Below are 57,671 nucleotides of genomic sequence, written 5' to 3'. Positions count from 1 at the left end.
TCCCAGACGCGGCTATTATTGTCAAGTGGAAGAAAGATTTTGCTAATTTTGGTTTAAAAGCCTTACATCCAAAAACCAAAGGCAGACCAAAATCTATGAATGATAACTAACGTAAAAAGCGAAAATCAGATAAACCGCTAACAAGAGAAGAAGAACTTCTTTTAGAGATTGAAGCATTACGTTGTGAGAACGATTTGCTAAAAAAGTTACAAGCCTTAATTCAAGCAGAAGAGAAAGCCAGAAAGCGCAAGCCATAATGGAATTAAGGCATAAGTTTGATTTGAATTTACTTTTAAATCAAACCAATATGGTACGAAGTAACTTTTATTATCATCAAAAAAAGAATAAATCAGCTGTTAAATATCAAGTGATAAAAGAGTTGATTACATCCATTTACAACCAGCATAAAGGCCGCTACGGATACAAGAGGATAACAGATGAATTAAACAATAAAGGAATAGTTATCAACCATAAAACCGTTTTAAGACTAATGAAACTATTAGGGCTAAAAAGTTTAATCAGAGTAAAAAAATACAAATCATATAAAGGGGAACAAGGTAAAATAGCTCCAAACCTTAAAGAGGAATTTTAAAGCTGAAGCTCCAAATCAAAAATGGGCAACCGATATAACCGAATTTAATATCTCTGGAAAGAAACTGTATTTATCGTCTATTATTGACTTATTTAATCAAGAAATAATTAGTTATGAACTTACGGAAAGGCCCGTTTTTAATCAAGTAGTTATGATGCTCGAAAAAGCATTTAAAAAAATACCCAACGACACTAATCTGACCTTACACTCAGATCAAGGCTGGCAATATCAAATGAAACGATACCAGTATTTGTTAAAAGAAAAAGGAATTAAACAAAGTATGTCCAGTAAAGGAAACTGTCTGGATAATGCCATTATAGAAAACTTCTTCGGTGTACTGAAATCAGAACTGTTTTACATACAAAAATTTGCAAGTTTAGATCAACTAAAGCGGGAAATTAAAAAATATATAAACTATTACAATAACGATAGAATTAAGTCAAATTTAAAAAAAATGAGCCCGATACAATATCGAGCTCACTATTATCAAAATTAATTATAAATTTGTCCAAACTTTTGGGGGCAGTCCAAAATGAAGTATTAAAGACTCGAATGTTTTATTTTATAAAAAAATTCAATTGTATGATTTACAATGTAAAGCTAACAGCTTTAATAATTACATTAAATGAAGAGGCCCAAATGCATCAGCTTTTAACCGACTTGAATTTTGCAGATGAAATAATTGTTGTAGATTCCTTCAGTACTGACAAGACAGAGGAAATTGCTACTTCTTATAAAAATGTGAAATTTTTACAAAACAAATTTGAAAATTTTAGTTGCCAAAGAAACTTTGCTATCTCACATGCAAAAAATGATTGGATTCTTTTTCAAGATGCTGACGAAAGACTTACTCCTGAATTAAAAATTGAAATTTTAGAAACTCTAAAAACGAACGGAAGAGAAATTGCTTTCTTATTTCCGCGAACATTTATGTTCAAAAATAAAGTTTTACTTTTTAGTGGATGTCAAACTGATACAATATTCAGACTGTTCAATAAAAATTTTGCTAAATATTCAAGTGAAAAATTAACCCATGAAAAACTAATTACAAAAGGAGAAATTGCCACCCTTAAAAATAAACTGATCCATTACTCCTATTTTGATTTTGAGTCTTATAAATCGAAAATGGTTCATTATGGTAAGCTCAAAGCTCAGGAAAAATTTATTATGAAGCAAAAAAACTCATTCTTCCTTCAAATATTTCACCCCGCTTACGATTATTTTTATAATTATTGTATCCGTTTAGGCTTTCTTGATGGCAAAAAAGGAATAATTATTTGTTCTTTGAGGGCCTACTCTATATTTATTCGACATCAAGAATTGAGGAATCTGTGGAAAAAAATAACCCCTATTTCCAAAAAATAAGTTTCTTTTTTATTCTTCTTTTTCTCCAAAATTTTTGTTGAAAATCAGCAGTATAATACCACATCTTCTCAAAAACCTCCTCAAACGATTTATTGTATAAAATTGCATATTCCTCACTCATGATGGAAATCATCTCTTTTTTCGTTGCCAGCCTACTTAAATTTTTCATTCGAGAATCAAAACCCATCTCTTTGTAAAAATTCATTCGATTTAAATCAACCAAGAAAAAATCATAATTACCATTCACTCTCTTTTTTACCAAGGTGTTACCTGGTGAATGATCCAAAAATTCAATTCCTTTCTCGTGCATATTAAATGAAAATCTAATGAACTGTCTCAATATATTTTCAGAATCTGGATAATCTTCATTTTCAACTAAATCTCTAAACATAAAATCAGCATAAAGATGTCTACATAAATAAAAACTTCTTTTAAGCCCAAAAACCGAAACTTCCTCAAAATATGCAACAGGTTCCGGGGTACCTATATGATTTTTAATCAGTGCTTTCGCATTTAAAAATGAACGACCCGCTTTAGATATCCTAAAATATCTGTAAATAATTTTATTAATAAAATTTGGGATTTTAAACGATTTTATATTGATTGTATAACTGTCAAATTCAAATAGTTTTATTTTATTTCTATCGCCATCAACTAAAACAATACCACTATTATCATAATTCAGGAGAATTTCATTTAACTTATCCTCAAAAGAAATAAAAGATTTTGAAACTTTTGATATCATCATATTAATTTAATTTCCAACAAAAATAAATATTTAATAATCATTCTAAAAACTATATTTGCAATAAGTTTAAATTACAGCCATGTACAATGAAAATAACGATAATAAGTCATGATGATTGGGGATTCAATAAACAAATAGCAGAGGAATTAGAAAGGAAAGGACATGTTGTTACAAATATTAATTTTAGTAATTTTAAATACAAGTACCCTAATTTTTCGTACAAAATATATAATTTTTTCTTAAAGGCTTTGCTGAAAAAAAATCTGAAAAACATACATTTTGGTAAAAAAATCATTGAACATCTAAAAGAAAACAAAGAAAAACAAGATATTATCTTAACTATCAAAGGAGACTTTATTGATCCAGTAAGCGTTCTTGAATTTAAGAAATTCACAAACAAATCTATCGCTTATTTTAATGATAACATATATCGTTGCCCTAAAATAATTCGTGTCATCCCTAACTTTGATGAGGTTTTTTCTTTTGAAAAAGATGATTGTGAAAAATACAATTTAAAATTTATTACCAATTGGATATACACTTCAAAATTAGAAGCAAAAAAAGAATTTGATTACCAAATTTTTAACATTAGTTCCAAAGACAAGAGATTTCCCTTAATTAGCAAAATCGCCGCCGATTTAAAATCAAAGGGGATAGTCTATAAAATCATAGTCTTTGATAAGAAAATGAAAACTATTGACCCAAACATCGAATTCATATCAAAACACATCCAAATTTCTGAAGTGAATAAATATATAAACGGCTCAAAATTACTACTTGACATAAGTAGAAAAGAACAAAAAGGTTTGACATTTAGAGTGTTTGAAAGTTTAGGATTAGAAAAAAAGTTAATCACAACAAACACTGATATAAAAAACTATGATTTTTACAATCCAAATAATATTTTAATCATTAACGAAGAAAATCCTGTAATTCCACAAGATTTTTTGAATTATGAATATAAAGAAATTCCCGAATTTATTTTGAAAAAATACGCTTTAAGTAATTGGGTAGATATCGTTTTTAGATCGTATTAAAATATAATGCAAAAATAAATTCTATTTCATGTAAAGATCATCAAGGTATAAATTTAGAGAAGATAAATATGAACACTTGCGCCAAAAAGTAAAAATTTAAAATCTAATATGTCCATCTAATATTTTTTTGAATCTAACATTGTTCACCCTCAATAATTTATCTTAATTAATTTATGAAAAAAAATACTAAAATTAACATCATCTTACCACTTCTTCCCAAAAAACCAATTGGAGGCTTTAAAGTTTTATTCGAATACGCAAACCAGATGGTAGAAGATTCATGCGATGTAACAATTTATTATCCAAAAAAATTAAAACCTGAGAATATAAAAAAAGGTCTTTGTCATAAATTCCTTTTAAAAGTTTTTCAACTCTTAAAAAAATTTAAAAAACACAATGTAATTTGGTTTAATTTGAACAAAAAAGTAAAGGAAGAGTATGTTTATACTTTAGAAGAAAAATACATAAAAGAAGCTGATATAATTATTGCAACATCATGGGAAACCGCTGCATGGATTGGAAATTACTCGACTGGAAAAGGAAAAAAACTATATTTGATTCAAGGTTTTGAAACTTGGTCAGGAACTAAAGAAGAAATTTTTGCAACTTGGAGAATGCCTTTTCAAAAAATTGCAATTGCTCAATGGTTAAAAAATTTAATTAATGAAATTGGAGAAGAATGCAGCATTATAAGAAACGGCTTGGATCATGAAGCATTTGGAATAGACATTAACATTGCAGACCGAAATCACAATAAAATAAGCATGTTATACCATAAATCAGAAATTAAAGGATCAGGCATTGGTATTGAGGCGCTGAAAATCGTTAAAAAAAGTATTCCTAATTTAGAAGTTGACTTTTTTAGCACTTACAAAAGAAATACAAAAATACCAAAGTTTATAAATTATTATGTTAAACCTAAGAATTTAAGAAAAATATATAACAATTCGAGCATATTTATAACTACAAGTTTTACAGAGGGCTGGGGACTACCTCGGGCGGAAGCTATGCTGTGTGGTTGCGCAACGATAATTACCAACATCGAAGGACATAAAGATTATGGAATAGATGGGGAACATTATTTAATGGTTCCGCCAAAAGACTCAAATGAATTAGCAAATACAATCATAAAATTAATAGATAACAAAGAATTGATGTATAAAATATCAGAATCAGGTAACAAATTAATGAAAAAATTCTCTTGGGAAAGTTCTTATCAACAAATGAAAACTAATTTTTAATGAACGACGAAATACATAAAGCTTACGAAGTTATAAAAGAAGGCGGAATCATCCTGTATCCTACTGACACCGTTTGGGGAATTGGTTGCGACGCCACAAATCCTGAAGCTGTAGCCAAAATATATAAGCTCAAGAAAAGAATTGAAACTCAAAGCATGATTGTTTTGATGAATGGTGAAAAAATGATGTACAATGTCTTTAAAGACATACCAGAAGTGGCCTGGCAAATAATGGATTTAGCTGAAAATCCAACCACTTTAGTTCTGGACAAACCAAGAAACGTAGCCCCAAATTTAATTGCATCAGATAATACGTTGGGAATTCGAATCGTGAAAGAGCCTTTTTGCTTCAAGTTAATGGAAAAAATGAAAAAACCGTTAGTTTCAACATCGGCAAATATCTCCGGACAACCTACTCCAAAAAGTTTTAAAGAAATCAGTCCTGAAATTATAAAAGGCGTGGACTATGTTGTAAATTTGCATCGCGAAAAAATTGCCGGAAAACCTTCTACAATTATAAAATTAACGAACGATTCTCAGGTAAAAGTGATCCGTAAATAGTAATGAGTTTTCAGTCGCAGTTTTCAGTTTTCAGGACTTAAAACCTTAAACTTCAAACTTTAAACACATAAGAATGAATATTAAAACTTGTTATAAAGAGTTTTTAAACAATAAAATTTTCGAGGTCATCTCTCAAGCTTCCCAAGAACTTAACGTTGATAGTTATGTGATTGGTGGTTTCGTAAGAGATTTACTTTTGAACAGAGACTTTAAAAAAGACATTGACATTGTTGCTGTTGGCAGCGGAATCGAACTGGCTTTAAAAGTTTCTCAACTACTCCCTAACAAACCAAAAGTTCAGGTTTTCAAAACCTACGGAACAGCGATGTTGCGTTTTGAAGACACCGAAATTGAATTTGTAGGCGCCAGAAAAGAGTCCTATAATCTCGATAGCCGAAACCCCGTTGTAGAAAACGGAACATTAGAAGACGACCAAAATCGCCGCGATTTCACTATTAACGCTTTAGCTTTATCCTTAAACGCAAAGAATTTCGGAGAATTATCCGATCCTTTTAATGGATTGGAAGATTTAAAGCACAAAATAATCCGAACACCTTTAGATCCTGATATTACTTTTTCTGATGATCCGTTACGCATGTTAAGAGGGATTCGTTTTGCGAACCAATTGGGGTTTGAAATTGAAGGAAATTCGTTGAACTCTTTAACCAAAAACGCAGACCGAATCAAAATCATTTCCGGAGAACGAATCGTCGATGAATTGAATAAAATTCTCTCGACAGACAAACCTTCTGTAGGATTCTTGTTGTTGTTCAAAACCGGACTTTTAGATATTATTCTTCCAGAATTGACTGCTCTGAATCAAGTTGAAGAAATTGAAGGCCATACACATAAAAATAATTTCTATCACACGCTGGAAGTTGTTGATAATATTTGTCCACACACTGATGATGTTTGGTTGCGCTGGTCAGCATTATTGCACGATATTGGAAAAGCACCAACGAAACGCTTTAATAAAAAACAAGGCTGGACTTTTCATGGACATGAATTTCTTGGTGGAAAAATGGCAAAAAAGATATTTGAGCGATTGCACATGCCATTGAATCACAAAATGAAATTTGTACAGAAAATGGTCATGATGAGTTCGCGTCCGATTGTTTTATCTCAAGACACGGTTACAGATTCAGCCGTGCGCCGTTTAGTTTTTGATGCTGGTGAAGATGTTGAAAATTTAATGACGTTGTGCGAAGCAGATATCACTACCAAAAACCCAAATAAATTCAAAAAGTATCACAGCAACTTCGAAATCGTCCGCAAGAAAATTGTGGAAGTCGAAGAACGTGATCAAGTGCGAAATTTTCAACCGCCGATCTCGGGAGAAGAAATCATGGAAATATTCAACTTGGAACCATCCAAAGAAATTGGGATATTAAAAGAAGCGGTAAAAGAAGCCATTATAGAAGGTGAAATCCCAAATGAATATCAAGCGGCTTATGATTTTGTTTTAAAAAGAGGAGAGAAATTAGGGCTAAATAAAGTTTAACTAGTGTTTAGTTTAAATTTTTAAAGATTTTATTTAAATTTACTAAAAATTAGAAACATGAATATTTCCGATTTAAAACGAGATCTGATTAAAAAAATATCTGAAACTGAGGACAGTGTTTTGTTGCTACAAATCAATACTTTATTGAACGAAAAAAACGAAAATGAATCAGAAAAAAATATGTCTTCAGTTCATGAACCTGACTTAAAATATGAAAGTGTCAGAATTTTTTCAGCAGAAGAACAGCGAAAAATAAACATCGCCTTAAAACAAGTTGAAAATGGCGAATTTATTTCTGATGAAGAAGCCCAAATTGAAATAGAAAAATGGTTCGAAGAACAAGAAAAGTAGTTTGGACTACATTTGCAAGAGAATCAAGAACTGCAATTTTTTTATATTGTAATAAGAGAAATAAATCTACGAATTACAGTAAAAAACTTCATGTCTTATTTCAAGATTCAATACAACAACTTACGGTTTTTCCTGAAAGCTCTATAAAATCCAACAACGAAAATGTCCGACTCAAAATTGCAAGTCATTTCGAAATTATCTACACTATTTCAGATACTCAAATTTTTGTTTTAGACATTTGGGACACAAGACAAAATCCTCAAAATTTTCCAATTCAATAAATGAAAAATAAAAATAAATCCGTAATTATCTGGCTGCTTTCAGGATGCTTATTATTGTTTATGATGGTTGTAGTAGGTGGAATTACCCGATTGACCAATTCCGGTTTATCCATGACCGACTGGCATTTAGTAACCGATACTTTTCCGCCTTTGACAGAGGAAAAATGGTCACAAGCTTTTGCCGAATATAAAAAATTTCCAGAGTATCAAAAAATCAATGTTCACAATGATTTTACGCTCAGTGATTATAAATTTATCTACTTCTGGGAGTGGTTTCACCGCTTAATAGGACGAATTATTGGTTTGGCATTTATTATTCCTTTTGTCTATTTCTTGTTCAAGAAACGTCTTTCACCAGAAACAATCAAAAAATGCATTGTATTGCTATTTATGGGCGGTTTTCAGGGCTTCCTGGGTTGGTTCATGGTGCGTAGCGGATTAATCGACAATCCGGATGTTAGCCATTTTAGATTGGCATTACATCTCACATTTGCCTTTTTAACGTTTGCTTACACACTTTGGGTAGCTTTAGATTTAATTTACCCAAACAAAACTGCAGTTATCCAGCCATTGCGAAATCTTGCGCGTGTCGCATTAGTTTTTCTAATTATCCAAATCATTTATGGCGGTTTTGTTGCCGGTTTGAACGCCGGATTAATTCACAATCATTGGCCTTTAATGAGCGACGGACAATTCATTCACGACAGTGTGTTCATTGAGAAAAGCACCTTGTTTTTAAATTTTATCGAAGGAAAAAGCGGCGTTCAATTCGTACACAGAACCATGGCGTATGTTGTGGTAGGATTAATTCTCGCACTTTATTTCATTAGTAAAAAACATGTTGTTTCCTCGCTTCAGAAAAAAGGAATCACTATCTTAGTGTTGATTGTATTTTTGCAGTTCCTATTAGGCGTGTTTACTTTACTTTATGGTGTTCCACTTTGGCTGGGATTGTTACATCAAGTAATGGCCTTCTTTTTACTAGCGGCAATGACATTCACTTTACATCGATTATCAAAATAAAAGCATAACAACTGTTACACCTGACTATATTGTCGCATTTCATTGTTTATTAACGTAAATGTCTAAACTTGCCGCTCAAGATAAATTTCTGGATTTATCAGATTATGGAAGAACCTTCGGAAAGTTCCTAGCCAATCAATTAAAAAACACCCGCTTTACTCCCATACATGTTACGTTGCTTTTTGGTATTTGCGGTTTGATAGCCATTTATTTTATTCTGGACGGATCTTACTTTTTAGCCGGTTTTTTCATTTTGTTGAAATCAGGAATTGATGCTGCAGATGGCGAACTGGCAAGACTAAAAAAAACGCCCTCTTACACCGGAAGATATTTAGACAGTGTATTTGATATCATCCTAAATTTTCTCTTTTTGATGACAATTTGTTACGTTTCAAAAACGAATATCTGGATGACAATTTTGGCCTTTATCGGCATTCAATTACAAGGCACTTTATACAATTATTACTATGTCATTTTGAGAAACAAATCGGTTGGCGGAGATACAACCAGCAAAATTTTCGAAAATAAATCTCCTGAAGCTTTACCCGGAGAAACCCAAAAATCAGTTGATATTTTATTCCTAATTTATACTATTGTATATGGTGCTTTTGATAAAATAATTCACACACTTGATAAAGATGCTTACAAAGTAAAAACGTTTCCAAACTGGTTTATGACTCTGGTTTCTATCTACGGATTAGGCTTTCAATTATTGATTATAGCTGTAATGTTACCTATGAATTTAATAGAATATATCATTCCGTTTTTTATACTTTACACCACATTAATTTTTGTTATTATTGGTATTCGAAAAGTATTTTTTAAGGTTTAAATTCATCATAGACATAATCTATATCATATACACAAAACACACATTACCAATATTTTAAGAAACTACACCTGTACTTATAATTTAGTACTTATTTTAATCAAGCTCGATACAGTGCAAAAAAGAAGTATTATGTCATTTATCGGAATTATATAATAGTTCCCTTTAATTGTATAACAATTTTATAGTTTAAAATTGCAAAATTTGTCAAGAACAAATAGTAATTTAAAACTTGTATATTATGCCAAATTCAAAAGAGATTGAAGGAAACTGGAATGAGTTAAAAGGAAAACTTAAACAAAAATTCGCCGATTTGACGGATGATGATTTATTATACGATGAGGGTAAAGAAGATGAAATGTGGGGTAAATTACAACAAAAATTAGGCAAGACACAAAAAGAAATTAAATCATTACTTGATTAATTTTTAAATCCTAAACTTACACAAACTGTTTCAATTGCAAGCGTCAAAATTTTTCCTTTTCCTGATTTTTTTTACCGCATTTGAAACAGTTTTTTTTACGCTCTAAAACTACCCAATCCAGGTTTTAAAATCGGATACTTTTTCCCTGCTTACAATCACATCTTCTTCTGAAAAGGAAGGCAAAATAACTTTTAATCGGGAGTTGCTGTAAACTACAATTTCTTTTATTGCTTTAAGAGGAACTATAAATTTTCGGTTAATTCGAAAGAAATCGGCGGGATCTAATTCCTTTTCTAAAAGTTCCAAAGTACATTCAATTAAATAATCCCTTTTATCAAAAGTGTGAATGTAAGTTCCTTTATTTTCACTAAAAAAACATTCGATTTCATCTATTGAAATCACTTTCAAATGTTGGCCTATTTTTACCGTAAACCGTTTTTTATAATTTTTCTCAAATGGATTGATTAACATCTTTTTGATTTGCTCAAAATCGATTCCAAGGCTCTGTGATTGTATTTCCTCTTTTGGCAAAAGCGATTTAAATTTCGCGACAGCAATTTTCAAATCGTCCTCATCAATGGGTTTCAAAAGATAATCGATACTGTTCAATTTGAAAGCGCGTAGGGCATATTCATCATAAGCCGTTGTGAAAATTACGGCGCTCTTAATTTTAACTTTTTCAAATATTTCAAATGACAACCCATCCGACAATTGAATGTCAAGAAAAATCAAATCCGGGTGCCCATTTTTAGAAAACCATTCTATAGATTCTTCCACGGAATGAAGCATCACTCCTACCCCAATATTTAGCTTTTCCAGTTTTCTCTGAAGCAATCTCGCAGCTGGTTTTTCGTCTTCTATTATTATTGTAGTCATATTTGGATTTTGGGTTTTAAGCTTTGGGTTACAATACTACGGTCCAGACACCTATTTATTACTCCCATTTTTCGCTTTTTTCTTTCTCCATCAACTCCCTGATTTTTCTATCTTCCCAGTTTCTTCCAAAAATCCAGTTTGGCAAGAAAACAGAAAATCCATGTGCCACTATTCCTACTCCCCACACAAATGCCGTAAAGAAATTTTCTATTTTGAAATAACTTTCTCCTGGATCCAAATCTCTAATATTGATGAATACAATCATTGTATTTACGGCTATATACACTATTAAATGCGTATAAAAACCTTTCAATCGCTTCACTTCCTGTTTGGCGGCTGCGTACTTATCTTCCGGTTGGAATTCTCCAAACTCAAAATTATAATTTCTTTTCATTTTGATATTATTAAGTGTCATTTGAATTAAAAACAAAAGCAATTCTATTTTAATGCAAAAATGGGATCTTACGTCCAAGTATCTTTTCTCCCATTTTCTTTATCCATCAACTCCTTAATTTTTTGGTCTTCCCAATCTTTACCAAAAAATGGCATATAATTAAAGACTTTCATACCATGAAAAATCACTCCAATTCCCCACCCTAACAGAGGCCAAAAAAACCATAAATGCTCGGGAGATGTCACTAAATTTATGATTAGGAGAGCAATATTAACGACCACATAGGCAGTCAAATTCCCATAGAAACCTTTAATTTCTTCCACTTGTTTTTTCGCTTCAAAATAGCGCTCTTCATTTTGATATGTATTTTTCATGATTCTTTATTTAAATTTTTCTATGTTTAAAACGCATCTGATTCTTATCTCCAAGTTTGCTTATGCTCTTCTTTGCGCAAAATTTCCTGAATTTTTCTTTCTTCCCAATTGGAACTGTAACCAAAAACCTTGAATGCATGCATCGTCAATCCAAATCCCCATCCGGCTGCAGAAAACCAAAACCATTGAAACTGTGGTGAAAACGTTAAATTGATGTAAATTAAAAATGGAATCACACAACAGTAAGAAATCAAGTTTCCGTAAAATCCTTTTAGCGCTTCCACTCGCTTTTTGGCTCTATAATAGGCGCTATTTTCATTGGTGGTTGTCGTTGTTTCCATAACCGAAATTTGTTTGGTTAAAATAGGTATTTTAACCGTAAATGTTTTTTCGTTTTGAGCAATCAAAACTTTTCTATTGGTAATAATTCCATAACGATTGATGATATTTTGCAAACCAACTCCTTGACGCTCCTGCAAAACTTCTTTCTTTTGATAATCATTTTGAATAGCAAGATAATCTCCTTCAATAGTAATGCGAATGTGTAAAGGCCTTTGTTCACTCACAACATTATGTTTTACGGTATTCTCCAATAAAAGCTGTAAAGAAAGTGGAACTACCTTGGCCTCAGGATTGATGTCTGCTGCAGGTAATTCGTAAAACAAACTGTTCTCAAAACGCATTTTCAGCAGGTTCATGTAGGTTTTGGCGAAAGCCAATTCTTCTTCTACAGAAATTAATTCTTTATCTTTTTGTTCTAATACATACCTGTAAATTTTGGACAAGGAAGTCGTAAATCGTTGCGCATTGTCTGGATTTTCTTCGATTAAAGAACTTAATACATTCAAACTGTTGAAAAGAAAATGAGGATCAATTTGGTTCTTTAAACTTTCAAACTTCGCATTTGCTGTTCCTGCGATAATTTTCTGTTCTTTGACTTTGTTTTCATTATACGCTTTGTAAAATGTAATAGTGTAAATGGATAATGTGACAAAAAAAGTGATTATTATTGATCCTAAATAGCTAGAGGGCTTTTCGTTAGTCAAGAAGTAGTCAAAAGAGTTTTTATTGTACACCACTTCCTCAAAAACGTGCATTAAAAAAATGACCAACAATGAAACCAAAAACGAACCTATAAAACCAAATGCTATTCTTTTTACTGAAAAACGTTCTTCAAAATAAGAGTCTAATTTCCAAAAAAGAAACATGTTTGCAGCATATAAAGAGAAAGTATACATCATTGTGAAAAAAAAATTGATCAGCAGTCTCTTACCAAAATAGATTTCACTTCCCATTATCACATTGACTAATTGAATCACTGCAAAAATTAGTAAGGTCAATTTTATTGCTCTTTGAAGTTCTTTATATATTCTACTCATTTTATTATGCTTTTAATTTAGAAGCTGCAATCACCAAAAGGCTTTAAAAGTTTTACTCTCTGTTGTTTCATTTTCCTATTTACAATTTTTCTGTGCTGCTAATGCTCTGTCCAATCCCCATTTTGGAGAAAAAGGTGTTTCAGGTTTAAAAGTAGCAAAAAGTCCAATAGCTTTTTCAATTTGCGCACACATTGGCTTCGTTTCTGTTCCCCAAAATTGAGCTCCACCAATTTCAAATTCGGCTTTACCAAAAACAACTCTTGGGTTTTCCGGAGCAATTGCCTGTGCTTTTCCGTACAATTCCAAAACCGTTCCGGATAATTTTTGTCCGTTTGTCATTGGGTCAAAAGCTATCCAAGCCGTATGAATCATTGCTTGCATGACCAATAATTCGGCATTATTTGGATTTTTAACCATTTCTATATCTAATGATTTTTGTGCTTTCGAAAGTAATAAATTCATTTGATCTTTATCTTTTGTTCTAAAAGCAGTCGTGGTATTCACCAATGCAACATAATAATTTGGCAACCAACTTGTTTTTTCAGCACCGGAAATTCTTTCGAACAAATCAGAAGCTTCCGTGTTTTTTCCTTCGCCCCATAATTGGAACGCTTTTCCCATACCTTGTTCAAATTGCCCTTGAGCCGATAATAAACTACAGATAAAAAATGCGATTGTTGTGATAATTTTAGTCATGATTTCTTGTTTTTTTTAAGGGTTGTTATTTTGATGATTGAAACGTTGTGTTATTGATACTTCAAAAGTATCTCAGTTTTCATTAGATTAAAATTTATAAATACTGAACTGTCAATTTTGATGGATGAGTTGCGATTTAGTCGAAAGTCATAAAGCCGAAAGTCATAAAGTGGAATGAGTTTCCGTTTAATAGGATTTTATACTTTTGACATTACGACCATTTTTAAAGATTCCGCAACTGATTGTCTTTTTTATCGTTGCTAATCGTCCAAAAGAATCCTACAAAGAAAAACCGATCTGCTGTAGGAATGATTTCCTTTCTGTTGTAAAAGCCCGCATTATCCGAATTGTTCGCATATTCGTAGCCAAAAACATTTTGACTTCCTAAAACATTAGAAACCGAGAAGTATAAAATCTTTTGTTGTGAAAGCAAATATGCCCAATTGAAGCTCAAACTGTTGTACGATTTGGTTTTTCCATTCATAAATTTCGTTTCATTTGGATTGTTGTATGGCCGTCCGGAACTGTATGAATTCGTGAAACCTATTTGTGATTTCCAATCGTTTATCCAGTATTTAGTAACGATTGACAAACTGTGATCCGCCACAAAACTTGGTGTGACTTCAGAACTGAAATTTTTATAATCTCTTTCGGTATCGATGTAGGAATAAGAAACCCAATATTCTAAATTTTTGATTGATTTTCCATCTCTCCAAAACAAATCCAACCCTTTGGCATAACCAGAACCGGTATTATTGTAAATCGAATTAAATGCGGCCATTTGGGTGTCGAATTTCACTAAATCGCGATAGTCTTTATAATAGGTTTCTGCACGAAATGTTTTCCCGTTTTTATTGTACTGAAAATTCAAAATGTAATGCGAGGCTTTTTCGCTTTCAAACTGATTGTTGTTGGAATACTTGATGTATTCAGCACTTGGAGTTTGAGTAAAATCGCCATATGCAAATGAAAATTGACTGTTCTTCGCCATTTTATAAGCAAATGAAATTCGGGGGGAAATAAAATTTTCATTCAGCAAATCATTATTTGAAGCTCTTAAGCCTACTTTTGCAGCCCATTTTTTAGAGAAGAAAATATCAGCTTCAGTGTAAACAGCCGCAATGTTTGCATCGTAGCCATTGGTAAAAACCGACCCTGAATTTTGCTTGAAATTTTCATTGAACTGTGTAATAAAATAATCGGCTCCAAAGGAAATTTTTACTCTTTCAGAAAAACTTTTTTTCAATTTTAATTTTAAATGAGCCGCATTTTCATCATTTGCCACTTTATCTGAATCAATGTTTATTTTATTATTGCTGTAGCCATAACTTAACCCGGAAGTAATTTGCCAATTATTCCCAAAAACGCCTTTGTAAGATGAATTCAAATAGAAATTATTGTTGTTTAAATCAACTCTGATTTTTTCCGGCGAATTGATATTTTCCTGATTAATATCGAATTTTGAAGAGTCAAAAGCAGCGTATACTTTCAAAATCCCATTATTAAAATTATAACGGTACACCGTTTCTCCAGACAAAGATTGAAAAGGACTGTTCCAATCCACATTTTGTGGAATCAAAGCCTGATACTGCGCTAAATTAATGTAATTCGCATTTACGCTCAACGAACTTTTTTTCCATTTTTGGGTATTTCCAATTCCTAAACCCACAGTCATCAATGCTATTTCAGTTTTATTTTGGTCTGGGTCATCTTGTGTATTCAAAAGTAAAACACTGGATAATGCTTCGCCGAATTCCGCTGAATAGCCGCCTGTAGAAAATGAAATTCCGCTGAACAAAAAAGGAGAAAACCTTCCTCGTGTAGGCAGATTATTCGTGGTTGCGCCATAGGGTTGCGCCACCCGAATCCCGTCAACAAAAGTTTGTGTTTCATTAGCCTCGCCGCCACGAACAAACAATCGCCCGTCCTCGCCTACCGTTTGTGTTCCCGGCAACGTTTGCAAAGCCGCAATAATATTTCCCGCTGAACCCGCTGTAGTTACGATGTCTAATGGTTTCAAGACTGAAACTCTAGCTTTATCGCCCGCTTCTAAAGTTCCAGCCGTAATCACAACTGCATCTAGCGACGTCACGCTTTCTCTTAATTTGATGGTTTTATTTTTGAAATTAGCGACATCAATTATGGTTTTTGAAGTTTCATAAATCAGGAAACTCACCACCAAATTCTGATTTCCAGTTGTTGTAGTCGTAAAACTAAAATCACCCGTTTCACTGCTGGAAGCTCCGTCATAAGTTCCTTCGATAAAAATATTAGCTCCAGAAACCGGTTTTCCTTTCTCATCCACCACTTTTCCCGAAATCTTATTTTGTGAAAAAATAGTCAAGCTGAATAATAAAAAGGCACATAAAAAAATCGAATTAAGACTTTTCTTGGAATGATTTGGCTGTTTCGTAAATGTTAGTTTCATTGTATTTAATTTTTTATGAAGTAAATATATTTTACAAAAGGAGGTAGTAAAACAATACTATACTGAACTGTTGAAATACGAGGATGAGTTGTAATAATTTTAATTTTAGATTATATTTACAACGCACTATTGCGCTTCAGTAGCAGGATTAGCATGAGGGATAGTAGTGAAAATCCTTTCTTGGCTCGCTGTTCAAGCGAGCCAAGAAAGATTGTAACGAATAGCCCGACCGGAGCTTTTGCGCAGGGCATGCCCAAAAATAAAAAAACTAAGTATGGAAATAAAAACCGAAAAAGAAAAAATGATTGCCGGAGAATATTACTTGGCAGGTGATCCTGTTTTAGTAAAAGACCGACGAAAATCTAAAAATTTACTCCACCGATTAAATGTTATTGAGTACAGAGTAACCAAAAAAGCGCGGGAAATACTAAAAGAGTTGATTCCTAATGCAGGAGGAAATCTTTATATTGAACCTCCATTTTTTTGCGATTACGGCTACAATATTAGTTGTGGTGAAAATGTATATTTCAATGTAAACTGTGTTGTCTTAGATTGTGCCAAAGTCACTATTGGTTCAAATGTCTTTTTTGCACCGGGAGTTCAATTGTACACGGCCACACATCCGCTGGATGCTGAACTGAGAAAAACGCTGGAAAATGCATTACCAATAACCATTGGCGATGATTGCTGGATTGGCGGAAATTCAGTTATTTGTCCCGGTATTACCATTGGCAATGGATGTGTAATTGGCGCGGGCTCTGTGGTTACAAAAGATATTCCAGACAATTCTTTGGCAGTGGGAAATCCGGCAAAAGTGATTCGGAAATTGAATGAGTAATGAATTTCAAAAGCAAAATAGGAATTATTCAAAACTAAATTTTATTATATTTGTTATCACAAATTAACCTTAAATAACTCATAATGAAACCTCTAAAAGTATTTCTAGTCTTGGCAATTCTTATTGTCGCAAGCTCTGTTTCGGCACAATCCACTTTTGACAAATGGCCCGCCATAAAAGAATTTCACGAAGTTATGTCGCAAACATTCCATCCGGCAGAAGAAGGGAATTTAGCGCCAATAAAAGCACGTTCGGAAGAAATGATGAACAAAGCAACGATGTTATTAAAATCTGATATCCCAACAGAATTTAGAACGGACGCTATATTAGTTTTAGCGGAACGATTACAACTTAAAAGCAAAGCGCTTCACAAATTAGTAAAGTCTAGTGGAACTGATGCCGCAATTGTAAAATCAATTACGGACTTACACGACACTTTCCATCAAATTGTAGGACTTTGTTCCGATGCAAAAAAATAAAAACCTAAAGCCTAATCAACCGACTAGGCTTTTTACATTTTACACCTAATCCATTCAAAAAATATGTCGTAATTAGTATCTAAACTTCAGAACGTTCCCATTGCAATCGTTAGGAAATTCTTGGAAAAAGATAAAACTTTTCAAGTTGAAAATAATATGTTTTCGGAAGATAATTAGCAAAATGCAGATGATGACAATGAAGAGTTATTTCTTCTACGTATCAAAGATATTGATGAAACCAAAGCGCTGATTCATAAACTGAATTCTGACTCTTTGACCCGAGATCCCAACGCAAATATTCCTGTAATAACTTTTTTAAAACAACATGCTTCAACTTAATAAAATTCATCATATTTCCGTTATTTGTTCGGATTATCAGAAATCTAAAACGTTCTACACAAGAATTTTAGGGCTTACAATTATTCAGGAAATTTACCGTGAGGAAAGACAATCGTATAAACTTGATTTGGCACTTGACGTTGAATATGTAATAGAATTATTCTCATTTCCAAATCCACCAAAACGTCCTTCTTTTCCTGAAGCGGATGGAATGCGCCATTTAGCTTTTGAAGTGAACGATATTCAATTAACTCTCGATTTTTTAGTCCATAAAAATATCAGTTCAGAGCAAATTCGTGTTGATGAGCACACTAAAAAACGTTTTTTCTTCATTGCAGATCCCGATGAATTACCAATAGAATTTTATGAAAAATAAATCGTTTTTATTCACAAAAAAGTAAAAATAGTATCAATATCATAAAAGGAAATTGTCAAACTCTTTTTTCATTTCAAATTTGATTTTGTTTCTTTAATTTTGTAATAATCAGATACATTACTTTAAATGATTGCTCTTTTATTTAGAGTATATAAAGATCACAAACAATTTTAAATGAACAATACCGCAAAAATTAAAAAGAATTATCATTTCATTAAATTTCAAAAACTAGTTATTGTATCCATTCTAATTGGTTTTCTTTCTGCTTTTTTAGGTGTTATTTTAAAAAACACAACAGAGTATTACGAAGAAATCTTTTTTCATCAAACAATTGTAAATCCAATATTTTTTGTTGTTTTTCCAGTATTTGGCTTGTCAGTTATTTATTTTCTGCGGGAATATTTATTTAAGAAAAAGGAAAATAAGGGAATAAAAGAAGTTTTTGAAAGTACTAATTCCAATTCGAAGAATTTACCCAGCTACAAAATTCCATCTCATTTCATTAACGGCTTGTTAACCGTAGTTTTTGGTGGCTCTACCGGAATAGAAGTTTCGACAGTTGTCGCTTCGGCTACTATTGGTTCCGTTGCACAACGCAAGCAAAACGTTTTTAGACAATATAAAACCGAATTAATTTGTGCGGGAGTTGCGGCGGGAATTACCGCATTATTCAGCAGCCCAATTGCCGGAATTTTATTTTCGCTGGAAGTAATCTCGAGAAAAGTAACTCGGGCATTTATATTGACTAACCTAATAGCTGTTTCAATCGCTTTTGGACTCATTTATTTGTTGGACGAAAAACCTTTGTTTGCAGTACACAATATCACTTGGCACGTAAGAGCAATTCCCTACTTCATCATTTTGGGAATTATAGCAGGAATAAATTCGGTTTATTTAACGCGCTGCGTGTTATTTTTTAAAGAACAATTTTCTAAAATAAAAGTACCTTATTTCAAAATCATCCTTGGATCTGTGATTTTAAGTATTTCCCTTTTTGTATTTCCACAGCTTTACGGCGAAGGATATCATGCTATCAAAACTATTTTTATAAATCCAAATGATATGGTGCTGTCGCTTTCATTGGTGTTAACTTTTATCGGGATTATAATTTTGAAACCTATTGTTACTTCAGTTACTTTAGCGGCAGGAGGAGATGGCGGTGTTTTTGCCCCAAGCCTGTTTATTGGTGCGTTTTTAGGACTATTAGTTGCCTTAATTCTGAACAAGTATTTCAATGCAAATGTGATTCCGATAAACTTCATTATTATTGGTATGGCAGCGGTTTTGAGCGCCAGTATTCATGCGCCTTTTACCGCTATATTTCTAGTTTGTGGCTTAACCAATGATTATACACTGATTCTTCCTATTTTACTGGTTTGTTTAATTTCAAAATATACAGCTAAAATCATCTATCCGTTCACAGTTTATTCGTATTCCCCAAGTTTAGCAAAATAATTTTCGATGAAAGTTCAAAAAATAAAAAGGAATTACCGTAAAACCAAATACATTCTGTACAAAGAAACTTTGGTTGATTTCAAAGAACATTTCTGGGCTTTTCTAGGTTCTTTTATAGGTATTGGAATAATAGCGTACTTGCAATCTCAAACGCTGTCACAATCTGATATGGTTTATTTGATCGGTTCTTTTGGCGCATCCAGTGTTTTAGTTTATGGTGTCATTCAAAGTCCATTAGCACAACCCAGAAACCTTATTGGAGGACATTTGATTTCGGCAATTATTGGTGTTACAGTCTATAAATTCGTTCCGGATGTAGTTTGGTTAACCGCTCCGCTTGCTGTTTCTCTGTCTATTGTTTTTATGCAAATGACTAAAACATTGCATCCACCAGGAGGCGCAACCGCTCTGATAGCAGTCACTGGCTCAAACGAAATTAAAAATCTAGGTTACTGGTATGTATTTTCTCCTGTTTTAAGCGGTGTACTTATTTTGCTTGCCGTAGCTTTAGTTTTTAATAACCTTGCTCATAGCAGGCAATATCCAAACCATAAAAAATACCATCAAGTCCGAAAAAGAATCGCTACTGTTTTTCAAAATAAGCCAAACCGTTAAAAAACTGAAGCTTCATCTTTACGAACAGTAGTTCGAATAAGAAAAACAATTCCTTTTCTGACTTCTAAACCTTTATTTTTGCATATTTTTTGGTCATGCAAACGCAAATATCTTATCAACAGATCGAGCTGAACCAATTCCAACAAATAACATTCATTTGCAAGTTAAAAACAGTCAGACATTTGGTTTTGATGTTTTTTAATATATCTATAATGAAGCTTATTTTAGTACTATTTTAGAATATAAACGCCGTTTAGCGAACAAACCGCATGAAGTTTATGATTACCGACCAATTGTGTTGTGGGGCACAAATCCTTATAAGCGAATGGTTTGAAACTCACCTCTGTCAATTTTTATTCATTTAAGAACTGAAATTTACAGATTTTAAAAAGCATAATCTGTACAATAAAATAATCTTCAAAATAAAGAAATGAGATGCTAATTTTATTCAAATTTTCTAATATAATAAAATATTTTTTTTCCTTTGTTAGATTGATTCCGATAAATTGGAACCGGATTTTAATAGTATAAAGTTATTACGAGAAGAAATCTGACTATCAATTTATAGAAATTCAGCCGTCAAATAAAATGTAATAACCTGTAAATTTTATATTTAAAGTAGTGGACTGATGTTATGAATTACAGGAAAATAAATTTTAGATTCTTACTTAACAACTTACAAAAAACCATCGCATGGAAAGTAGATATGAAATATAAAAAAAATCGGAGCTGAATGAATCCAGTTCCAATTTTTTTATTGGTGCAATAGTTTTTTTTAGATTTTTTTCAGCCGTTTTATTCTAAAATAAAACTTACTAAAACATTAGCCGTGATATTAATTTCTCCTAAAGCAAGAGTTTCTCTTGGTTCACTTGCATCGCTTCTCTCCATTGTTTTCATTGCGGCATACATTGGCTGCGGATAATAGGTTTGCGAATTATCAGATATGGTCATTGCACGTCCTACTTTTTGTCCCAAAACAGATACATAATCTTCAGCTTTCATTTTGGCCTCTTTCATCGCTAATTTTCTAGCTTCAGATTGATATTGCGCTAATTTTGAAGATTGGAATGTTACCGCATCAATTCTATTAATTCCTTCGTTTACTAATCCTTCCATTAATTCATCATATTTTGACAAATCTCTCAATAAAATTTCAATTGTTTGAGTAGCATTGTAACTGTGTTTCTTTTTTTCATAATCGTATTGCAAATTCAACGAAACACGTTGCGTTTTATAATCTGCCGGTGCCAAATTCATTTTTTTAATAAACTTTAAAACAGCATCTATTTTTACATCATTTTCTTTTTTTACATCTTTGGCATTATTCCCTTTTGTTTCAACCGTAACAGCTATTGTAGCTTGATCCGGAATAACTTTAACTTTTCCTTCTCCATTTACATTTATTTGAGGAATTTGCTTTATTTCTTGTCCATAAGACATCGAAATAAATAGAACAGACAGAATCAATAGTGCTTTTTTCATTTTTGTATAATTTAATTATTTGTACTAATTCCTTTTCAAAAGTTGTGCCATTAAAGTTTTCCCATTTTTTCCATCACGAACAGAATAACGATTGGAACTGCTAATAATATAACCATCAAAGTGTGGTCTACAAACAAAGTAGGTTCTTTCAATAATGTAATTAAATAACCACCTACAGCACCGCCAAAATGAGCCGTGTGACCAATATTATCATTCTTCGCCTTCATTCCGTAAATAGAATACAATAAGTAAAGGATTCCAAAAATATAAGCAGGCATTGGAATAATAAAAAAGATTCCCAACATCATGTTCGGCTGTAACAATATTGCCGAATATAAAACTCCAGTTACCGCTCCAGAGGCTCCTACAGCTCTGTATCCATAATCATTTTTGTGAAAAACCATCGTCAGCAAACTCCCGAAAATTAAACTCCCAAAATAAACTAAAATAAACGAGAAATCACCCAAATAACTGATGACAACCGGAGCAAAAAACCAAAGTGTTAACATATTAAAAATCAAATGGGTCATATCAGCATGCAGGAAACCAGAGGACAACAACCTGATTTGTTCACCTGATCGAATACTGCCAACATGGAATTCATATTTTCTGAAAAAAGAAAGGTCATTAAAACCTTTGTAACTAACTAACACATTTACTACAATTATTGCTATTAAAACGGTATTCATAAAGTATATTTATTGTGAAATGTAAAGATAGTCATTCTCAAATACGCAGACCGTAGGCACTCAAAATTTATCTCGACAATCATTTTTACATTATATTTGCAAAAAAAATTCTGCATGCAATTACTTATTTTTATCTTAACCTTTCCTTTTTTATGGATTATTTCCATTCTTCCGTTTAGGTTTTTTTATTTGTTTTCTGACCTCATCTATCTAATTGTTTACCATATTATTGGATATCGCAAAAAAACGGTTAAATATAATTTGGCACTGGCGTTACCTCATCTTAGTTCCGAAGAGCGTCTTGTAATCGAAAAAAAATCATATCATCATTTGTGTGATATGTTTTTAGAAATGATAAAAACGATGACTATTTCATCTGCTGAAATGAACAGAAGATTCGTGGTAACCAATATTGAATTGGTAAAAGAATATGAAAAAAAAGGAAAAAGTACTGTTTTATTAGCATCTCATTACGCGAGCTGGGAGTGGTTATTGTCCATTAATGAGAAAACTAAATTTAAAGGAATAGGCGTTTATAAAAAAATTGCCAATAAATATTTTGATAAATTACTACGAGACATTCGATCCAAATATAATGCTGAATTAGTAGAAACTAAAAAGGCGATTCCGTTAATGGCCGAAAATCAAAAAAATGGAATTCTTAGCATGTATGGATTAGCCAGTGATCAGTCTCCAAAATTAAACAGAGCTTTTCATTGGGATACATTTATGGGTGTCGAAGTTCCCGTTCATACCGGCGCCGAAATGCTAGCCAAAAAATACGATTTGAATGTTCTTTTTGTAAAAGTAAAAAAAGTAAAAAGAGGTTTTTACGAAGCTACTTTTGTTCCTATTACTGATAACCCTAAATCTATTCCTGATTTTGAAATCACCAGTACCTTTTTACGAGAAGTAGAAAAACAAATTCTCGAAGCACCTGAATATTATTTCTGGACACATAAAAGATGGAAACACAGAAGATAGTGTTCAGTTAGCACTATCTAACAACAATTTTCAAAAAAATCACATAGTATAAACAATTACGTTTATGCAATGTGATTTTTTTGTTTCTTTTATACCTCCGCTTTCCAGCTCTATTAACAATATTTTCAATTCCCATTTACTCTTTCAACTGAATCAACAAAGCGGTTTTTTTCATCGAAAGAAACCCTATAATACCGAGATCTTCCCTTGCAACTTCATAAAACGGACTTCGAATTTCCGCTGCCAATAAAAAAACCAACAAAAAAATTAATCTTTATTGGTTTTAATAATTGAGAAGATATAGGATTGGTTTATTTATTTTTTCCAAACTCTACCTGCGAAGGCTGCATCAACTTCAGCATTAGTAATGTGATTGGAGTAATTACTCATTAATTTTACTGCAATTCCTGCAATAATACCCAACACATGCACTTCTTCATATCCAGCTGCTAAAAAAGAATCTACGTCTGATTGGGAAGCATTACCACGCGTTGAAGTAAGAATTCTTGTTAATGTAGACAATGCTGCTAATTTTGCATCCGGAACTTGTTTTCCATCACGGATGGCGTTTGTTACTTCTAATGGAACTTTTGACATTTGATCCGCAATAAAACTGTGAGCTGCAACGCAATATTCACAATTATTCTCGAAGGCAGCTGATAAAAAAATAACTTCTTGTTCTATAGAATTAAAACCTGAATTAGCTCTGAAACTATTGTAAGAATAAATATAAGAATCCAACAAAGCAGGATTTTGTCCCATTTTTGTATACATATTGGGGATAAAACCTAAACCTTTTTGTGTTTCATCAAAAATTTTCTGTGAAATTGGAGAAATTGGATTATTTTCTAATTTTAAATGTGCCATTTTTTTCTTTTTTAAGTTAAATAACGGCTGTGCTATCTAACAAAACAAAGATAGGCTGAATCGGTCGAAAAAACTTTTGTAATTAGTTCAACAATTTGCCTATTTGGTTCAATCGATATGCTGAAGGAGTACAATTAAATTTATCGTGAAAGAGAGTGGAAAAATTCGCCAAATCTTTAAAACCGCAATCAAAAGCAATATCCGTGATTCTCTCTTCAGAAATCAATAATAGGTCTGCTGCTTTTTCTAACTTTTTATTCCGAATATAATTCGCGGGACTGTCATTGTAATTTTTTTTGAATTCTCTTTTAAAAGAAGAAAGACTAAGATTTGTCATTTGTGCAAAGTCATCCATAGTAAAGTGTGAAAATAAATTATTCTCAATAACTTGTTTAAAAGAATAACTTGTAGGAGAAAAAAGTTGAGATAAAATTTGCTGAATTACACGAGCATTTTTTGTCTGACACAATAACAAAACGATCTCTTTTAACTTTATCACCAAAATATCCTCATTTACAAGCGTTGGATTATCAAAGTAAAACAACATGCCTTCGATGTATTTTTGTATTAGAAAATCATTGTTGATTTTTCCTAAACTTACACTTAGATCTCTTTTCGCAGGCTCTTGAAAAATCTTGGGTAAATCCGTATCATAAATTTTTTTTAAGATTTCAGGATGAAAATGAACAATTACAATCTGATTATTTTTTGATGTTGTACTATTTCTAATTTGGCTAAAATAACTACCGCACTTTAACATTACAGCATCACTAACTGGAATAGTAATGCTTTTATCTTCAATTTCATACTTAATTTGACCCTCTACCATGTAAATAAAACAAGCTTCCTCTGGCATTGGATTTGGTATTTTAAAAGGGGCTTCAATAATCACTTTCTCAAAAATGATTTTTCCAAATAATTCATATTGTTTTCTAAAGCGTATCATTAATATGTATTGGTTTTCGTTTATTAACGACAGAAAATTACAATTACAAAATTAGCCTTTTTTATTTACGTTAAAAACTGTAGGCTTTTATAAACTTAGAATAGAATTTTATTTTGGACAATTAAATTCGTAATAGGTTGACCTAATGTCTTTATTTTACTTTTCATACAAGTTTATCTTCGTTGTATTATTTATTTATCCAATCTAAAAAAATAATAATGAAACAAATGTTCAGTCTTATAAAGAAAACCAATTTTTAACCAATTCATCTTCTAAAGGTTCTGCGTGATGATGCACAAACTCATTGCTAATCGAATTATAATCATAATCCAAAGCCCAACTTTTATGGTTTTCTGCCAATGCTTTTATTCCGGTACAAACAAATTCAATTTCCGCATTTGTAGTTGTGGGATGAATAGACATTCTGATCCAGCCCGGTTTTCTGATTAAATCTCCAAGACTAATTTCGTCAATTAATTTATGCGATGTTTCTTGATCTACATGCAATAAAAAATGTCCGTAGGTTCCCGCACAACTGCAGCCGCCACGAGTTTGAATTCCAAATTTGTCATTTAATAATTTCACGCCCAAGTTAAAATGCAAATCTTCCACAAAGAAAGAAATCACCCCTAACCTATCCTGATGCTGTCCTGCAAGGATTTTAATATTTGAAATGCTTCCTAATTCCGAAAAAATATAATCTACTATTTCGTGCTCTCTTTTTAAGATATTTTCAATTCCCATTTGCTCTTTCAACTGAACAGCCAATGCGGTTTTTATTACCTGAAGAAAGCCAGGAGTACCACCATCTTCCCGATCCTCAATATTATCGATGTATTTGTGTTCTCCCCAAGGATTCGTCCAACTTACCGTTCCACCACCTGGATTATCGGGAACTAAATTTTGATATAATTTTTTATTAAATACTAAAACACCACAAGTTCCTGGTCCGCCAAGAAATTTATGTGGCGAAAAGAAAATGGCGTCCAAATAACTTTCGGCGTCTTCTGGATGCATATCGATTTTTACATAAGGACCGGAGCAAGCAAAATCTACAAAACAAAGTCCGTTATGTTGATGCATTATTTTTGCCACTTCATGATAAGGAGTTCTGATTCCAGTAACATTCGAACACGATGTAATCGACGCTATTTTAAAAGGTCGCTCTTTATATTTTTCCAATAACAATTCAAGATTTTCTATGCTGAACAATCCGTCTTGCGAAGAAGGAATAACTTCAACATCTGCAATAGTTTCCAGCCAGGAAGTTTGATTGGAATGATGTTCCATGTGCGAAATAAAAACAATTGGTTTCTTTTCGTCTGGAATAGTAATATAATTCTTTAAGTTTTCGGGTACTTTTAAACCTAAGATTCGTTGAAATTTATTGACAACGCCTGTCATTCCTGTTCCATCAGTAATCAATACATCATCAGCACTCGCATTCACATGATGTTTGATAATATGACGCGCCTGATGATACGCTTTGGTCATTGCTGTTCCTGAAACGGTAGTTTCGGTATGCGTATTTGCCACAAAAGGACCAAATTGATTTATTAATTTTTCTTCAATAGGACGATACAAACGACCACTGGCTGTCCAGTCTGTATAAATAATTTGTTTGTGTCCATAAGGAGATTCAAACCCTTGATCTATTCCGATTATGTTATTGCGAAACTGCTGAAAGTATTGCTCTAATTCTGTTGGCGCTTCTTTGGTAATCATTGTATGTCTAATTTGAATTCAAAGATATAGGTTTTCTAGGTATTTCTGAAATTAGAAACTTATTTGGAGGATCAGTTATGAAATTCGGTAATACAATTTTCTAATACTTCCAAAAAAGGAACCATTCTTTCCAACTTTAGCCCCGGTTGCTGTAAAAATCCTTTTCCTTTTTTCTTTAAAAAGGAAAAGATATAACGGAAAACGGGAACAATATCTCTGAAAAATATCCAATAACTCGCTCCCTAACAGGAAAAAAATTTGGCTTAAAATCAAAATCCTTTCAAAAGTTTACACTCTGAAAGGATTTATATTTTAAAACTAATTACGATTACAAATCAAAGCCTAATGAGAACTGCAGTACTCTGTTTTGTGCTTTGCCTTCATCGTATAAATCTCCTAAACCTAAATGATAACGCACTCCTAAACTAATGCCAGAATCCGTTTTAAATCCTCCTCCAAAATTCATCCCCCAATCAAAATTATTGGGATCATACTGCTGTGAACCACTAAAAAGTCCCTCATATTCTTCTTTATGTGAAATTGCTAATCCAATCTGTGGCCCCGCTTCCAAAAAGAAATTTTTAGATGGATAGGCTTTTAGCATTAATGGCAAATTTATATAATCTAACTTTTGCGTAAAAGTCCCACTGCTATTTGTTATTTCGTATCCTTGCTGTGAATACATTAATTCAGGTTGAATAGAAAAACTTTCGCTAATAAAGGACTCGCCATAAACTCCTATATGAAAACCATGTCGTTGTTCAGTTTCTCCATCTCCGTCAAAACTTACGGCTGCTAAATTATAACCTCCTTTTATCCCTCCATTTGATTTGTGAACAGTACTGTCCTGTGCATTCATTGTTGCTATTACACCAAAGAATAACGCTATTGCCATATATTTTATTTTCATCTTTTTTGTTTTTGATTGTAGAAATTACACACTTATTTTCCTCCGTTGGCACGAAGATCAGCAATACATTGCGCATCTAATTGTGGAGCTGCGCCAGATGAAACCATGTTTGAAATACCGCCTCCTGTTTCTGAAGACCAATACATCAAACACGTTTTTTCAATACAATGTTTTGGATGCGCTGCATCTTCATGATTGCTTTGCAAGGCTGTGCCAAGGTTTGTCAATCCAAGAATATGACCAAATTCATGGGTAATTACCGTTGTTTCTAATAAACTTTTGTTGGGTTCAAATGGACTGTTGCTTAAATTTTGAATAGTTTGTTCATATATGACAAAAGAAGTATTTCTGTAAGCAGTTCCAAGAATAACTGATGTATCAGTGTCTTTCGAAGATTTTCCATCTGCAAAAAATGCCCAAACCGCTATTTGATCTGAAGTATTGTATTTTGTTCTGTTAGCATCTTCAATACTTACAATCTCCTCACTGGTATAAGGTGAATTTCCTGGAGATGGTATAGAACGTTTGATAACACTGATACCGTTTGGTTTGTATGTTCTTGATGTAAGAAAATTTACAAAATTATTAATTGCTGTACTGCTTGGTTCAAAACCGGCTACATACACGATTTCAATAACCATGCTTTTGAACTTTTTATCAGATAATAAATCGTTGGAAGAACTTCCTGTTTGCTGTTTATTCGTAATGGGATTTACTGCAACTGAGTTATCTATGGGATCATCTTCTTTTGAACAAGATGCTACTGAGAGGAATAAACCTATAGTCAGCAGAGTAAGTACTTTTTTCATTTATTATCTTTATTATTAAGTTAATTTATGTAAGAACAGCTGCATTGTTTTAGGCAGCTGTTCTTAATAAACTACCAACTGAAATCCAGCTATATTTGTTTCAATACTAATGTTACCGCTGCATTAGTAGTGCTCTGCAATGTGATTGTCGAAGCAGTAAAACTTGTTACTTTCCAAGTATTATTCAACAAAACAAACGAAGCATTTCCTGAAAAATTTAGTTTTAGTAAAACATCTAATTCTGAACGTACTGCATAGGTACCATTCACAGTGGTAGTTAATAAATTTACAGCTATTACCGATAAATTATTTGCAAAATCTATTGTAAAATCTTTATAATTAGTTGCTGAGTTTACTCCTGCACTTACGTATGAATCAACTTTAAACTTTCCGTTAACCAAAATTGTTTCTAATTTTTTACCATTTTGCACTGCTGCTGCCATCGTTGCTTCTGTTTTTAAAGAGGCTGTAATAGCGGCTTGCAATTCTGCATCACTGGAAATCACCATTTTGCTTCCATCGGCGATCGTCACTGAAATTGGGTAATTTATCGAAAATAGTTCCGTACTGCTTACATTAGACATATACGTATATAATTGTTGTTCGGATGTGATGACAACACTTCCTGTTTGTACTAAACTAACATTATACGTTAAAATTGTAATTGGAAAGGTGATATTTACCGAAGAAATAGCATCTTGTCCAGAAGCTTCCGCAGATGTACATGCATTAAGAATAGCATTATATTCGGTTTGATTAGTAACGGTGACCTCAGTGTAGTTACTTAATCTTACTTTTAAAGGAAATTGTAATACAACAGTATCTTGGTCATTGTTAAGCTGTCCAAAAATAGAAATAACTTGTTGGTAGTCTAATTGACTTAGGATAGAAACCTGAACTCCATTTACTTTAGCGGTAACTGGTAACAAAATTGAAGAACAAGATGCTACATCCAAGAAATCATCAAATGAACCATCGTACATGGAAGTACGTTTCAAGTTAGTTGTTGTAGTTGAATTAGCCGAATTAGTATTTGGATTTTCTCCTTGTACGTCATCAATTTCACTTTGACATGATGTAAATCCAAAGATAGCCATCAATGCAATTCCTGTAATCGTTTTTAATTTTTTCATAATTTTCAAATTTAATGTATTTTTATATTTACAAGCGTTGTATTTAGCGCCTTTCTGTTAGTAAGACAACTACGCTTATTTTTACCCTACCAAAATTTTAAAAAAAATAGAAAATTTTACAAATAAATTCTTAAAATACTATTAATCAATAAATTAAATTTTCAACTATTTTTTCATAAAAAAGCAATTATTAGTAACGCAACTGCTTTTTAAAAAAATAATTTACATTTACAGCCTACAAAAAATGAATTAATACTCAATGAGCGCCGAAAAAAGTACACTTTGCGAAGAAAATCACTTTAGAGACTTTTACTTAAAGCACGTGCAATCTGCAAATAATTTTGCGTATTACAAATGTGGTGATGATGAAGCTGCATTAGATTTAGTGCAAGATGCGTTTACTAAAATTTGGGAAAATTGTTCCAAAATTGACTTTAGTAAAGTCAAAACATATTTGTTTACCAGCATTAATAATTTATTCCTGAATAACATAAAACATCAAAAAGTGGTATTGAGGTACGCCAAAGATGCGCCTAACCTAGATACCAATATTCAAAGTCCCGAATATTTATTCGAAGAAGAAGAATTTAAACAAAAACTCACAAAAGCTATTGCATCATTAAGTGAGGCACAGCGTGAAGTATTTTTATTGAATCGAATAGATGGAAAAAAGTACCGGGAAATAGCAGAATTACTCGATATTTCTCAAAAAACCGTAGAAAAAAGAATGTCGGGTGCGCTGCAACTATTAAGAGCCCAAATAGAAAATATATAATTACTCATTCATCTGTAGGGTAATTTAAAAGTTAGTTGTCTTATAAACATAGAGATACAAAATGAAAAACGAAAAAGAGATCTTAAAATGGTTAAATAATGAGCTTTCAAGCGAAGAAATTGAAGATTTAAAACAATCTGAAGATTTGCAAACACTTGAAAAGATTGCTCATTATTCATCACAGCTGGAAACTCCAAAAGTAGATGCTTTCGCTGCTTTAGAAGCTTTTAAGACCCGAAACCAGTCTAAAAAGAAAACAAAAGTCAGAACTTTAAACTTTAAGGCATTCTACAGAGTTGCCGCTATTCTGGTTGTTATGTTAACCTCTACTTATTTTTTATTTTTTAATAACGTCAAATCTTTTGAAACTCAAATAGCGCAAACAAAAACAGTCACGCTTCCTGATAATTCTGAAGTAATATTAAACTCTGCTTCAAAATTAAGTTTTAACGAAAAAAAATGGGCTGATAAAAGAGCTTTAACGTTAGAAGGAGAAGCTTATTTTAAGGTACAAAAAGGACAAACGTTTAGTGTAAACACAGCTGCTGGAGTTGTTACCGTTTTAGGGACACAATTTAACGTCAAGGAACGCAAAAACTATTTTGAAGTGAATTGTTACGAAGGTTTGGTGAGTGTGACATATAATAACGAAACTATTAAATTACCTCCCGGCAAAACATTCCGAGTTATAAATGGGATTATCGAAAATGTTGAAGATTTTAACGAACAAAATCCTTCGTGGATGCAACAAGAATCAAGTTTTAATAAGATTCCGTTAGATCAGGTTATTGCAGAATTAGAGCGTCAGTATGACATAAAAATTAATGTAGAAGATGTCGACACTTCAAAACTTTTTACGGGAAGTTTTACTCATACTGATAAAGAAATAGCGCTTCAGGCGGTTACAATTCCGCTTCAATTGAGTTATAAGATAAAAGGCAAAACCATAAAATTTTTCAACTATGGTGTTAAATAAATGGCTGATTTATTTGCTGCTTTGCATTGGCAGTTTTTGTTATGGACAAAATACAGTTAAAAAAATACCATTAACTGAGGTAATCATTTCTCTCGAAAAACAATTCAATATTAAGTTTTCATATGCAGTTGAAGATGTAGCCACCATTAGAATTGACAAACCGAATGCATCTTTTACATTACAAGAAACAATTGATTATCTAAATTCGAAAACGCTTTTAAATTTCAAAGCTTTAGACAATCGATATGTGACCGTTTCTGTGCTAAACAAAACAATATCGGTTTGTGGCATTGTTTTTTCCGATGAAAAAAAATCCCGTTTAGTTGGTGCTTCTGTACTTGTAAATAACTTTGTAAGAAGTGCAATCACTGATGAAAAAGGTAAATTTATCTTTACAAATATTCCAATAAATGCGACGCTTACTGTTTCTTATGTGGGTTTTGAATCCAGACAGTTTTCGGCAAACGAATTGTTTTCAGCACAAAATAATTGTAAAGAAATTGTTCTTTCTACAAAAAACGAAGAGTTAAATCAGGTCCTGATAAATGTTTATTTAACGCCAGGATTACAAAAATACCTGGATGGAAGCACTGTTTTAAACACCAAAAAATTTGGTATTCTTCCCGGATTAATAGAACCTGATATTTTGCAATCCATTCAAGCGCTTCCCGGTGTGGAAAGCACCAATGAAAGCATTGCTAATATAAACGTGCGCGGCGGAACTAACGATCAGAATTTAGTTCTTTGGGACAATATTAAAATGTATCATTCCGGTCATTTCTTCGGGTTAATCTCCGCTTTTAATCCTAATCTTACCAACAAAGTTATTGTTAGCAAAAATGGAACAAGCGCTGAATACAGCGATGGCGTTTCCAGTACAATAAATATGCAAACTAAAGACCTGGTTTCAAATATATTTTCAGGTGGCGGAGGAATTAACTCCATTAGCGCCGATGCTTTTTTAGAAATTCCAATTACTAAAAAATTAGAACTTCATATTTCGGGACGTCGCTCAATTACTGATTTGTTTAAATCTCCTACATATACTAAGTACTTTGATCGTAGTTTTCAGGATACAGAAATCAATGCCGATAGCAATCAACGCGATACGTCTTCTGATTTTTACTTTTATGATTATACCGCTAAATTGCTTTTCGATTTAAATGAAAAACATCAATTCAGGGCGAATATTATCGGTATCAATAACGCTTTGGATTATTCGGAACGAAACATTAAAAACTCAAACCAAACTCAATCTAAAACCAGTAATTTAACTCAGAAAAATATTGGCTACGGCGGAAATTGGAAAGCACAATGGAATTCAAAATTAGGTTCAAACTTCATCACTTACTTTTCCAGATACAATATTGACGCTGCGGATTACAGAGTGGAAACAGATCAGCTTTTAACCGAAGCAAATGAGGTGCTCGAAACGGGAGCTAAACTTAATACACATTACAAAACTAATGACAACTTAAATTTCTTGTTTGGGTATCAATTTAATGAAACAGGGATGTTAAATCAAACTACCGTTAGTGCTCCGTTGTATTCTAGCACTAAAAAAGATGTTTTATTGAATCATGCCATATTTTCTGAAGTGGAGTACAATAAAAACAATACCTATTTGAGAGTTGGATTACGTTTGAATTATTTTCAAAAATTTGAAAAGCTTTTGGTCGAGCCAAGAATAAACATTCGACAAAAATTATCAGATCAATTTGCTTTAAAATTAGAAGGGGAATTCAAAAATCAATCTACTACACAAATCGTAGATTTCGAAGATGATTTTTTAGGTGTCGAAAAAAGACGTTGGGTATTAGTAAATGAAAAAGATATTCCGATTGCAACGAGTAAACAAGGTTCTTTTGGTGTGGAATTCAATAAAGACAAACTAAATATTGAGGCTACGGGTTTTTATAAAATTGTTGAGGGCATTACTGCTTCTAATCAGGGTTTCTATAACAGCTTTCAGTATACCACCGCAAATGGAAGTTACACCGCCAAAGGTTTTGAACTTTTAACTAATAAAACAGCCCGTCAATATAGCGTTTGGGTAAGTTACACATTTAGTATAAACGACTATGAATTTGATACTTTTACCCCTTCCACTTTTCCTAATAATGCAGATATAAGGCATTCTTTTTCACTTGGTTTCTATTACAATATTCTTAAAACTTTAAAAATAGCTGTTGGTGGTATTTATAGAAATGGACAACCGTATACAAAACCGATTGCAGGTAAAGAAATTATACAAAACGGAAATAACACTTTAGTGAATTATGATTCTCCAAACAGTGAAAACCTGGATAATTTCATGCGATTAGACGCTTCTTTAAATTATAATTTCAATCTGTCGGAATCTATTAAAGCTTCCGTTACTGCCGGTGTCATTAATGCTTCCAATCAAAATAATGCCATCAATCGCTATTACAAAGTCAATCCAAATGACTCGAAGGATGCTCTTCAAATAGATAATAAATCGCTTGGCTTAACGCCAAATATAAGTTTTAGAGTGAATTTTTAATTCCATTTTACACCGTCTAATAAAACATAAAACCCTTTCAAATTTTATTTTGAAAGGGTTCTTTTTATATTAAGAAGTACTAATTTATAATCCAGCTACTGCTTTTATTTCATCAATGATTCGAAGTGCCAAAGCATCTGCTTTCTCTTGTGAAGCCGCTTCAGTATAAATACGAATGATTGGCTCCGTATTCGATTTTCTTAAGTGCACCCAATTTTCAGCAAAGTCAATTTTAACACCGTCAATGGTTGTAATATTTTCATTTTTGTATTTCTCCGTCATGGCAACAAGAATCGCATCAACGTCAATTTGTGGCGTCAATTCGATTTTGTTTTTGCTCATGTAATATTCCGGATACGAAGCACGCAAAGCAGAAACCGTCATTTTCTTGTTGGCCAAATGCGTTAAAAACAGCGCCACTCCCACCAAACTATCACGCCCGTAATGCAGTTCCGGATAAATGATTCCGCCGTTTCCTTCACCACCGATTACAGCATTATTCTTTTTCATTAATTCCACGACGTTCACTTCACCCACGGCACTGGCTTCATAGCTTCCGTTGTGCCCATTAGTCACATCACGCAAGGCACGGGAAGACGACATATTCGAAACCGTATTTCCTGGTGTTTTACTCAAAACATAATCGGCGCAAGCTACCAACGTATATTCTTCACCAAACATTTCACCGTCTTCGCAAATGAAAGCCAAACGATCCACATCAGGATCCACAACAATTCCTAAATCCGCTTTTTCTTTAACTACTAATTCTGAAATGTCTGTCAAATGTTCTTTCAACGGTTCCGGATTATGAGGGAAATGACCATTAGGTTCACAGTATAATTCTACTACTTCAACGCCCATTAATTTTAATAATCTTGGAATAATAATTCCTCCAGACGAATTCACACCATCAACAACCACTTTAAATTTAGCTGCTTTTACTGCATCAACATTTACCAAAGGCAAATTCAAGACTTCATCAATATGAATATCCATGTAAGCGTCATTAATCATAATTTCTCCCAAATCATCCACATCTGAGAAATCAAAAGCTTCCGCTTCCGCAATTTCAAGAATTTTCAGGCCTTCTTCTCCATTCAGGAATTCTCCTTTTTCATTCAATAATTTCAAGGCATTCCATTGTTTTGGATTATGTGAGGCGGTAAGGATAATGCCCCCTTCGGCTTTTTCTAACGGAACAGCAACTTCAACCGTTGGCGTTGTTGAAAGACCTAAATCAATCACGTCAATTCCCAAACCAATTAAAGTATTTACCACCAAATTGTGAATCATTGGTCCCGAAATACGGGCGTCACGACCTACAACTACAGTAATTTTTTCTTTCCCGATATATTTTTTCAACCAAGTTCCGTAAGCCGCGGCAAATTTAACCGCATCAACAGGTGTCAGGTTATCCCCTACTTTTCCTCCTATTGTTCCACGTATTCCCGATATTGATTTTATTAAAGTCATTAATTATTATTTTAAATTTTGAATTATAAAGTATAAATTGCTTACAAATATAATGATTGAGGGTTTATAAAAGTCATTTAGAATTCAAAATTAACCATTTAAATTCCTAAATTAGGCGAATGAATTTTCTAGCACACATCTATCTTTCCGGTGAAAATGACTTGATCAAAATTGGCAATTTCATGGCTGACGGAATTCGTGGAAAACATTTTGAGAATTATCCTTTAGAAATTCAAAAAGGAATTATTCTGCATCGTGCCATTGATACTTTTACTGATGCACATCCAGTTTTTAGACAAAGTACCAAACGGTTGCATGAGCATTATCATCATTATGCCGGTGTTATTGTAGATGTTTTTTATGACCATTTTTTGGCAAAAAACTGGACGAAGTATTCCGATGAAAATCTAGAGGATTTTGTGGAACGATTTTACCAATCCTTGCATTATAATTACGAAATGCTTTCAGAACGAACCAAAGGACTAATGCCTATCATGATGAAAGAAAATTGGCTGGTGAGTTATCAAACGGTTGAAGGAATTAAGCATATTTTGACTCAAATGGACCATCGCACCAAAAACGAATCTAAAATGCGGTTTGCTACCAATGAGCTTTCGGAATTTTATTCGGTATTTGAAAAGGAGTTCACCGAATTCTTTGAAGAAGTAAACGCTTTTACAAAACAAAAAAGAATTGACTAATGATTTTTCTACCACATAGAAACACAAGGTTGTTTTATTGTAAAGAAAGATTAGAAAATACTTTTTAAACATAATAGTATTTCAAAGACAATATTTTATTTAAAACAATCACACGTAATTCGAAATGGTCAAAAGAACAACTACACAAAAATATCTAAATGAATTAAGCTTTCAAATTATCGGAGCAGCAATAGAAGTTCATAAAATCATGGGTAGAGGTTTATTAGAAAGCGTCTATCACCAATGTATGAAAGAGGAATTACGGGTGCGGAATATTAATTTTATTTCAGAACTTAAAATACCTGTCATTTACAAAGGCAAAATCATGGAATCTGATTTTAGATGTGATTTGTTAGTTGAAAACTTAATTGTTATTGAGTTTAAAGCCGTCTCAGAAATACATCCTGCTTTTGAAGCAAAACTTTTGAATCATATGAAATTATTAAAATCACCAAAAGGTGTTTTGATAAATTTTAATTGTTATAATATTTTCAAAGAGGGGCAAAAGACTTTCGTTAATGAATTTTATAAAATTTTACCAACAGAATAAGTAAATCCGTCTATGAAATCTATTTTTAAGCAAAGTTTTTTTATATACAAACTATAATTCTATGACTCTATGTGGTCAAACCATTTAAAGCATTACAATATAATACAACCAAAACAATACACCTAAAACCAAAATATATGATACAATGAAAAAAATAATATTCCTACTTACCTTTGCCGTTTTAGGTTGTAAATCGAATGAAAAAACCGTTGAACCAACTGGTTTAGTAACTTCAAAAGCTATGGTGGTCTCCGCTCGTGAAGAAGCGTCACAAATTGGAGTTGAAATTATGAAAAAAGGCGGTAATGCTTTTGATGCTATGGTTGCCATGGAACTGGCTTTGGCGGTTTCACATCCTCAGGCGGGAAATATTGGTGGTGGCGGCTACATGGTTTTTAGAAAAGCAAATGGTGAAACTGGAGCTATCGATTACAGAGAAAAAGCACCTTTGGCAGCGTCTAAAGATATGTTTCTGGACGAAAAAGGAAATGTAATTGAAGGAAAAAGTACCGCGACTGCTTTGGCATCCGGAATTCCGGGTACCATTGCAGGAATATTTGAAGTGCACAAAAAATATGGCTCCTTACCCATCAGTGAAATTCTCAAACCAGTAATTGCTTTGGCAGAAAGAGGTGTTGTTGTTACTAAATTTCAAGCCGAAAGTTTGGCTTATTACAGAGCTTCCTTTATAAAAAGTAATGGTAAGAACAGTTTGTTTTCCAAAACATATAAAGAAAATGATACGATAAAATATGTCGCTTTGGCAGCAACATTAAAACGAATTGCTAAAAACGGAAGAGATGAATTTTACAAGGGGGAAACAGCTAAAAAGTTAGTTGCTTTCCTTGCTAAAAAAGGTGGAAATGCCACATTAGAAGATTTAAAAAGTTATAATGCCAAATGGCGAACTCCAATTACTTTTCAATACAAAAATTTAAAAATTACCTCGATGTCGCCTCCCAGCAGTGGCGGAATCTGTCTGAATCAAATTATGAAAATGATTGAACCTTTCAATCTTTCGCAAATGGGACACAATAGCGTAAAAACAATTCAAGTACTTACAGAGGCAGAACGAAGAGCTTTTGCCGACAGAAATTATTTCTTGGGTGATCCTGATTTTATAAAACTGCCGTTAAAAGAATTAGTAAGTCCATCTTATTTAGAAAAAAGAATGGCTGATTTTTCATTTGATAAAGCTTCTAAATCTTCGGATATTGCCCACGGAGCTATAAAAGGATACGAAAGCAACCAAACCACGCATTACTCTATTGTTGATGCCGATGGGAATGCAGTTTCGGCCACAACTACTTTAAATGATAATTATGGTTCTAAAATATATTGTGACGAATTAGGTTTCTTTTTGAATAATCAAATGGACGACTTTAGTGCCAAAGCCGGCGTTCCAAACTTATACGGACTAACTGGAAGTGAAGCCAACAGTATTGCTCCCGGAAAAAGAATGTTGAGTTCCATGACGCCAACTATTGTCGAAAAAGACGGTAAACTTTTTATGGTTGTAGGTACACCGGGAGGCTCTACCATTATTACTTCGGTTTTACAAACAATATTAAATGTGTATGAATTTGATATGAGCATGCAAGAAGCGGTAAACGCAGCACGTTTCCACCATCAATGGTTACCCGATGAAATTACTTTTGAACCCAATTCTTTCGCCAAGGACGTAATAAAACAACTGAAAGGAAAAGGATATTTTATTAATGAAAAAAACAAAGAAATCATTGGCGAAGTAGATGCTATTTTGGTTCTTCCAAATGGAAAACTGGAAGGTGGCGCAGACAAAAGAGGTGATAATAAAGCCGTTGGTTTTTAAATTTATACTATTTCGAATGAAAAAAATGATTATTTTATTGAGTGTTTTTTCTATTGGTTGTAAAACCCAAAATGTAATGGTTCAACCCACAGGCCTGGTTGCTGATAAAGCAATGGTAGTATCGGCTCGTGAAGAAGCTTCAAAAATTGGAGTTGAAATCATGAGAAAAGGTGGCAATGCTTTTGATGCGATGGTGGCAACTGAATTGGCTCTTGCAGTGGCTTACCCGTTTGCGGGAAATCTTGGCGGTGGTGGTTTTATGGTGTATCGTAAAGCAAATGGCGAAGTTGGTTCATTGGATTACCGAGAAAAAGCACCATTAGCGGCTACAAAAGACATGTTCCTTGACGAAAAAGGAAATGTCATAAAAGGAAAAAGCACTGAATCTCCACTTGCGATTGGAGTTCCCGGAACCATTGCTGGCGTTTTTGCCGTTCATGAAAAACTGGGTTCACTTTCTATGGAAGAACTTTTGAAACCCGTAATTGCATTGGCTGAAAGAGGAGTCATTGTTACTAAAAGACAAGAAGATCGACTAAATGATTACCGAGCGAAAATCATAAAAGTAAATGGTGACAAAACGCTATTTGCAACTGTTTTCAAAGAAAATGATGTTATACAATATCCTGCGCTGGCTGCTACATTGAAAAGGATTTCAAAAAATGGCAGAGATGAATTTTACAAAGGGAAAACTGCTGAAATATTAGTTAAATATCTCCATGAAAAAGGAGCTATAATCACCTTGGAAGATTTGGCTCAATACCAAGCCAAATGGAGAACGCCACTCACTTTTGATTACAAGGATTTAAAGGTTATATCGATGCCTCCACCAAGTAGTGGCGGTATTTGTCTGGCTGAAATATTCAAAATGATAGCGCCTTTCGACCTGGCTAAAATGGGCCATAATTCAACTGAGGCCATCCAGGTTATTGTAGAAGCCGAAAGAAGAGCTTATGCAGACAGAAGTTATTATCTGGGTGACCCGGATTTTGTAAAAATTCCTTTAAAAGCATTAATGGCAGATGATTATTTGAAACAAAGAATGTCGAATTTTAGTTTTGAAAAAGCCACATTATCATCGGAAATAAAAGAAGGAAAAGTAAATTATAATGAGAGTACAGAAACTACTCATTATTCGATTGTAGATCAATTTGGTAATGCTGTTTCGGCAACTACAACATTAAACGATGGATACGGTTCTAAATATTATTGTGATGAATTGGGATTTTTCTTAAACAATGAAATGGATGATTTCAGTGCCAAACCAGGTGAACCCAATATGTTTGGATTAGTGGGAAATGAGGCCAACAGTATTGCGCCACAAAAACGAATGTTGAGTTCTATGACACCAACAATTGTGGAGAGAAACGGCAAATTATTCATGGTTGTGGGTTCGCCCGGTGGTTCTACGATTATTACATCGGTATTGCAAACGATTTTAAATGTTTCTGAGTATAATTTCAGCATGCAACAAGCAGTAAATGCACCCCGTTTTCACCACCAATGGTTGCCGGATTTAATCACTTTTGAGCCTAATACTTTCAATACTAAAACCTTTACAACCTTAAAATCAAAAGGATATCTCATTAATGAAAAAACGACACCTGTTATAGGAAAAGTAGATGCGATTTTAGTTTTACCAAATCAAAAACTGCAAGGTGGCGCTGATTTTAGAGGTGATGACACAGCGGTTGGATTTTAGCACTTCGACTGTGATCAGAATAACGAAAAATTTAATATTTATGAATTTTACACGTGCCTTAGAAAACGCTTTTAAACAAAATAAATCCAGAAGCTGTGCGGCAGTTTGTGGCAAATTGTAATTTAAAACCATTAAGCACAAAAGAAGCGTTAAAAAATATTTGTTAGGATTAAAATAATAGTAGTTTTGCACCCCTTTTAAAAAATTATAATGTTCAAAAAATATATATCCAAATTAGAAGTAATAGTTGCCTTAGCGCAATCCTTGCTAACTCCAAAACAGTTTATATTTTTATCCGCAGTTTTAGTTGGTATTTCTTCCGCTTTTGCAGTAATTGTACTAAAAACTTTTGCCCACTGGGTTTTTTCTTTTGCCACGTATGTCAGTGGAATTTTGAAATTAGGATTTCTAAATAGTATTCTGCCAATAATTGGTATTTTGCTCACCGTTTTTGTTATCAAAAGAGTTTTGGGTGGATCAATACAAAAAGGAACTTCACAAATTTTATATGCCGTTGCTAAAAAGGCGAGTATTATTCCAAAAAAACAAATGTACGCCCAAATCATTACCAGCTCACTCACAGTTGGTTTGGGTGGTTCGGCAGGTTTAGAAAGTCCGATTGTTATTACCGGTGCCGCTTTTGGATCAAATTATGCCCAAAAATATAAATTGAGTTACAAAGACCGAACGCTCCTTATCGGTTGTGGTGTTGCCGCAGGTGTTGCCGCAGCTTTTAATGCACCAATAGCCGGGGTTTTATTTGCGATCGAAGTGTTATTGGTTGATGTTAGTATTGCCGCTTTTACACCCATTATGATTGCAGCGGCTACCGGTGCTTTGGTTTCTGTAATTGCATTAGATGAAGGAATATTGCTTTCGTTCAAACAGCAACAAAGTTTTGATTATCATAACATTGCTTATTATATTCTTTTAGGCTTATTCACAGGATTCATTTCGGTTTATTACTCCCGTAATTTTCAGAAAGTCGAACATTTTTTTGCCCGACTTAAACTCTCTCCCTATAAAAAAGCGTTGTTTGGTTCTTCTATTTTAGCCATCCTTATTTTTATTTTTCCAACACTATTTGGAGAAGGATATGATAGTATCAAAACATTATCTGACAATGATCCCGGACAATTATTGGAAAATACATTATTCAGCAGTTTTAGAAATAACAGCTGGGCACTTTTACTTTTTGTAGGATGTACAATGATGATAAAGGTTTTTGCCACAGGAATCACTTTAGGCAGCGGCGGTAATGGAGGTAATTTTGCCCCTTCGTTATTTCTGGGTTCGTATGTTGGTTTTTTCTTTTCTAAATTTTTAAATTTAACAGGGCTTACAAAATTACCAGTAAGTAATTTTACATTGGTTGGAATGGCAGGGATTTTAAGTGGATTGTTTCATGCGCCGTTAACAGCGATTTTCCTTATTGCTGAAATTACGGGCGGCTACAACTTAATGATTCCCCTGATGATTGTTTCTTCTATTAGTTTTGCTATTTCTAAACGTTTTGAAAAACATTCAATGGATGTGAAAAATTTGGCACAAAAAGGACATGCATTCACTAGTAATAAAGATACAAATGTACTCTCTACTTTAGATACAAATTCCATTATCCAAACTGATTTTTTGACTATTGCCCCCGATGAAAATCTAGAAAAATTAGTTGATTTAATTTCCCATTCAAACCAAGTGATATTTGCCGTTGTAGATGATGAAAATCAACTTCTGGGAATTGTCCATTTTAATACAATTCGGGAAATCATATTTAATTCCTATAGGGTTAAATACACTCTGATAAAAGAAATTATGATGAAGCCTATTGAAATTGTCACTCCGGATGAAAGTATGGAAACGGTCATGGATAAGTTCGAAAAATCCAAAGTTGCATTCCTTCCGGTACTTAAAAACGACAAGTATTATGGGTTTATAAGCAAATCTATTGCACTTGAAGCTTATAGAACTAAACTCAAATCAATGACAATAGATTAATTTTAATGTTCTAAAATTTCACCTATTACATCAAAAATAAATGTGATTTGGCTTTAAATAAAAAAATGCAGACCTGTAAGCCGGATTCTGTCTCCAATAAATTAGAGCCTCATCATTTATCTAGATCCCGCATTACTGCGGGACTCAAGCTATCTACCCTTCAACAACGGACGAGAAGCCCTTAAATGCTGATATACTTGATATTTCACCGCATAGAGTTTACCTGGTTTCACTACAGCATTACCTGTACATACTTTCTGTTGCACTTGTCCTAATCCCGATAAATCGGTACCGACGGGTATTACCCGCTATGCTTCCCTTTGGTGTCCGGACTTTCCTCCCTTTTGAATACTCAAAACGGCGATAAGGCGGTCTGCGGTGCGAAATTACATTATTTTTTCGTGTATCTCTATCTCAGACAATTTACTTTAACAACCTTTTTATAACGACTTAATAATAAATTAGTTACCTTTATAATTCACAATTAATCTTCCGTTATTTATGAAACCATCCTATCATTACACCACAGTTTTGGAAGCTTTAGAGGATTTGAAAGAAAAAAGTTTTACCTATGATTTTAATATTCATCAAGAAGACATTAAAACTAATCCACACAATTACGAAGTGAATCATGTATATCGCTACGAAGGTGATACTGATCCAGCAGAAGAATCAGTGGTTTATGGCATAACTTCAAATTTAGGTATAAAAGGAGTTTTTGTATCAGGATTTTCAGCTAATTCAGATAATGATGCGGCATTTTTTTTAGAAAAATTATGTATCGATGGCGGAGGACAATGCAAACTCTAATTTTTCTTATTCCTTCTTTTAAAAAAAATAGAACTTGTTTTTAAAGTCTAAAAAAATATTTATTTAATCGTGGTGCAGTTATCCGAAATAATAATAAAACGAATCAAAAAAGAAGGGCCAATATCTTTTGAAGATTTTATGGAAATGGCATTGTATTATCCAAAATTGGGCTATTACAATGCCACGCAAAATAAAATTGGAGCTGATGGTGATTTTTACACGAGCCCTTATATCTCTGCTGATTTTGGTGCCATGATCGGGCGGCAAATTGAAGAGATGTGGAAAAATTTAGGAAAAGAACCTTTTAAGATTATTGAATATGGAGCTGGCACGGGTTTATTGTGTCACGATATTTTAGAATATCTCAAAAACAATAATGCTTTATATGATACCTTAAACTATTGCATTATTGAAAAGAGTGTTAGCATGCGCGAAATTGAAAAGCGTCATCTGAAAGAAAAAGTCAGTTGGTACAACTCAATTCAGGATATTCCCCAAATTAACGGCTGTATTTTATCAAATGAATTGATTGACAATTTTTCTATACATCAGGTCATTATGGATGAGGAACTTAAAGAAATATTTGTAGATTACAAAGAGGGTTTTGTGGAAATTTTAAAGCCTGCAAATAAAAAACTGATTCATTATTTTAAAACATTAAACGTACAACTGCCGAAAGGTTTTCGCACAGAGGTCAATTTGCAGGCAATTTCATGGATAAAGGAAGTTTCTTCTTCGTTACAAAAAGGATACATTATTACGATAGATTATGGATCATTGTCGAGTGATTTGTACACTAGCCGTCGAAGTTGCGGTACACTATTGTGTTATCATAAACATCAAAAAAACGACAACCCCTATCAATTTATTGGTGAGCAAGACATTACAACACATATAAATTTTTCCGCTTTATCCCAATGGGGTTTAAATTATGGCATGGAAAGTTGCGGAATGGTAGACCAGGCACAATTTTTATTAGGTTTGGGTATCAAAGAGTATCAAAATATTGCTTTGGTGAAAAATCAAAATAATTTACAGTTAGCAGCCCATGAAGCACTTATGAATTATAGATTATTAGTCGATATGGGGATAAAATTTAAAGTTTTAATTCAACAAAAAAAAGTACCTAAACACACTTTATCAGGATTGAAGTTTCTAAATTCATCATTAGTTATCTCACATTAAAAATGAAATCATAAACATTCTGCACAACCCACAAACAGTTGTGACAGAACTAAAAATTAAAAGTGAAAAATTTTAAACTACTTGACAATATTTATATAAAAACTTATATCCCTAATAAGTATACCTTTAATTAAATACAATTAACTCATAAAAAAAATATCATGGATAAGCGAATGTATCACTATGCGACTGTTTCTAAAGCACTGGAAGAATTAAAAGAAAAAGGATTTACAATCGATTTTAACGTTCAAGAAAAAAGGATAATTGACAGTCCGGATGATTTTGAAATTGTGCATCTATATCGGTATGAAGGAGAGAGTGATCCTGGAGATGAAGCTACGGTTTTTGGTATTAAATCAAGTACGGGAGAAAAAGGTGTTTTTGTAGCAGGACTATCTGCATTTGCTGACAATAGTGCCGCTATGGTTTTAAATGAACTGACGATTAAAGGAAGAGAAGATCGTCCAGAATAATATTACAGTACAATGAACCGCTTACAATCTAAGCTAGAAAAAATGGGTCGGGATCCCCTAATTACAGCAAAAGCAGTAAGTCTTCGCTATTGTGTAAATTATACTAAAGGTTATTTTAGAATCAAAAGCAACGATACTTATCATTACATTGATCAAAATGAGAATTCAATTAATGATCCTGAAATTTTAACCCGAATTTTAAAATTAGTGCTTCCGCCAGCATGGGAAAACGTATGGATTTCGCCTTATGAAAATGGTCACTTACAAGCTACAGGCATAGATTCTAAAGGCAGAAAACAGTATCGTTATCATGAGCAATGGAACAAAATCAGAAATCAATCTAAATTTTATCGCATTCAAAGTTTTGCTTTAGCTTTGCCTTTGATTCGAAAACATGTGGAACAAGATTTAAAAAATAAAAATTTAACGTACGAAAAAGTTATTGCGCTTGTAATAAAATTAATAGAGGTAACAAATATTCGTATTGGAAATGAAACGTACAAAAAATTATACGGCTCATTCGGATTAACTACTTTACAAGATAGACATGTCAAATTTCAAAATTCAAATATTCGATTTGAATTTACAGGTAAAAAAGGTGTCAAGCATAAAATCAGTTTTATCAGTAAAAAATTAGCGACATTAGTCAAAAGATGTAAAGATATTCCCGGACAAGATCTATTCCAATATTATGACTTGCAAGGAAATCATCATACAATTGGTTCGTCAGATATAAATAATTACTTAAAAAACATAACAAACCAAGATTTTACTGCTAAGGATTTTCGGGTTTGGTCAGGAAGCGTAAACGCATTAAGTGCGTTCCAACAATTAAAACCACCAGTAAGTCAAACGGAATCCAAACGCAAAATAATTGAAGTAATTGATGAAGTTGCCTTAAAACTGGGCAATACAAGATCCGTTTGTAAAAAATATTATGTTCATCCAACTGTTATTGCTGCATTCGAAAAAGGTTCTATCTGGCAATACAAATCCAAAAAAATTAATGCTAAATTTCTGCCGGAGGAATACGCATTACTAAAGCTACTTGATAAAGAAATAATTGCAAATATTTAGAATAAATTTTTAAGAAATCTAGATTTAATTTGTCTCAGGCCAACACTTAAATTCTGTTTTATTTTTTGTTATTTGACTCACCAAAACCTATATTTGTGCTTGAATTAATTTTTATGGAACAATTTGTTGTATCGGCACGTAAATATCGACCTCAAACATTTAAAGATGTTGTAGGACAAAAAGCCATTACCAATACTTTACTAAATGCCATAGAAAGCAACCATCTTGCTTCTGCACTCTTATTTACAGGACCACGCGGTGTTGGTAAAACTACATGCGCTCGTATTTTGGCCCGAAAAATAAACCAGCCAGGATACGATGATCCCAATGAAGATTTTGCTTTTAATGTTTTCGAATTAGATGCAGCGTCCAACAACTCTGTCGATGATATCAGGAATTTAATAGATCAAGTTCGGATCCCACCACAAACAGGACAATACAAAGTATATATTATTGATGAGGTTCATATGTTATCATCAGCAGCTTTTAATGCTTTCTTAAAAACACTGGAAGAACCGCCTAAGCACGCCATTTTTATTTTGGCAACGACCGAAAAACATAAAATTATTCCAACGATACTTTCTCGTTGTCAGATATTTGATTTTAAAAGAATTACCGTAAAAGATGCTAAAGAACATCTTGCCGAAGTCGCCACCAGTCAAGGCGTAGTTTTTGAAGATGACGCTTTGCATATCATTGCTCAAAAAGCGGACGGCGCCATGCGAGATGCTTTGTCTATTTTTGACCGAGTCGTTTCTTTTTGTGGAAAAGATTTAACGCGTCAGGCCGTGACGGAGAATTTGAATGTGTTGGATTACGAAACGTACATCAACATTACCGATTTGATTTTAGAAAATAAAATCCCGGATTTATTAATGGCTTTTAACGAAATTCTTTCTAAAGGATTTGATGCGCATCATTTTGTTTCCGGATTGGCTTCCCATTTCAGAGATTTGTTAGTTTCCAAAACACCTGCAACGTTAACTTTATTAGAAGTTGGTGAACAAGCACAACAAATGTATGGTGTGCAAGCACAAAAATGCAATCAAGACTTTCTTTTGAAAGGAATCGAGATTGCAAATGATTGTGATTTAAAATACAAACTGAGCCAAAATCAGCGACTTCTTGTTGAACTTTGCCTGATGCAACTAGCCTCTATCACTTTTGATGGAGAAAAAAAAAAGTTGAACAATATATAATTCCACCTACTTATTTTAAAAAGAATGATTATTCAATAACGGATCAAACAAAAATTGAAGATTCAAAATCTGCTATCCCAGTTATAGAATTAATTCAAATAAAAGAACCGGAAACTATAACTGCTATTCCATCAATTCCAGTTCCTACCCCTGAAGTAAAAATTAACATTCCACAATCGAATGAGCCAAAGGTTTCTGCGTTTTCATTAGCCAGTATTCGCGCTAAAAAAGCATTAGAAGAAAGCAGTAAAGGAATTGTAAAAGAGGTGCTTCATTTGCCAACTGAACCATTCACAGAGACAGAAATGCTGTTGCAATGGAACAAATACGCGCAACGTTTAGGAGACAAAGGCTATAAAATTATGGAATCGTTGTTGCTCATCAACGATCCAAAATTAAATGGAACCGCAATTACCATTGAATTGCCAAATGAAGGCTCAAAATTAGATTTTGAAAAAGAAATACATGGCCTTTTGGGACATTTGAAAGGACATCTACACAATCATGACATCACAATTGAGGTTGTTGTAAATGAAAGTATAGAAAATAAAAGAAGTTTTAATGACCAAGATCGCTACAATAGATTATTGGAGATAAATCCAAACATTGAGCTGTTACGCACAACATTTGGATTAGATTTAGACGCATAATCTATATTAAAATTAAATTTTACCGTAGTACATTGCTTTTACAATTCCATCCGAAAGACCAATTTTTGGTACATAAATATTTCTTGCTCCACTCCATTTCATGGCATTCAGATAAATTCTTGTGGCAGGAATAATTACATCGGCACGATCAGGATTGAGACCTAGTTCAGATATTCTTTGCTCATAAGAAAGAGAATTTAAAAAAGTATATTGAGAATTCATGTAAATGTAAGAAAGCGGCTTATCTTGTAATTTCCCCGACATTTTAAAAAGCTTATTTATATTTCCACCAGAACCTATCAACGTAACTTCATCAAATTCTTGCGTATTTGTTTTAATCCATTTTTCAATTTCATCCCACACTATATCGCAGACCATATCATTCAGTAAACGAACGGTTCCAGCTTTAAAAGATCTTGAGTTGATCATTTTACCATTTGAAAATAACGTAAACTCAGTACTTCCGCCGCCAACATCGACAAAAAGATAGGTTTGATCCGTTTTTAACAAATGATGTAAATCAGTCGATGCAATTAAGGCAGCTTCTTTTTTACCATCAATAATTTCTATTTTTATATCTGCTTTTTTCTTTATCAATGCTACAACTTCTTTACCATTATAGGCTTCTCGCATCGCAGAGGTTGCAAAAGCCATGTAGCGTTCCACTTTATGCACTTTCATCAAAAGATTAAAAGCCTTCATGGCATCACACATTCTTTCGATATTCTCTTCTGAAATTTCACCAACTGTAAAAGCGTCCTGGCCAAGACGAATAGGTACACGAACGAGGGAACTTTTGTTAAACTGAGGCTCTTTACCTTCTTGTTCCACAATATTAGCAATCAACAAACGCATGGCATTGGAGCCAATATCAATTGCTGCATATTTTTTTATTTTAATCATTTCCAATTCATTATTTACTGATTATAGTGTAGATTTCTTAATTATATGAGTGCAAAATCCCATCCAGATATAAACAATTAATTATACTTTTTCTTCATCAGGCACTACTTCTTGCTGTTTTTTTTGATAGTATTTGTACGTTTCAAATTGCGCTCTAAAAACAGGATTATGATTTCTTGTACGGTATTTATTATCTAGTTTGTATGAATGGAAACGGGCTTTTACATTACCTTTCCAGCCAATGTCAAAATTATCAATCAGTTCATTTTTTATTTCCTGATCATAAATAGGACACGTTACTTCGACCCTTCCATCAAGATTTCTGGTCATAAAGTCTGCTGATGAAATAAAAACTTCCGTTTGCCCTGCATTGCCAAAAATATAAATTCTGGAATGTTCCAGATAATTATCCACAATACTTATTGCCTCTATATTATCACTCATTCCTGGAATTCCGGGAATCAACGAACAAATCCCTCTTATTTCAAGTTGAATTTTTACACCGGCTTTACTTGCTTCATATAATTTATCAATCATTGCAAAATCAGACAAACTATTCATTTTCAATTTTATATGCGTTTTTCTTCCTGCCAAAGCATGTGTAATTTCCCGATCAATCAACTTTACAAATCTCGTTCTGGTGTAATGAGGTGAAACAATAAGGTGCTTGTAGCGATGCACTCTATAATTGATGTCAAAGAACTCGAATATCCGCATGATGTCTTTTAAAATCTGTTGATGAGATGTAAAAAGAGTAACATCAGTATACACTTTCGCAGTAGATTCATTAAAGTTGCCGGTTGAAATAAAACCATATCGTTTTATTTTGTCATTCTCAATTCTTTCGATAACACATATTTTACTATGTACTTTAAGTCCTTTTATTCCAAAAATGAGTTCAATACCTTCCAATTGCATTTGTTCAGCATAAGAAATATTGGAAGCCTCATCAAAACGAGCTTGCAATTCAATTTGGACCGTTACTTTTTTTCCGTTTTTTGCCGCATTTATGAGCGAACTAATAATTTGAGAGTTTTTTGCCAATCTATACAAAGTGATTTTAATCGAAATTACTTTGGGATCCAACGCCGCTTCACGCAAAAACTTGGTCAAATAGGAAAAGGATTGATAAGGAGCATTTAATAAATAATCTTTCTCGCTTATTTTTTCGAGCATACTTCCTTCAAGACTTAATCCCGGAATAGGAAGGGGATCATTCGTTTGGTATAACAAATCATATCTTCCCAGATTTGGAAAATTCATATAATCACGTCTGTTGTGATATCTTCCGCCAGGAATGATGCTGTCAGTGGACACAATTTTCATTTTGTCCAAGAAAAAATTCAATGTATCGTCTTCGATTAATTGGTCGTAAATAAAACGCACGGGTTCTCCAATCCTTCTGTCTTTTACACTTAGTGATATTTTTTCAATCATACTTTTACTCAAATCACTATCAATGTCAAGTTGCGCATCTCTGGTGATTTTTATCATGTGAGCCGTAACGTTTTTGTAGTCAAAAATATTAAAAATATTGCTCAGGTTGTGTCGGATAACATCATCCAGAAGAATGACGTACTGTTTTTCGTTATTAGACGGTAAAACAACAAAGCGGTTAATCGTTTTGGGAATTTCGATAACTGCATATCGAACTTCTGAATTTTTATTCATAACCAGCTTGATGGCTAAATATCCCGAAGTATCTTTCAATACTGGAAATTCAGCTAAATCATTTAAGATAATTGTTACCAATTCAGGGCTCACTTTTTGAATAAAAAAATCTTTTAGAAAAATTTCTTGTTCATTCGTAATATCCGATTCGGTAATGATAAATATGTTTTTAGTTTCAAGTTCGCTTTCGATAATATTTAAAATTCGTAAACTTTCAGATTGTTGCTGTATGACAATTTCAGTAATATCTTTAACTAATTGTTGCGCTGAAATACCTCCCAAATATTTTTCTCCAGATATTCCCGTTAAACTCAATCGTCGTATAGCTGCAAAACGAACTCTGAAAAACTCGTCTAAATTATTTGAAAAAATACCCAAAAAACGCAACCTGTCTAATAACGGAACTGAATGATCGCCAGCTTCTTGAAGTACTCTTGCGTTGAATGCCAACCAACTTTTTTCTCTATCAATATATTTATATTCTAATACTTTATTCATCTTAGATTTTTGGGGAATATTATTTTTTTTATTTTACCATTTTTTATTTTTTTCCAATCATCACCATCAAATTTTAAAGATACAAAACCAGCTGTTGGAACATTTTCGATAAAAATATCTCCAAATCTATTAACAAAATCTGTAATTGCCGCATTATGTCCAAAAAGAATAACACTTTCAAAAATATTACTGCATGATTTAATAACGTTCTCTAGATTCTTTTCATCAAAAGTATAAAGGTCGTCTTTGTAAACAATGCTTTCAATAGGATATGAAATATTTTGAGCAAAAATTAACGCAGTATCAGTGGCTCTTTTTGCAGAACTACTCCAGATTATATAGGTTTTCGGAATTAAATCTTTGGCTTGAGCGGCAACAAGATGAGCATCTTTTATTCCTTGACAGTTTAAAGCACGATTTTTATCATGGATGGGAACCTCCCAACTTGATTTTGCATGGCGAACCAAAATTAAGTTTTTCATGTCGGAAAAATTTCTGTTTTCGATTAGTAAAATTGATGAAATGTAATTTACAAAACAAAAAATTATAATATTATTTTTTAACTTTTTATTCTATAAAATATTCATTAAAATTTTCAAAAAGTTAACTAATAAAAGACTGAAACAACTCCTAATATAAAGTTAAACAAAAAAGAGTAATTGTTATTAAAGGCTGATATTACTGCAGATAGCTTAATAATTTGATGTGTTTTTTTAAGATTGATTTAACAAAAACATGCACTTAACCGAGTATTTAGGTTGTTTGCAGAAAAAAGAAACAACTGTAATTTATTACATATAATTTAGTTCTTTATTAATTTGATAATTCATAAAAAACCTAATTTTAATCCTCATAACATTCATGGAAAAAAAATACTTTACCTCAAAAAATCGGGTTTCAGACTTTTCTAATTTTTTTAAAAATTCATCAATTGAACTTTTAAAAAAATTAGTTTTCGTTTGTTTTGCATCATTGGCAAGTTCAGCTTCTGGTCAAGTATTAAAATCCAGTGATGAAACGCCTCAAGTGCTGGAGATAAAGTCTTTTTTAGCAGCAATGAAAAAATCTGAGCAAAATTCGAGATCAGTAAACCCTGAATCAAAACGTTTGGAAAATTTGTTGAATGATGTGCAACAGACCGTTTATTTTTATTCTGGCAAGGTTGAAAGTTATGGAGATAATCCAAACTCTTTATTTACAAATACAAAATCTTTGAACGCAATTGCCTCGTCCAACATCGACATTGAAAATATTGAAATAGTAACTATTAAAATTGACAGCAACGCTGATTTAAATATTCCAATTGATTTATCAGTACTTTCCCTATTTTCTAAGTTAAAGTACGTGTACATCCTTTCTAATATTAGTAGTAGCGAAACTTCTGTAATCAAACTTATTAAAAACATAAATCCTCGATATACTGTTTTTTATAAAATAGACCAAAGCGAATAAATCTAGATGAGATAACAACCTACAATAATTATTATGAAAAAACTATACTCTGAATCTAAAATAGTTTACCCAATATTTCGTCTATTTTTTATAGTAATCTTTTTTTTAGGATTCGCGTTTTCTTTGAATGCGCAGGTCAAAATTCCTTTTAAAGAGAGGACATCGACATTTTCACCACTTAAGAAAACGTATAATGTAAAAGGTGATTTTACCATGATTGGTAATACCAATTTAACATTACAGAATTATGGTGACAATGTTACCAATGATAATCCAATGATTTATGTTGACATTGATAACGATTCAAAAACTTGGAATTCATCCTCATCAACCTTATCATTACCTACAGATAATGGAACTGCTTCTTCTTGTTCAAATATTGTGTATGCAGGATTATATTGGACAGGAAGAGCGTCAGATAGTGATACCAATAATTATATGGTAGCTGCATCGAACGGTGGTGTTAACAAAAATTTTGACAAAAGAGTTGTCTCATTAAAAGGACCTGGAGAATCCAATTACACGAATATAACAGCAAGTTCAATAGGGAACGTTAATGAAATTTATTATCCAAATAATTCAGATGGATATATGTATTCTGCTTATGCAGAAGTTACGCAATATGTCAAAGATCACGGAGTCGGAGAGTATTTTGCGGCTGATATTGCTCTGAAACAAGGAAATGGTGGTGGAACTGGATTTTATGGTGGTTGGGGATTAATTGTTATTTACGAAAATTCAAGCATGAAAAATCGTGACATCACTGTTTTTGATGGACATGCTTATGTAAAAGGTTCTAAAACAATAAATCACGAAATTGATGTCACAGGTTTTAATGCAGTACCTTCAGGAAATGTTGGTATTAAACTTGGAATGATTGCTGGAGAAGGCGATAGAGGAATATCTGGTGATTATTTTCAGATTCAAAAAAAGAATTCCTCTAACTATTTAAGTCTTAACCATTCCGCAAATTCGACCAACAATTTTTTTAATTCTTCGATACAAACGGGAGGAAATCAAAGAAATCCATCACTTGCAAATAATACTGGATTAGACATAAGTATGTTTACCATTCCTAATGCAGATAATTCCATAATAGGTAATAATCAGACAGCAACAAAATTCAAATACGGTTCAACACAGGATACCTATGTCATATTTGCAATAGCAATGGCTGTTGATGCCTATGTTCCCGATATCGAAGGTATTATTACGGCTACAAAAATCGATAACGTTCCTGTTTCTGGCACTAACCCAACAAAAGCTTTACCTGGTCAAGAGTTAGAATATAAAATTCAAATAGAAAATCGAGGTACAGAAGCCATCAATAATACAAAAATTGTAATACCAATACCTTATAATGCCACCTATATTGCAAATAGTGCTTCTAAAACCATCAATTTCACACCAAACCCTTCTCCTAATACCTTAGTTTACGAACCCACTACTGGAGCAAATGGTTCCGTTGTTTGGGATTTTGGTACTTTACCGCTACCTGTTAACGGAGATAAAAATAGCATCTTAGCAGAACTTACGTTTAAATTTAAAATTACTGAAGATTGTACATTATTAAAAAATATTAACTGTAATAATGTAGTTTCAGTCATTGGTTTTTTAAGTGGTACAGGATCAGTATCTACAGTAAAAGTTATCGATAAATCTTTAATTCAAGGCTACACCTCAGGAGGTAATTGTCAAGGAACCGCAATTCCAACGCCTTACACAACAACAATCGATGCTGCTGCTTATGTTAATACAAATTGTCAGGCTACTCCACCGATCACGGCTTTTACATTTTGTAACGCTGGACGTTCCATTGCGATTACCGCTGTAGCAGGAGCATTTCCTACTGGAGCAACATTTTACAACTCGTATCCAGTTGTTAGAGGAACAACAATTCAATATACCATAAACAAACCATTTCCTGCAACTGTTGGAACTTCTACATATTATGCAGTACCTCCGGGGGTTGGCAGTGATTGTTATTTCCAATTTACGATTACCGTTTCAAGCATTACGTCATTGCCTCTAGTAACTGATGTAAAATATTGTATTGATGAGAATACAGTACCGCTAATCGCTACTGCAAGTAATCCTTCCTATGATTTATATTATTACACTAGTGAAACATCATCAGCTCAAATGTCTATTACTCCATCGTCAACTACTGTTGGAGAAACTACATATTATGTTGCCGAAGGTCAAACTAATTCTTGTATCGGTCCAAAAAAACCAATTAAAGTTACTGTTTATCCAAAACCAACAGTTGTCGCACCTGTAAATAAAACTTTTGAAGGATGTGAAACTGATGCATTAACTGGTTTGCCTTATAGTGAAACAGACATAAATATTACATTATCACAGTTTATAACAGCCGGAGGTACTTTTCCGAATAGTAGTAACGTTAGCACCTATTCCATTTCCTATAAAGATTCAAAAAGTGGAAGTTGCCCAATAAAGATTGAAAGAACCTTTAAAATTACAACAATCTGTGGTTCGACTATTGTAAAACAAACTATTAAAATTCAAGATACAACTGCACCGATCATTACTGGTACTTTATCTGATGTAAATAAAGAAGGTTGTTCTCTTACCGATCTTCCCCCAGCTGTAAAAACAGTAGCAGCTTTAGAATCATTAGGCTTATTAATTAGTGATAATTGTACAACTGATTTAAATATGACTGTTACAAATTTAGATATTATAAATGGAAATTTACCCACTGTTATTACTAGGACGTACACAGTATCTGATCAATGTAATAATCAAGCTGTAGTAAATCAAAAAATTATTATAAAAGATACTGTTGCGCCTGTTACTCCCGTTTTGGCAGATGTAACCGGACAATGCGCTGCTACTGCGACCGCTCCAAAAACTACCGATGTTTGTAGTGGAAATTATATTGTAGGAACAACGTTAGACCCTCTTACCTATACAACTCAAGGTACCTACACCATCACTTGGACTTTTAAAGACGGGAACGGAAATACAACTACCGCTACTCAAAAAGTAATTGTAAAAGATACTGTTGCGCCTGTGACTCCCGTTTTGGCTGATGTAACCGCACAATGCGCTGCTACTGCGACTGCTCCAAAAACTACGGATGTTTGTAGTGGAAATTATATTGTAGGAACAACGTTAGATCCTCTTACCTATACAACTCAAGGAACTTATGTTATTACTTGGACTTTTAAAGACGGGAACGGAAATACAACTACCGCTACTCAAAAAGTAATTGTAAAAGATACTATTGCGCCTGTGACTCCCGTTTTGGCTGATGTAACCGCACAATGCGCTGCCACTGCGACCGCTCCAAAAACTACCGATGTTTGTAGTGGAAATTATATTGTAGGAACAACGTTAGATCCTCTTACCTATACAACTCAAGGAACTTATGTTATTACTTGGACTTTTAAAGACGGGAACGGAAATACAACTTCCGCTACTCAAAAAGTAATTGTAAAAGATACTGTTGCGCCTGTGACTCCCGTTTTGGCAGATGTAACCGGACAATGCGCTGCTACTGCGACCGCTCCAAAAACTACCGATGTTTGTAGTGGAAATTATATTGTAGGAACAACGTTAGATCCTCTTACTTATACAACTCAAGGAACTTATGTTATTACTTGGACTTTTAAAGACGGGAACGGAAATACAACTTCCGCTACTCAAAATGTTATTGTAAAAGATACTGTTGCGCCTGTGACTCCCGTTTTGGCAGATGTAACCGGACAATGCGCTGCTACTGCGACTGCTCCAAAAACGAAGGATGTTTGCAGTGGAAATTATATTGTAGGAACAACGTTAGATCCTCTTACCTATACAACTCAAGGTACCTACACCATCACTTGGAGTTTTAAAGATGGGAACGGAAATACAACTACCGCTACTCAAAAAGTAATTGTAAAAGATACTGTTGCGCCTGTGACTCCCGTTTTGGCTGATGTAACCGCACAATGCGCTGCTACTGCGACTGCTCCAAAAACTACCGATGTTTGTAGTGGAAATTATATTGTAGGAACAACGTTAGATCCTCTTACTTATACAACTCAAGGTACCTACACCATCACTTGGAGTTTTAAAGATGGGAACGGAAATACAACTACCGCTACTCAAAAAGTAATTGTAAAAGATACTGTTGCGCCTGTCACTCCTGTTTTGGCAGATGTAACCGGACAATGCGCTGCTACTGCAACCGCTCCAACAACTACGGATGTTTGCAGTGGAAATTATATTGTAGGAACAACGTTAGACCCTCTTACTTATACAACTCAAGGAACTTATGTTATTAATTGGACTTTTAAAGACGGGAACGGAAATACAACTACCGCTACGCAAAAAGTAATTGTAAAAGATACTGTTGCGCCTGTTACTCCCGTTTTGGCAGATGTAACCGGACAATGCGCTGCTACTGCGACCGCTCCAACAACTACGGATGTTTGTAGTGGAACAATTACAGGAACAACATCTACTGTTTTTCCTATCACAACTCAAGGAACCACCGTAGTGACCTGGACTTTTGATGACGGAAAAGGAAATAATATCACAGCTACTCAAAATGTTATTGTAAAAGATAACATAAATCCAACTATAACCTGTGCAGCGCCGGTAACGGTGCCTGTGGACGTGGCTTCTTGTACTGCGGCTAAAGCCAATGTAACTCTTGGAAATCCAACTACTGCTGATAATTGTGAGGTAAAATCTGTAACCAACGATGCGCCTACCGTTTTCCCTATCGGAAACACAACCGTAACTTGGACTGTAACAGACCATGCAGGAAATACTGCTACTTGTACTCAAATTGTAACGGTGGTAGACAATATCAATCCAACTATAACCTGTGCAGGGCCGGTAACGGTGCCTGTGGACGTGGCTTCCTGTACTGCGGCTAAAGCCAATGTAACTCTTGGAAATCCAACTACTACTGATAATTGTGAGGTGAAATCTGTAACCAACGATGCGCCTACCGTTTTCCCTATCGGAAACACAACCGTAACTTGGACTGTAACAGACAATGCCGGAAATACCGCTACTTGTACTCAAATTGTAACGGTGGTAGACAATATAAATCCAACCATCACCTGTGCAGCGCCGGTAACGGTGCCTGTGGACGTGGCTTCCTGTACTGCGGCTAAAGCCAATGTAACTCTTGGAAATCCAACTACTGCTGATAACTGTGAGGTAAAATCTGTAACCAACGATGCGCCTACCGTTTTCCCTATCGGAAACACAACCGTAACTTGGACTGTAACAGACCATGCAGGGAATACCGCTACTTGTACTCAAATTGTAACGGTGGTAGACAATATTAATCCAACTATCACCTGTGCAGCGCCGGTAACGGTGCCTGTGGATGTAGCTTCCTGTACTGCGGCTAAAGCCAATGTAACTCTCGGAAATCCAACTACTACTGATAACTGTGAGGTAAAATCTGTAACCAACGATGCGCCTACCGTTTTCCCTATCGGAAACACAAC

53 protein-coding genes, 1 other RNA gene and 1 pseudogene (1 of these 55 running past the window's edge) are annotated in these 57,671 nt (G+C 33.4%); 35 read left to right on the top strand and 20 right to left on the bottom strand.

From position 1 onward, the window contains the following. The 4 genes and pseudogenes from ACP7AV_RS07215 to ACP7AV_RS07200 form a co-directional block, all read left to right on the top strand. A protein-coding gene (locus tag ACP7AV_RS07215; protein WP_426091367.1) for a transposase crosses the window boundary here: on the top strand, positions 1-110 show its 3' portion. The gene continues 271 nt to the left of window position 1, outside the view; only the last 110 of its 381 coding nucleotides appear in the window; its start codon lies beyond the left edge, outside the window; the stop codon is at positions 108-110. Positions 111-307: 197 nt separating this feature from the next. Next, positions 308-592, top strand: a complete 285-nt coding sequence (locus ACP7AV_RS07210) for an IS3 family transposase (RefSeq protein ID WP_426091366.1) — start codon at positions 308-310, stop codon at positions 590-592. A 16-nt stretch (positions 593-608) separates the two neighbouring features. After that, positions 609-1,088, top strand: a pseudogene (locus ACP7AV_RS07205) (IS3 family transposase); the annotation flags it as partial. 86 nt (positions 1,089-1,174) lie between these two features. After that, on the top strand, positions 1,175-1,957 hold the full coding sequence (locus tag ACP7AV_RS07200) for a glycosyltransferase family 2 protein (RefSeq protein WP_426091365.1): 783 nt from the start codon (positions 1,175-1,177) through the stop codon (positions 1,955-1,957). On the opposite strand, the gene ACP7AV_RS07195 is transcribed toward ACP7AV_RS07200, so the two are convergent. Further along, positions 1,941-2,705, bottom strand: coding sequence for a Kdo domain containing protein (locus ACP7AV_RS07195; protein WP_426091364.1), 765 nt, complete (start codon positions 2,703-2,705; stop codon positions 1,941-1,943). The two genes, ACP7AV_RS07200 and ACP7AV_RS07195, sit on opposite strands and share 17 nt — an antisense overlap. Before the next feature lie 86 nt (positions 2,706-2,791). Here ACP7AV_RS07195 and ACP7AV_RS07190 point away from each other — a divergent pair, with 86 nt between their 5' ends. The 9 genes from ACP7AV_RS07190 (at position 2,792) to ACP7AV_RS07150 (ending at position 9,952) form a co-directional block, all read left to right on the top strand. Then, positions 2,792-3,742, top strand: a complete 951-nt coding sequence (locus ACP7AV_RS07190) for a hypothetical protein (protein WP_426091363.1) — start codon at positions 2,792-2,794, stop codon at positions 3,740-3,742. Between the two features lie 173 nt (positions 3,743-3,915). Further along, the gene (locus ACP7AV_RS07185; RefSeq protein WP_426091362.1) at positions 3,916-4,983 is read left to right on the top strand and encodes a glycosyltransferase family 4 protein; all 1,068 of its coding nucleotides are present in this window, start codon (positions 3,916-3,918) and stop codon (positions 4,981-4,983) included. Then, on the top strand, positions 4,983-5,543 hold the full coding sequence (locus ACP7AV_RS07180; RefSeq protein ID WP_426091361.1) for an L-threonylcarbamoyladenylate synthase: 561 nt from the start codon (positions 4,983-4,985) through the stop codon (positions 5,541-5,543). Before ACP7AV_RS07185 ends, ACP7AV_RS07180 begins: the two co-directional genes overlap by 1 nt. Positions 5,544-5,616: 73 nt before the next feature. Beyond that, positions 5,617-7,044 carry a CCA tRNA nucleotidyltransferase gene (locus ACP7AV_RS07175; RefSeq protein ID WP_426091360.1) on the top strand — a complete coding sequence of 476 codons (1,428 nt, stop codon included), beginning with the start codon at positions 5,617-5,619 and terminating at the stop codon, positions 7,042-7,044. Between the two features lie 57 nt (positions 7,045-7,101). Then, positions 7,102-7,395 (top strand): hypothetical protein, encoded by a 294-nt coding sequence (locus tag ACP7AV_RS07170; protein WP_426091359.1) that lies wholly within the window; start codon positions 7,102-7,104, stop codon positions 7,393-7,395. After that, positions 7,371-7,676, top strand: coding sequence for a type II toxin-antitoxin system RelE/ParE family toxin (locus ACP7AV_RS07165; protein ID WP_426091358.1), 306 nt, complete (start codon positions 7,371-7,373; stop codon positions 7,674-7,676). The genes ACP7AV_RS07170 and ACP7AV_RS07165 overlap by 25 nt, the downstream gene beginning before the upstream one ends. Continuing rightward, positions 7,677-8,699 carry a COX15/CtaA family protein gene (locus tag ACP7AV_RS07160; RefSeq protein WP_426091357.1) on the top strand — a complete coding sequence of 341 codons (1,023 nt, stop codon included), beginning with the start codon at positions 7,677-7,679 and terminating at the stop codon, positions 8,697-8,699. It abuts the gene before it with no gap. A 58-nt stretch (positions 8,700-8,757) separates the two neighbouring features. Continuing rightward, positions 8,758-9,531 carry a CDP-alcohol phosphatidyltransferase family protein gene (locus ACP7AV_RS07155; RefSeq protein ID WP_426091356.1) on the top strand — a complete coding sequence of 258 codons (774 nt, stop codon included), beginning with the start codon at positions 8,758-8,760 and terminating at the stop codon, positions 9,529-9,531. A 238-nt stretch (positions 9,532-9,769) separates the two neighbouring features. Further along, entirely contained in the window at positions 9,770-9,952 is a 183-nt protein-coding gene (locus tag ACP7AV_RS07150) for a CsbD family protein (protein WP_091208473.1), read from the top strand. A gap of 108 nt (positions 9,953-10,060) precedes the next feature. On the opposite strand, the gene ACP7AV_RS07145 is transcribed toward ACP7AV_RS07150, so the two are convergent. From ACP7AV_RS07145 to ACP7AV_RS07120, 6 genes are all read right to left on the bottom strand, one after another. Continuing rightward, positions 10,061-10,828 carry a LytR/AlgR family response regulator transcription factor gene (locus tag ACP7AV_RS07145; RefSeq protein ID WP_426091355.1) on the bottom strand — a complete coding sequence of 256 codons (768 nt, stop codon included), beginning with the start codon at positions 10,826-10,828 and terminating at the stop codon, positions 10,061-10,063. A gap of 58 nt (positions 10,829-10,886) precedes the next feature. Continuing rightward, positions 10,887-11,222 (bottom strand): 2TM domain-containing protein, encoded by a 336-nt coding sequence (locus tag ACP7AV_RS07140; protein WP_426091354.1) that lies wholly within the window; start codon positions 11,220-11,222, stop codon positions 10,887-10,889. Positions 11,223-11,290: 68 nt separating this feature from the next. Then, the gene (locus ACP7AV_RS07135; protein ID WP_426091353.1) at positions 11,291-11,596 is read right to left on the bottom strand and encodes a 2TM domain-containing protein; all 306 of its coding nucleotides are present in this window, start codon (positions 11,594-11,596) and stop codon (positions 11,291-11,293) included. Between the two features lie 44 nt (positions 11,597-11,640). After that, positions 11,641-12,975 (bottom strand): 2TM domain-containing protein, encoded by a 1,335-nt coding sequence (locus ACP7AV_RS07130; RefSeq protein WP_426091352.1) that lies wholly within the window; start codon positions 12,973-12,975, stop codon positions 11,641-11,643. 75 nt (positions 12,976-13,050) lie between these two features. Continuing rightward, positions 13,051-13,671, bottom strand: coding sequence for a hypothetical protein (locus ACP7AV_RS07125; protein ID WP_426091351.1), 621 nt, complete (start codon positions 13,669-13,671; stop codon positions 13,051-13,053). 223 nt (positions 13,672-13,894) lie between these two features. Continuing rightward, on the bottom strand, positions 13,895-16,099 hold the full coding sequence (locus ACP7AV_RS07120; RefSeq protein ID WP_426091350.1) for a TonB-dependent receptor: 2,205 nt from the start codon (positions 16,097-16,099) through the stop codon (positions 13,895-13,897). A 280-nt stretch (positions 16,100-16,379) separates the two neighbouring features. Between ACP7AV_RS07120 and ACP7AV_RS07115 the strand changes: the two genes are divergently transcribed. The 5 genes from ACP7AV_RS07115 (at position 16,380) to ACP7AV_RS07095 (ending at position 20,201) form a co-directional block, all read left to right on the top strand. Next, positions 16,380-16,937 carry a sugar O-acetyltransferase gene (locus ACP7AV_RS07115; RefSeq protein WP_426091498.1) on the top strand — a complete coding sequence of 186 codons (558 nt, stop codon included), beginning with the start codon at positions 16,380-16,382 and terminating at the stop codon, positions 16,935-16,937. A gap of 83 nt (positions 16,938-17,020) precedes the next feature. Continuing rightward, positions 17,021-17,416: a hypothetical protein gene (locus ACP7AV_RS07110; protein ID WP_426063865.1), complete on the top strand. Its 396-nt coding sequence runs from the start codon at positions 17,021-17,023 to the stop codon at positions 17,414-17,416. A gap of 325 nt (positions 17,417-17,741) precedes the next feature. After that, positions 17,742-18,131: a VOC family protein gene (locus ACP7AV_RS07105; protein WP_426091349.1), complete on the top strand. Its 390-nt coding sequence runs from the start codon at positions 17,742-17,744 to the stop codon at positions 18,129-18,131. A 174-nt stretch (positions 18,132-18,305) separates the two neighbouring features. After that, positions 18,306-19,586 (top strand): chloride channel protein, encoded by a 1,281-nt coding sequence (locus ACP7AV_RS07100; RefSeq protein ID WP_426091348.1) that lies wholly within the window; start codon positions 18,306-18,308, stop codon positions 19,584-19,586. Positions 19,587-19,592: 6 nt separating this feature from the next. Next, entirely contained in the window at positions 19,593-20,201 is a 609-nt protein-coding gene (locus ACP7AV_RS07095) for an HPP family protein (protein WP_426063862.1), read from the top strand. Between the two features lie 795 nt (positions 20,202-20,996). Here the strand turns inward: ACP7AV_RS07095 and ACP7AV_RS07090 are convergent. Next, positions 20,997-21,686 carry an SIMPL domain-containing protein gene (locus ACP7AV_RS07090; protein ID WP_426091347.1) on the bottom strand — a complete coding sequence of 230 codons (690 nt, stop codon included), beginning with the start codon at positions 21,684-21,686 and terminating at the stop codon, positions 20,997-20,999. Between the two features lie 50 nt (positions 21,687-21,736). After that, a complete protein-coding gene (locus ACP7AV_RS07085; protein WP_426091346.1) occupies positions 21,737-22,375 on the bottom strand; it encodes a rhomboid family intramembrane serine protease in 639 nt (212 codons plus the stop codon). 114 nt (positions 22,376-22,489) lie between these two features. On the opposite strand from ACP7AV_RS07085, the gene ACP7AV_RS07080 reads away from it, so the two are divergent. After that, entirely contained in the window at positions 22,490-23,359 is an 870-nt protein-coding gene (locus tag ACP7AV_RS07080; RefSeq protein ID WP_426063859.1) for a lysophospholipid acyltransferase family protein, read from the top strand. Between the two features lie 315 nt (positions 23,360-23,674). Here ACP7AV_RS07080 and ACP7AV_RS07075 read toward each other — a convergent pair whose 3' ends face one another. The 6 genes from ACP7AV_RS07075 to ACP7AV_RS07050 form a co-directional block, all read right to left on the bottom strand. Then, positions 23,675-24,226 carry a carboxymuconolactone decarboxylase family protein gene (locus ACP7AV_RS07075; protein WP_426091345.1) on the bottom strand — a complete coding sequence of 184 codons (552 nt, stop codon included), beginning with the start codon at positions 24,224-24,226 and terminating at the stop codon, positions 23,675-23,677. 82 nt (positions 24,227-24,308) lie between these two features. Beyond that, on the bottom strand, positions 24,309-25,172 hold the full coding sequence (locus ACP7AV_RS07070) for a helix-turn-helix domain-containing protein (protein ID WP_426091344.1): 864 nt from the start codon (positions 25,170-25,172) through the stop codon (positions 24,309-24,311). Positions 25,173-25,409: 237 nt separating this feature from the next. Continuing rightward, positions 25,410-26,897: an aminotransferase class V-fold PLP-dependent enzyme gene (locus tag ACP7AV_RS07065; protein ID WP_426091343.1), complete on the bottom strand. Its 1,488-nt coding sequence runs from the start codon at positions 26,895-26,897 to the stop codon at positions 25,410-25,412. 328 nt (positions 26,898-27,225) lie between these two features. Next, the gene (locus tag ACP7AV_RS07060) at positions 27,226-27,807 is read right to left on the bottom strand and encodes a porin family protein (protein ID WP_426091342.1); all 582 of its coding nucleotides are present in this window, start codon (positions 27,805-27,807) and stop codon (positions 27,226-27,228) included. A gap of 32 nt (positions 27,808-27,839) precedes the next feature. Continuing rightward, positions 27,840-28,616, bottom strand: coding sequence for a membrane metalloprotease (locus ACP7AV_RS07055; RefSeq protein WP_426091341.1), 777 nt, complete (start codon positions 28,614-28,616; stop codon positions 27,840-27,842). A gap of 89 nt (positions 28,617-28,705) precedes the next feature. After that, the gene (locus ACP7AV_RS07050) at positions 28,706-29,749 is read right to left on the bottom strand and encodes a hypothetical protein (protein WP_426091340.1); all 1,044 of its coding nucleotides are present in this window, start codon (positions 29,747-29,749) and stop codon (positions 28,706-28,708) included. 259 nt (positions 29,750-30,008) lie between these two features. On the opposite strand from ACP7AV_RS07050, the gene ACP7AV_RS07045 reads away from it, so the two are divergent. From ACP7AV_RS07045 to ACP7AV_RS07035, 3 genes are all read left to right on the top strand, one after another. Further along, positions 30,009-30,524: an RNA polymerase sigma factor gene (locus ACP7AV_RS07045; protein ID WP_426091339.1), complete on the top strand. Its 516-nt coding sequence runs from the start codon at positions 30,009-30,011 to the stop codon at positions 30,522-30,524. A gap of 61 nt (positions 30,525-30,585) precedes the next feature. Then, a complete protein-coding gene (locus tag ACP7AV_RS07040; protein WP_426091338.1) occupies positions 30,586-31,500 on the top strand; it encodes a FecR family protein in 915 nt (304 codons plus the stop codon). Beyond that, positions 31,487-34,024, top strand: coding sequence for a TonB-dependent receptor (locus ACP7AV_RS07035; RefSeq protein WP_426091337.1), 2,538 nt, complete (start codon positions 31,487-31,489; stop codon positions 34,022-34,024). Before ACP7AV_RS07040 ends, ACP7AV_RS07035 begins: the two co-directional genes overlap by 14 nt. 84 nt (positions 34,025-34,108) lie before the next feature. On the opposite strand, the gene glmM is transcribed toward ACP7AV_RS07035, so the two are convergent. Then, on the bottom strand, positions 34,109-35,497 hold the full coding sequence (gene glmM, locus ACP7AV_RS07030; RefSeq protein WP_426091336.1) for a phosphoglucosamine mutase: 1,389 nt from the start codon (positions 35,495-35,497) through the stop codon (positions 34,109-34,111). Positions 35,498-35,616: 119 nt separating this feature from the next. Between glmM and ACP7AV_RS07025 the strand changes: the two genes are divergently transcribed. From ACP7AV_RS07025 to ACP7AV_RS07005, 5 genes are all read left to right on the top strand, one after another. Continuing rightward, a complete protein-coding gene (locus tag ACP7AV_RS07025; protein ID WP_426091335.1) occupies positions 35,617-36,198 on the top strand; it encodes an ACP phosphodiesterase in 582 nt (193 codons plus the stop codon). Between the two features lie 124 nt (positions 36,199-36,322). After that, the gene (locus ACP7AV_RS07020) at positions 36,323-36,748 is read left to right on the top strand and encodes a GxxExxY protein (RefSeq protein ID WP_426091334.1); all 426 of its coding nucleotides are present in this window, start codon (positions 36,323-36,325) and stop codon (positions 36,746-36,748) included. Positions 36,749-36,893: 145 nt separating this feature from the next. After that, positions 36,894-38,579, top strand: coding sequence for a gamma-glutamyltransferase (ggt, locus tag ACP7AV_RS07015; protein WP_426091333.1), 1,686 nt, complete (start codon positions 36,894-36,896; stop codon positions 38,577-38,579). A gap of 16 nt (positions 38,580-38,595) precedes the next feature. Further along, a complete protein-coding gene (gene ggt / locus ACP7AV_RS07010; protein WP_426091332.1) occupies positions 38,596-40,281 on the top strand; it encodes a gamma-glutamyltransferase in 1,686 nt (561 codons plus the stop codon). Between the two features lie 210 nt (positions 40,282-40,491). After that, complete coding sequence (locus ACP7AV_RS07005) at positions 40,492-42,276, top strand: chloride channel protein (protein ID WP_426063844.1); 1,785 nt, start codon at positions 40,492-40,494, stop codon at positions 42,274-42,276. A 60-nt stretch (positions 42,277-42,336) separates the two neighbouring features. Here ACP7AV_RS07005 and rnpB read toward each other — a convergent pair. After that, positions 42,337-42,656: RNase P RNA component class A (rnpB, locus tag ACP7AV_RS07000), an RNA gene on the bottom strand. A gap of 121 nt (positions 42,657-42,777) precedes the next feature. Here rnpB and ACP7AV_RS06995 point away from each other — a divergent pair. The 6 genes from ACP7AV_RS06995 (at position 42,778) to ACP7AV_RS06970 (ending at position 47,670) form a co-directional block, all read left to right on the top strand. Then, positions 42,778-43,086, top strand: a complete 309-nt coding sequence (locus ACP7AV_RS06995) for a hypothetical protein (protein ID WP_426063843.1) — start codon at positions 42,778-42,780, stop codon at positions 43,084-43,086. Positions 43,087-43,155: 69 nt separating this feature from the next. Beyond that, complete coding sequence (locus ACP7AV_RS06990; protein ID WP_426091331.1) at positions 43,156-44,271, top strand: class I SAM-dependent methyltransferase; 1,116 nt, start codon at positions 43,156-43,158, stop codon at positions 44,269-44,271. Between the two features lie 161 nt (positions 44,272-44,432). Next, entirely contained in the window at positions 44,433-44,744 is a 312-nt protein-coding gene (locus ACP7AV_RS06985; RefSeq protein ID WP_091208587.1) for a hypothetical protein, read from the top strand. 42 nt (positions 44,745-44,786) lie between these two features. Beyond that, complete coding sequence (locus tag ACP7AV_RS06980) at positions 44,787-45,821, top strand: DNA topoisomerase IB (RefSeq protein ID WP_426091330.1); 1,035 nt, start codon at positions 44,787-44,789, stop codon at positions 45,819-45,821. Between the two features lie 113 nt (positions 45,822-45,934). After that, a complete protein-coding gene (gene dnaX, locus ACP7AV_RS06975) occupies positions 45,935-47,020 on the top strand; it encodes a DNA polymerase III subunit gamma/tau (protein WP_426064031.1) in 1,086 nt (361 codons plus the stop codon). Between the two features lie 266 nt (positions 47,021-47,286). After that, positions 47,287-47,670 (top strand): DNA polymerase III, encoded by a 384-nt coding sequence (locus ACP7AV_RS06970; RefSeq protein WP_426063840.1) that lies wholly within the window; start codon positions 47,287-47,289, stop codon positions 47,668-47,670. Positions 47,671-47,682: 12 nt separating this feature from the next. Here the strand turns inward: ACP7AV_RS06970 and ACP7AV_RS06965 are convergent, their stop codons facing one another. The 3 genes from ACP7AV_RS06965 to ACP7AV_RS06955 all read right to left on the bottom strand — a co-directional run bounded on the left by ACP7AV_RS06965 (position 47,683) and on the right by ACP7AV_RS06955 (position 51,224). After that, entirely contained in the window at positions 47,683-48,573 is an 891-nt protein-coding gene (locus ACP7AV_RS06965; protein ID WP_426063839.1) for a Ppx/GppA phosphatase family protein, read from the bottom strand. 81 nt (positions 48,574-48,654) lie between these two features. Then, entirely contained in the window at positions 48,655-50,742 is a 2,088-nt protein-coding gene (gene ppk1, locus ACP7AV_RS06960) for a polyphosphate kinase 1 (protein WP_426063838.1), read from the bottom strand. Continuing rightward, complete coding sequence (locus ACP7AV_RS06955; protein WP_426063837.1) at positions 50,739-51,224, bottom strand: SixA phosphatase family protein; 486 nt, start codon at positions 51,222-51,224, stop codon at positions 50,739-50,741. The genes ppk1 and ACP7AV_RS06955 overlap by 4 nt, the downstream gene beginning before the upstream one ends. 379 nt (positions 51,225-51,603) lie before the next feature. On the opposite strand from ACP7AV_RS06955, the gene ACP7AV_RS06950 reads away from it, so the two are divergent. After that, a complete protein-coding gene (locus tag ACP7AV_RS06950; protein WP_426091329.1) occupies positions 51,604-52,194 on the top strand; it encodes a hypothetical protein in 591 nt (196 codons plus the stop codon). A 33-nt stretch (positions 52,195-52,227) separates the two neighbouring features. Then, the coding region (locus tag ACP7AV_RS06945; protein WP_426091328.1) for an HYR domain-containing protein at positions 52,228-57,671 on the top strand (5,444 nt) is incomplete at its 3' end.

Source organism: Flavobacterium sp. DSR3-2, from assembly GCF_049896525.1.
Taxonomy (GTDB): domain Bacteria; phylum Bacteroidota; class Bacteroidia; order Flavobacteriales; family Flavobacteriaceae; genus Flavobacterium.
Note: the sequence above shows the minus strand (reverse complement) of the source record. Positions and strands in the feature narration are given on the sequence as shown.

Bases quoted from the DNA above. Each gene is read 5' to 3' on its own strand.
- ACP7AV_RS07155 (WP_426091356.1), top strand. From the start codon at position 8,758: ATGTCTAAACTTGCCGCTCAAGATAAATTTCTGGATTTATCAGATTAT.
- ggt (WP_426091333.1), top strand. From the start codon at position 36,894: ATGAAAAAAATAATATTCCTACTTACCTTTGCCGTTTTAGGTTGTAAA.
- ACP7AV_RS07105 (WP_426091349.1), top strand. From the start codon at position 17,742: ATGCTTCAACTTAATAAAATTCATCATATTTCCGTTATTTGTTCGGAT.
- ACP7AV_RS07180 (WP_426091361.1), top strand. From the start codon at position 4,983: ATGAACGACGAAATACATAAAGCTTACGAAGTTATAAAAGAAGGCGGA.
- ACP7AV_RS07020 (WP_426091334.1), top strand. From the start codon at position 36,323: ATGGTCAAAAGAACAACTACACAAAAATATCTAAATGAATTAAGCTTT.
- ACP7AV_RS07055 (WP_426091341.1), bottom strand. From the start codon at position 28,616: ATGAAAAAAGTACTTACTCTGCTGACTATAGGTTTATTCCTCTCAGTA.
- ACP7AV_RS06950 (WP_426091329.1), top strand. From the start codon at position 51,604: ATGGAAAAAAAATACTTTACCTCAAAAAATCGGGTTTCAGACTTTTCT.
- ACP7AV_RS07060 (WP_426091342.1), bottom strand. From the start codon at position 27,807: ATGAAAATAAAATATATGGCAATAGCGTTATTCTTTGGTGTAATAGCA.
- ACP7AV_RS07065 (WP_426091343.1), bottom strand. From the start codon at position 26,897: ATGATTACCAAAGAAGCGCCAACAGAATTAGAGCAATACTTTCAGCAG.
- ACP7AV_RS07140 (WP_426091354.1), bottom strand. From the start codon at position 11,222: ATGAAAAGAAATTATAATTTTGAGTTTGGAGAATTCCAACCGGAAGAT.
- ACP7AV_RS07190 (WP_426091363.1), top strand. From the start codon at position 2,792: ATGAAAATAACGATAATAAGTCATGATGATTGGGGATTCAATAAACAA.
- ACP7AV_RS07050 (WP_426091340.1), bottom strand. From the start codon at position 29,749: ATGAAAAAATTAAAAACGATTACAGGAATTGCATTGATGGCTATCTTT.
- ACP7AV_RS07160 (WP_426091357.1), top strand. From the start codon at position 7,677: ATGAAAAATAAAAATAAATCCGTAATTATCTGGCTGCTTTCAGGATGC.
- ACP7AV_RS07125 (WP_426091351.1), bottom strand. From the start codon at position 13,671: ATGACTAAAATTATCACAACAATCGCATTTTTTATCTGTAGTTTATTA.
- ACP7AV_RS07035 (WP_426091337.1), top strand. From the start codon at position 31,487: ATGGTGTTAAATAAATGGCTGATTTATTTGCTGCTTTGCATTGGCAGT.
- ACP7AV_RS07025 (WP_426091335.1), top strand. From the start codon at position 35,617: ATGAATTTTCTAGCACACATCTATCTTTCCGGTGAAAATGACTTGATC.
- dnaX (WP_426064031.1), top strand. From the start codon at position 45,935: ATGGAACAATTTGTTGTATCGGCACGTAAATATCGACCTCAAACATTT.
- ACP7AV_RS07090 (WP_426091347.1), bottom strand. From the start codon at position 21,686: ATGAAAAAAGCACTATTGATTCTGTCTGTTCTATTTATTTCGATGTCT.
- ACP7AV_RS07120 (WP_426091350.1), bottom strand. From the start codon at position 16,099: ATGAAACTAACATTTACGAAACAGCCAAATCATTCCAAGAAAAGTCTT.
- ACP7AV_RS07005 (WP_426063844.1), top strand. From the start codon at position 40,492: ATGTTCAAAAAATATATATCCAAATTAGAAGTAATAGTTGCCTTAGCG.
- ACP7AV_RS06995 (WP_426063843.1), top strand. From the start codon at position 42,778: ATGAAACCATCCTATCATTACACCACAGTTTTGGAAGCTTTAGAGGAT.
- ACP7AV_RS06980 (WP_426091330.1), top strand. From the start codon at position 44,787: ATGGGTCGGGATCCCCTAATTACAGCAAAAGCAGTAAGTCTTCGCTAT.
- ACP7AV_RS07210 (WP_426091366.1), top strand. From the start codon at position 308: ATGGTACGAAGTAACTTTTATTATCATCAAAAAAAGAATAAATCAGCT.
- ppk1 (WP_426063838.1), bottom strand. From the start codon at position 50,742: ATGAATAAAGTATTAGAATATAAATATATTGATAGAGAAAAAAGTTGG.
- ggt (WP_426091332.1), top strand. From the start codon at position 38,596: ATGAAAAAAATGATTATTTTATTGAGTGTTTTTTCTATTGGTTGTAAA.
- ACP7AV_RS06985 (WP_091208587.1), top strand. From the start codon at position 44,433: ATGGATAAGCGAATGTATCACTATGCGACTGTTTCTAAAGCACTGGAA.
- ACP7AV_RS06955 (WP_426063837.1), bottom strand. From the start codon at position 51,224: ATGAAAAACTTAATTTTGGTTCGCCATGCAAAATCAAGTTGGGAGGTT.
- ACP7AV_RS07170 (WP_426091359.1), top strand. From the start codon at position 7,102: ATGAATATTTCCGATTTAAAACGAGATCTGATTAAAAAAATATCTGAA.
- ACP7AV_RS07200 (WP_426091365.1), top strand. From the start codon at position 1,175: ATGATTTACAATGTAAAGCTAACAGCTTTAATAATTACATTAAATGAA.
- ACP7AV_RS07100 (WP_426091348.1), top strand. From the start codon at position 18,306: ATGAACAATACCGCAAAAATTAAAAAGAATTATCATTTCATTAAATTT.
- ACP7AV_RS07045 (WP_426091339.1), top strand. From the start codon at position 30,009: ATGAGCGCCGAAAAAAGTACACTTTGCGAAGAAAATCACTTTAGAGAC.
- ACP7AV_RS07185 (WP_426091362.1), top strand. From the start codon at position 3,916: ATGAAAAAAAATACTAAAATTAACATCATCTTACCACTTCTTCCCAAA.
- ACP7AV_RS07095 (WP_426063862.1), top strand. From the start codon at position 19,593: ATGAAAGTTCAAAAAATAAAAAGGAATTACCGTAAAACCAAATACATT.
- ACP7AV_RS07085 (WP_426091346.1), bottom strand. From the start codon at position 22,375: ATGAATACCGTTTTAATAGCAATAATTGTAGTAAATGTGTTAGTTAGT.
- ACP7AV_RS07110 (WP_426063865.1), top strand. From the start codon at position 17,021: ATGAAACCTCTAAAAGTATTTCTAGTCTTGGCAATTCTTATTGTCGCA.
- ACP7AV_RS07080 (WP_426063859.1), top strand. From the start codon at position 22,490: ATGCAATTACTTATTTTTATCTTAACCTTTCCTTTTTTATGGATTATT.
- ACP7AV_RS07075 (WP_426091345.1), bottom strand. From the start codon at position 24,226: ATGGCACATTTAAAATTAGAAAATAATCCAATTTCTCCAATTTCACAG.
- ACP7AV_RS07135 (WP_426091353.1), bottom strand. From the start codon at position 11,596: ATGAAAAATACATATCAAAATGAAGAGCGCTATTTTGAAGCGAAAAAA.
- ACP7AV_RS07070 (WP_426091344.1), bottom strand. From the start codon at position 25,172: ATGATACGCTTTAGAAAACAATATGAATTATTTGGAAAAATCATTTTT.
- ACP7AV_RS07195 (WP_426091364.1), bottom strand. From the start codon at position 2,705: ATGATGATATCAAAAGTTTCAAAATCTTTTATTTCTTTTGAGGATAAG.
- ACP7AV_RS06965 (WP_426063839.1), bottom strand. From the start codon at position 48,573: ATGATTAAAATAAAAAAATATGCAGCAATTGATATTGGCTCCAATGCC.
- ACP7AV_RS07040 (WP_426091338.1), top strand. From the start codon at position 30,586: ATGAAAAACGAAAAAGAGATCTTAAAATGGTTAAATAATGAGCTTTCA.
- ACP7AV_RS07145 (WP_426091355.1), bottom strand. From the start codon at position 10,828: ATGACTACAATAATAATAGAAGACGAAAAACCAGCTGCGAGATTGCTT.
- ACP7AV_RS07165 (WP_426091358.1), top strand. From the start codon at position 7,371: ATGGTTCGAAGAACAAGAAAAGTAGTTTGGACTACATTTGCAAGAGAA.
- ACP7AV_RS07130 (WP_426091352.1), bottom strand. From the start codon at position 12,975: ATGAGTAGAATATATAAAGAACTTCAAAGAGCAATAAAATTGACCTTA.
- glmM (WP_426091336.1), bottom strand. From the start codon at position 35,497: ATGACTTTAATAAAATCAATATCGGGAATACGTGGAACAATAGGAGGA.
- ACP7AV_RS07150 (WP_091208473.1), top strand. From the start codon at position 9,770: ATGCCAAATTCAAAAGAGATTGAAGGAAACTGGAATGAGTTAAAAGGA.
- ACP7AV_RS07175 (WP_426091360.1), top strand. From the start codon at position 5,617: ATGAATATTAAAACTTGTTATAAAGAGTTTTTAAACAATAAAATTTTC.